We start from the raw sequence: 56,885 nt of genomic DNA, 5'->3' as shown, positions 1-56,885 counted from the left end.
GTCCCGGGCGTCGAAGAGGGTGTCCTTGATCATCTGTTCGTGGGCGGGGGTGAGCCGGGCCACGGGGACGGAGCAGCTGACCGCGTCGCGGGCCGGGGTGCGGTACGGGATGGCGATGCCGAAGCAGCGCAGGCCGAGGGTGTTCTCCTCGCGGTCGACGGCGAAGCCCTGCTCCCGGATGACCGCGAGTTCCTCGATGAGCTTCTCGCGGTCGGTGTGGGTGTGCTCGGTGAGGGGTTCGAGGGTCTCGGGGAGCAGCTTGCGGACCTGCTCGTCGGTGTACGTGGCGAGCAGCGCCTTGCCGAGCGAGGTGGAGTGCGCCGGGAGGCGGCGGCCGACCCGGGTGAAGGGCCGCAGGTAGTGCTGGGACTGGCGGGTCGCGAGATAGACGACGCTGGTGCCGTCCAGCCGGGCGAGGTGGATGGTTTCGCTGGTGTCGTCGGAGAGCCGGTCGAGGGTGGGGCGGGCCGCGGCGACGACCTCGTCACCGTCGATGTACGAGGTGCCGACGAGCAGCGCCCGGACACCGATCCCGTAACGCGTTCCGGTGGCATCGGTTTCGATCCAGCCGAGCTCGACTAGGGTGCGGAGCAGCATGTAGAGGCTGGACTTGGGGTAGCCGACGGATTCCTGTACGGCCGCGAGGCTGTGCATTCCGGGTCGTCCCGCGAAGAATTCCAGCAGTTCGACCGTGCGGACCGCGGACTTGACCTGAGAACCGCCACCGTCGCCAGCAGACATCGTCCTGACCCCTCTTGTTCGGCCCCGGGCCCTGCAAGTAGGCTCCGGAATGGTTCAAAGATTCATAAGTGAAGACGCTGTTCAGCATATCGAACAGTGGCTGATCCGCATGAGGCAAATCTGGAGGTTCCCCCGGTGGCTGTTCCAGTCTGGTCCGTCGACCCCCGTACCGGGAAGCAGCGGGAGCAGGTGGCGGACGAGGCCACCACGGCGGAGATCGACGCCGCCGTCCGCGCCGCGGCCGCCGCGGCGCCCGCGCTCGCCGACCGCAGCGTACGCGCCCTCCTGCTGCGGACCGCCGCGGACCTTCTGGAGGAGGCCGGCCCGCAGGTGCTGGAGGCGGCCGACGCCGAGACGGCGCTCGGCCCCGGCCGGCTGACCGGCGAGCTCGCACGCACCACGTTCCAGTTGCGCGCGTTCGCCGACATCGTCGACGAGGGCGCCTTCCTGGACGTCGTCATCGACCACGCGGACCCGGCCGCGAAGCCCGCTCCCCGCCCCGACCTGCGGCGCTACAAGATCCCGCTCGGCGTGGTCGCGGTCTACTCGGCCAGCAACTTCCCGCTGGCGTTCTCCGTCCCCGGCGGCGACACCGCGAGCGCGCTGGCCGCCGGCTGCCCGGTCGTCGTCAAGGCGCACCCGGACCACCCCGCCACCTCGGAGCTGTGCGCGAGCGTGCTGCGCCGCGCCGCCGTCCGGGTCGGGCTGCCCGCCGACGTCGTCGCCGTCGTGCACGGCTTCCAGGCCGGTATCGACCTCATCAAGCACCCGCTGGTCAGCGCCGCCGGATTCACCGGCTCGGTACGCGGCGGGCGGGCGCTCTTCGACGCGGCCGCGGCCCGTCCCCGGCCGATCCCCTTCCACGGCGAACTGGGCAGCCTCAACCCGGTCGTGATCACCGAGGCCGCGGCGGGCGAGCGGGCCGAGCAGATCGGCGCGGGACTCGCCGGGTCCATGACGCTGGGCGTCGGCCAGTTCTGCGTCAAGCCAGGACTGGTGCTGGCCCCGGCCGGCGCGGCGGGCGACCGGCTGCTCAAGGCCGTCACCGCCGCCGTCAGCGACTCGGACGCGGGCGTCCTGCTCGACGTCCGGATGCGGGACGCCTTCGTCGCCGGTGTCGAGGCCAGGGCCGCGCTGCCCGGCGTCGAGGCCCCGGTGACCCCGGGCTCCGGCGGCGAGCACACCGTCAGCGCCGGATACCTCACCGTTCCCGCCGACCGGCTGGCCGCCGAAGGACCGCACGATCTGCTGCTCGAGGAGTGCTTCGGCCCGGTGACGGTCGTGGCGCGCTACGAGGACCGCGCCCAGATCACCGCCGTGCTGGAGCGGCTGCCCGGCAACCTCACCGCCACCGTCCACATCGGTGAGGAGGAGGCGGGACAGGAGGACGGCCCGGCCACCGCGCTGCTCGCCGAACTCACCCCGCTGGCGGGCCGGCTGCTCGTCAACGGCTGGCCGACCGGCGTGGCCGTCGCCCCCGCCCAGCACCACGGCGGCCCGTACCCGGCGACCACATCGACCTCGACCTCCGTCGGCGGGACCGCCATCGAGCGCTGGCTGCGGCCGGTCGCGTACCAGGACACCCCGGTCGCCCTGCTCCCCGCGGAGCTGCGCGACGAGAACCCGCTCCACCTGCCGCGCCGCTTCGACGGCCGGCTGGAGATCTGAGCGGAGCTGAACGCGTAGTGGAGCTGAAGGAGCTGCCCTTCGGGCTGCGGGCGTACGGTCCGGCCGCCGATCCGAGCTACGAGGACGGCGCGCTCGTCCTCACCGCGGGTCCCGGCCAGGACCGCTTCGTGCACCCCGGCCGGGCGCCGAAGGTACCGGCGGCCGACGCGCCCCGGCTGCTCGGCACCCCGCCCGAGGGCGACTTCCAGCTGATCGTCCGGGTGACGGCCGGGCTGCGGGCCGCTGGCGACGCCGGAGCGCTCTACCTGCAGGTGGCCGACGAGCAGTGGGCCAAGCTCTGCCTGGAGCTCTCGCCCGCCCGGTACACCGTCGTCTCGGTCGTCACCCGGGGCAGCTCCGACGACGCCAACAGCTGGGAGGTGGACGGGGATCACGTCTGGCTGCGGATCACCCGCACCGGCCGGGCCTTCGCCTTCCACGCCTCGGCCGACGGTGAGCGGTGGACGTTCGTCCGGCTCTTCGCCCTCGGCACGGAGCGGGAGGCGGCGGCCGCGAGCGTCGGTTTCATGACGCAGTGCCCGTCGCCGGACGCCGACGGATGCACGGCGGTCTTCGACCGGATCACCTTCCGGTCCGGCGCACCCGCCGACCTGCGCGACGGCGGCTGAAACGCCCTGCGGGGGCCGGGCTGCCCTAGCAGTCCGGCCCCCGCAGGGCATGCCCGCTACCGCACCGGGGTGAAGTCCCGTGCGCCGATGAACTCCGGCCGCCGTACCGGCGCCGCGAACGGCTCGACCGCCGCGTTCTCCACGCTGTTGAAGACGATGAAGACGTTGCTGCGCGGGAACGGCGTGATGTTGTCGCCCGAACCGTGCATGCAGTTGCAGTCGAACCAGGTCGCCGAACCCGCCGCACCCGTGAAGAGCTTGATGCCGTGCTCCCCGGCGAGTTCGGTGAGCGCCTCGTCGGACGGGGTGCCGGCGTCCTGCATCTGCAGCGACCGCTTGTAGTTGTCCTTCGGCGTCTCGCCCGAGCAGCCGAGGAACGTACGGTGCGAGCCGGGCATGATCATCAGCCCGCCGTTGGTGTCGTGGTTCTCGGTCAGCGCCACCGAGACGGAGACCGTCCGCATGTTGGGCAGACCGTCCTCGGCGTGCCAGGTCTCGAAGTCCGAGTGCCAGTAGAACCCCGACGCCCCGAAGCCCGGCTTGACGTTGATCCGGCTCTGGTGGACGTAGACGTCGGAGCCGAGGATCTGGCGCGCGCGGTCGGCGAGCCGGGGGTCGCGGACCAGCTCGGCGAAGACCTCGCTGATCCGGTGCACCTCGAAGACCGAGCGGATCGACCCGGACTTCGGCTCGACGATCGCGCGGGGGTCGGCCCGGATCGCCGGATCGGCGCAGAGCCGGTCCAACTCATCGCGGTAGCGGCCCACTTCGCCCGGCAGGAGCAGCTGGTCGACGGTGAGGAAGCCGTCCCGGTCGTAGCCGCGCAGCTCGGCGGGCTGGATCGGGCCCGGCGTGCCGTACTCGGACCACACGACCGGGTCCTGGCGGGGAGTGGTGACCTCGGACGCGCCGCGGGTCGGGTACCGGCTGGTGATGGTGTCGGTGGTGGTCGTCATGGCGTCAGGCTCCCTCGGTCTCGGTCTCGGTCCCGTTCCGGGTCCTGGTACGGGTCGCGGTCGTGCCCCCGGTCTCGGTCAGCAGCGGGTAGACCCCGTTCTCGTCGTGCACCTCCCGCCCGGTGACGGGTGGGTTGAAGACGCAGACGAAGCGCAGATCGGTCTTGGGGCGCATGGTGTGCCGCTCGTGGCCGTCGAGCAGGTAGAGCGTGCCCGGGGAGATCCAGTGGGTCTCGCCGGTCTCGTCGTTGGTCAGCTCGCCCTCACCGTCGACGCACAGCACCGCCTCGATGTGGTTGGCGTACCACATGGACGTCACGGTCCCGGCGTACATCGTGGTCTCGTGCATCGAGAAGCCCACGCCCTCGGCGGCGAGGACGATGCGCTTGCTGCGCCAGGTGCCGGTCTCGGCGGTCACATCGCGGTCGGTGCCCTCGATGTCCTTGAAGGATCGGACGATCACGTGGTTGCCTCTGCTTTCTTTCCGTTCGTGGCCGGGCCCGGCTGCGGACCCGGTCCTGGCCTGGCTCGACTCGGCTCCTGGGTCAGGCGGATTCGCCGACGACGTCGCTCACGGCCCGCGTGAGGGTGCGCAGCCCCTCGTCCAGCTCGTCGGGGGTGATGGTCAGGGCCGGCAGCAGCTTGACGACCTCGCTGCGCGGGCCGGAGGTCTCCAGCAGCATCCCCAGTTCGAAGGCGCGGGCGCAGACCCGGCCGGCGATCGACGGGTCGATGAACTGCAGGCCCCAGGCGAGGCCGCGGCCCCGGTACTCGGCGCCGGCGCGTGCCTGAGCCGTGCAGATCTCCCGCAGCGCGGTCTCGACCTGCTCGCCGCGCATCACGGTCTGCTTCTCCAGCTGGCCGTCCGCCCAGTAGGTGTCGAGCGCGGCGGTGGCGGTGACGAACGCCGGGTTGTTGCCGCGGAAGGTGCCGTTGTGCTCGCCCGGCTCCCAGACGTCGAGCTCCGGCTTGAAGAGCGCGAGGGACATCGGCATGCCGTAGCCGCTGATGGACTTGGAGAGCGTGACGATGTCCGGCGTGATCCCGGCCTCCTCGAAGGAGAAGAACGCGCCGGTGCGGCCGCAGCCCATCTGGATGTCGTCGACGATCAGCAGCATGTCGCGGCGCTTGCACAGGTCGGCCAGCGCCCGCAGCCACTCCGGACGGGCGACGTTGATGCCGCCCTCGCCCTGGATCGTCTCGACGATCACGGCGGCCGGCTGGTTGAGGCCGGAACCCTGGTCCTCCAGCAGCCGCTCGAACCACAGGAAGTCCGGCACCCGGCCGTCGAAGTAGTTGTCGAACGGCATCGGGGTGCCGTGCACCAGCGGGATGCCCGCGCCGGCCCGCTTCATCGAGTTGCCGGTGACGGCGAGCGAGCCGAGCGACATCCCGTGGAAGGCGTTGGTGAAGGAGACGATCGACTCGCGGCCCTTGACCTTACGGGCCAGCTTGAGCGCGGCCTCGACGGCGTTGGTGCCGGTCGGGCCGGGGAACATCACCTTGTAGTCCAGGCCGCGCGGTTCGAGGACCACCTGCTGGAAGCGCTCCAGGAAGGTGCGCTTCGCGGTGGTGCTCATATCCAGGCCGTGGGTGACGCCGTCGCGTTCGAGGTAGTCCAGCAGCGCGCGTTTGAGGACCGGGTTGTTGTGCCCGTAGTTGAGCGCGCCGGCGCCGGAGAAGAAGTCGAGATACGCGTGGCCGTCCTCGTCGTACATCACGCTGCCCTGGGCGCGGTCGAAGATGACCGGCCAGCTGCGGCAGTAGCTGCGGACCTCCGACTCCAGGGACTCGAAGACGGTCATGTCGGGTGCGGTGATGGTCACTGTGCCTGCTTTCCGGGAGACGGTGCGGTGGAGGCGGTGCGGTGGGGGTGCGGTGCGGTGGGGATGGTGCGAAGTCAGGGGTGGGGGGAAGCGGAACGCGATGGCGTCAGACCGTCGGGCCGATGCGGAACAGCACCTCGGAGTCGTGCCCGTCGGGGAACAGGGCACCGGGGAAGAGGACTTCGCGTTCGACCGGAACGTCATGGCGCTCGGCGAAGGAGGTGAACAGCCGCTGCGAAGCGGCGTTGTCCGGCGTGATCGTGGTCTCGATCCAGCGGACGTCGTCGACGGCGACGCGTGCGGCGAGGTGGTCGAGCATGGCCGCCGCCACGCCGCGGCCGCGCTGCGCCGCGTCGACGGCCACCTGCCAGACGACCAGCGTCCGCGGCTCCTCGGGGCGGAGGTATCCGGTCACGTAGCCCACCGGGGCGCCGTCGGCGTCGCGGGCCACCACCGAGGTGCCGGCGAAGTCGCGGCACCACAGGAGATAGCTGTACGAGGAGTTGAGATCGAGCGTCCGAGAATCGCGGGCGATGCGCCACATCGCTCCGCCGTCATCGACTGTGGGGGTGTCGAGGAATGCGGGAGCGAGCGGTGCCTTCCATTCCGTAGCGGCGTTCATGCGGAATGAACCTACCGAGCAGAAAGTGGAATTGCATGGGGCGGAGGTCTTTACGCAGCCGGCTCGTCGTGTTAACGCGCGGGTGGGTGCGGGTGGCCAAAACCGTGGCGAGACCTGCGGTTATATCCGGATATAACCGGGTGATTCGATCTTGGTGTGGAGTCCGTCACATTGCCGGAGCCGGCCAGGATGCTTTAACGGAATCCTTGCGTTTAGCCTTCGGAAGGCTGGGCATGAGACATGCGGAAGAATGCTTCCGGAGAATTCGGTCTGGATCGGCCGCAGAAAGGCCGAATTCCCCGGAAGTGCTTTCTTGTCCTTTGATGTGATCACGCTCTGCTGTAATGGGTGACGCTGCGCTATTCGGAAAGCGCCGTACCCAGCGCCGCGAGGCTCCGGGCGACCACGGCGGGATCCGCGTCGAGGCCGTAGTGGTTGACGCGGACCATCTCCTTGGCGAGCGCGCCACCGCCGGCGACGAGCGGGACCGAGGGGTCCAGGGCGAGCGCCCGCGCCACCAGCGCGGTGGCGTCGGTCCCCGCGGGCACCCGCAGCGTGGTCGCGACCGGCGCGGCGTCGCGCGCCTCGTACACATACGGCTCCAGGCCGCCGCCGAGGGCGAGCGCGCCCTCGCGGGTCGCGGTGGCGGCCGCCCGGTGCCGGGCGATCACCGTGTCGAGGCCGTCGGCGTCGATCCGCTCCAGACACGCCTCCAGCGCCAGCATCTCCAACTGCGCGGGCGCGTGCGGGAGTGCGGCGCGGCCGGTGTCGATCCAGCGCTCCTTCCAGTCCAGCAGGGAGAGGTACGAGCGGCGCGGCGCCGCCGGGTTGGCCGCCATCCGCTCCCAGGCGCGGGCGCTGACCGAGACCGCCGACACGCCGGCGGGGCCGCCCATCGCCTTCTGCGCGCCGATGACGCACAGGTCCACGCCCCACGCGTCCGGCAGCAGCGGTTCCGCGGCCACCGACGCGACCGCGTCCAGCATGAACAGCGCGCCGTGCGCGCGCACCACCTCGCCGATCTCCGCCACCGGGTTCGTGTTGCCGGTGGCCGCCTCGGCGTGCACCAGCGAGACGAAGTCGATCTCCGGGTGCTCCGCCAGAGCGCGCTCCACCTGCTCGGCGGAGACCGCCCCGTGGAACGGCACGGCCAGGTCGGTGACCTCGGCGCCCGCGTCGCGCAGCCAGTCGCCGAACGTCTTCCCGTAGGGGCCGGTCACCACATTGAGTGCCGCGGAGCCGGGCCGGGCCCCGCCGCGGATGCAGCCCTCGAGGGGCAGCAGCGCCTCGCCCTGGGTGATGACGACGTCCTGCTCGGTGTCCAGCAGCGCCGCGACACGCCGTTCGATCCCGGCGAAACGGGCGGCGGTCAGCGGGGGCAGGTCCAGGAGGGGGTGCGTCACGATGTGTCTCTTCCGTACGGATGAAGGTCTGGGGCATGCCCGGGGCCGTGTCGGGCCCGAGGGTGCCTTCGCGAGCGTACCTCCGACCTTTTAGGGTGCTGGGCATGAGTGTCATGGGTGATCGCGGTGCGCTGCACGTCAAGGGCCGGGTGCTGGTCGGCCCCGAGGACGTCAAGGACGAGGTGTGGGTGCTGGACGGCCGGATCTCGTACGACCGGCCGGCCGGACCGCTCGAGGTGACCACCGTCGAGGGGTGGGCGCTGCCCGGCCTCGTCGACGCGCACTGCCACGTCGGCCTCGACACGCACGGCCCGGTGGACGCGGAGACGGCGGAGAAGCAGGCGCTGACCGACCGCGAGGCCGGCACCCTGCTGCTGCGCGACGCCGGGTCGCCGTCCGACACCCGCTGGGTCGACGACCGCGAGGACCTGCCGCGGATCATCCGCGCCGGCCGGCACATCGCGCGCACCCGCCGCTACATCCGCAACTACGCGCACGAGATCGAGCCGGGGGATCTGACGGCGTACGTCCGCCAGGAGGCGCGGCGCGGGGACGGCTGGGTGAAGCTCGTCGGCGACTGGATCGACCGCGAGGCCGGTGACCTCACGGCCTGTTGGCCGCGCGGCGCGCTGGAGGAGGCCATCGCCGCCGCCCACGAGGAGGGCGCGCGGGTCACCGCGCACTGCTTCGCCGAGGACTCGCTGCGTGACCTCGTGGAGGCGGGTATCGACTGCGTCGAGCACGCCACCGGGCTGACCGAGGACACCATCCCGCTCTTCGTGGAACGCGGTGTCGCCATCGTCCCGACCCTGGTCAACATCGCGACGTTCCCGTCGATGGCGGCCGGCGGCGAGGCCAAGTTCCCGCGCTGGGCGGCCCATATGCGCCGGCTGCACGAGCGCCGCCACGCCACAGTGGGCGCCGCGCACGACGCCGGCATCCGGATCTTCGCCGGCACCGACGCGGGCGGCTCGCTGGCCCACGGCCTGATCGCCGACGAGATCGCCGAACTCGTCACGGCGGGCCTGTCACCGGTCGAGGCGCTGTCCGCCACGACCTGGGGCGCCCGCGCATGGCTCGGCCGCGACGGGCTCACCGAGGGCGCCTCCGCCGACCTCATCGTGTACGCCGCCGATCCGCGGGCGGACGTACGGGTGCTGGCCGACCCGCGGCGCATCGTGCTGCGCGGGCGGGTGGTGGGTTGACGCAGCGTTACGCGAAGCAGGTGCGGGTCGTTGAGCACCACCGCGTACGCCTCGGCGCGTCAACGGAGGTGGGGGCCGTCATCACGTGGCACGGGTGACGGGTGGGAACGGGCGTGCAGCAAGATTCGAAGATAATGCCGGAAACCACCCGTATGGGTGAACTCGCTTCAGGTAGTCGCCAGTTCACTCTCAGTGCGTAAATATGGCGGGACCGAGGTCACCGGCGGTCGCGTTGTCCCCTCAAGCGGCGCCGCTGACTCCAAGCCACTCGTGGGGGTTCCACCGTGTACAGCTCCAACTTCAGCCTGCCCGCACGCCGTTCGGCCGCCGCCGTCGGCGCGACCGTCGCGCTTGCGGCAGGTGCGCTGGCCGTCGCCCCGGCGGCCCAGGCGCATCCCTCCGGAAACTCCGGGGGCACCTCCGGCGGCTCCGGGGGCGGCAGCTCGACCGCGACCGTCCTGCGCGCGGGTCTCGACGTATCGCTGGTGAACAAGACGGTCCATCTGCCGCTGAACGTCTCGCTCAACGATGTGAAGGCACCGGCCGACGCCGCCGAGACCGCGCTCACCGCCAAGCTGGACGGTGTCGACCAGGGCAAGCCGTTCAGCATGCTGCGGGCGGATGTCGCCACCGCGAAGGCGACGGCCGACGCGCACAAGGCGGAGGGCTACGCGAACCTGGCCCGCGCCGAGGTGCATCTGCCCGGCCTGCCGTACCTGTCCCTGATCAAGCTCGAGGCGGTCACCTCCAAGGCGACCTGCGAGGCGGGCCGGAAGCCGACCGCGTCGGCCACGCTGGCCGGCGTGTGGGTGCTCAACAAGAAGGTCACCCTGACCGCCACCGGGACGACCAAGGTCGCGGTGCCCGGGGTCGGCGAGGTCAGCCTCGACCTGACGAAGACCCGGACCACGTCGCGGACGGCCGCCGCCACCGGGCTGGAACTGAAGGTGAAGGTCAATCCGCTCAAGCTGAACGTCGCGGTCGTCAGCGGCACCGTGACCCTGGTCAAGGCGACCTGCGAGGCGCCGAAGGTGGTCGACCCGACGACCGGCGGCACCTCCAACGGCGGCGCCACCCACGGCGGTACCACCAACGGTGGAGCCGACAACGGCGGGGCTACGACCGGCGGCGCCACCGACGGTGGTGCCTCCACCGGGGGAGCGTCGTCCGGCGGGTCCACGACCGGCGCCGACTCCGGCGGCGCGTCGGGCGGTTCGGGCGGTAGCTCCGGCGGCAGCGGTGGTTCGAGCGGCGCAAGTGGTTCGGGGGGCACCGGCGGCAGCGGTGGGTCGGAGCCGCAGACCGGCCCCACCACCCAGAACCTCGCCGAGACCGGCAGCAGTTCCAACACCCCGCTGCTCGCCGCGGGCGCCGGTGCGCTCGTCGTGGTCGGCGGTGGCGCGCTGTATCTGACGTCCCGCCGCCGCAAGGCGGCGCAGGCGGCGGAAACCGACGCCTAGACGTCCGGTTCCGGCCGGATTGGGACCCGAGGGGGGACTGAGGGTCCGAGGGGGAATGGGAGAGGGCGGCGCCGTTGTCGGCGTCGCCCTCTACTGTTGTGTTCAGGGGAAAGCAGACAGAGTTCGCAGGGTTCGTTTCAGGGGTCACAGGGGTCACGGGGTCCGCTGGACGGGCCGGGGGTCGGGGGACGCGATGGACAGCGCGCTGTTCGGGGGCAGGTACGAGATCCGGGAGCTGCTCGGCTCCGGAGGCATGGCACGGGTTCATCTCGCGTACGACACCCGGCTCGGCAGGACCGTCGCCGTCAAGACCCTCCTGCCGGAACTGGCCCGGGACGCCGAGGCCCGGCGCCGCTTCGCGCGCGAGGCCCGCGCCGCCGCCGGGCTCAACCACCCCGGCATCGTCACCGTCCACGACCAGGACGAGGTGCGGACGGACGAGGACATCGTGCCGTACCTCGTCATGGAGTACGTGGACGGCAGCACCCTCGCCGAACTGGCCCGCAGCCAGGTCAGGCTGGACATCGAACGGGCGGTCAGGATCACCTGCGACATCCTGGACGCGCTCGCCCACGCCCACGCCCGCGGGCTGGTCCACCGGGACGTCAAACCGTCCAACGTCCTGATCACCTCGACGGGTTCGGTCAAGGTCGCCGACTTCGGGATCGCCCGGGTCGTGCACTCGCTGACCCGGATCACCGGCACCGGATCCGCCCTCGGCACCCCCGGCTACATGTCACCGGAGCAGATCGAGGACCGCGAGGTCGACGCGCGCAGCGATCTGTACGCGGTCGGCTGCATGCTGACCGAACTGCTCACCGGCACCGTCCCGTTCCCCGGCCCGACGCCGCTCACGGTGATGTACGCGCACATCCACTCCACCCCGGAGCCGCCCTCGGCGCGGAACGCGGCGGTACCGCCCGAGCTGGACGCGATCGTCATCTCCGCCCTCTCCAAGAACCCCGCGCTACGCCCGCGCAGCGCGGCCGCCATGCGCGACGACCTGAACGGCTGGCTCGCGGCACCCCGGGGCGGCGCCACCCCGGCCCTGCCGCCCGCCCCCGCCCCGCGCCCGGTCGTGCCCCTGCACCCGGCCTACAACCCGCCGCACACACCGCCGCACACCCCGGTTCCGCCGCCGCTGCCGATGCCACCGGCGTCGGGGCGGCCCGGCGAGGTGTACACGTCCCAGCAGTGGGGCACGGCGCCGGTCGATCCGCGCCGCGGCAAGGGACGGCGGCGCGCCCTCATCGCTGTTTCGGCGGCCGTGGTGCTGACGCTCGGCACGGTGCTCGCGGTCCGCCTCGGCTCCTCGCACGCCCCGTCCGAGCACACCGTCACGGCCCTGGACCTGATCGGCAAGCGGACCGTCGGCCGCGGCTTCGACGGGGCGGTCAACGGCACCGTCAACCCGTCCACGGCCAAGGGCGGCACGCTCAAGCTGATGTCGTACTACGCCCCCGACTCCCTGGACCCGGCGCGCTCCTACTCACCGCTCGCCTGGAACCTGGACCGGCTCCTGCTGCGCAAGCTCGTGGACTTCGCCCCCCAGCCCAGCGGGGCGGGCGCCGAACTCGCGCCGGACCTGGCCACCACCACCGGCACGGTCAGCGACGGCGGCCTCACCTACACGTACACCCTCAAGAAGGGCGTGACCTTCGAGGACGGCACGGCCATCACGTCCAAGGACATCAAGTACGGCATCGAGCGGACGTTCGCGACCGATCTGTTCAGCGGCGGACCCACGCATCTGCGGGACCTGCTCGACCAGGGTCAGTCCTACCCGGGACCGTACAAGGACACCGACCCGGACCAGCTGGGCCTGAAGAGCGTGCTCACACCGGACGACAGCACCATCGTCTTCCATCTCGACGCGCCGTTCGCCGACTTCCCGTACGTGCTCGCGCTGCCGATGTCCTCGCCCGTGCCGAAGGCCAAGGACACCAAGGACAACTACGAGAAGCAGCCGGTCGCCAGCGGGCCGTACAAGATCGCCTCCTACGATCGCGACAAGAAGCTGCGGCTGGTGCGCAACGAGGAGTGGGACCCGGCCACCGACGGCATCCGCACGGCACTGCCGGACGCCGTCGACTTCACGGTCGCGGCCGGCTCCGACGCGGTCGACGCCGCGCTGCTCAGCGGAGAGGCCGACCTGGACCCGGCCCAGGCCGGTGTGCAGGACGCCACCCGCACCAAGATCCTCGGCAGCGACAGCCTCAAGGCGAACGCGGACTCCGCGCTGATCGGGGCCGTCCGGTACTTCTCCCTGCAGACCGCCGTCGCACCCCTGAACGACTACCGCTGCCGCTGGGCGGTGCAGTACGCGGCGAACCGGACCGCGCTGCGCGACGCGGGCGGCGGAAAGGACGCGGGGGACGTCGCGGGCGGGATGCTGCCGCCGACGGTCGGCGGCTACGACCCGCATCTGAACACGTACGGCACGGCCGCCGGCCGCACCTATCCCGACCTCGCCAAGCGCCAGCTGTCCGACTGCGGGCACGCGTCCGGCTTCTCGACCACCATCGTCACGGCCACCGGCAACCCCCGGACCAAGGCCATCGTGGAGAATCTGCGCACCCAGCTCGCCGCCGTCGGGATCACCGCCAAGACCGAGTACCCCGAGGCCGCGGACCTGTACGCGACGCTGCCCGACCAGAAGAAGATCAAGGAGCGTGGGTGGGGCATCATCCTCACCACCTGGCAGTCCGACTGGCCCACCCCGGCCGGCTTCCTGCGCCCGCTGCTGCTGACCGGCAGCCCGTCCAACTACGCGGCCCTCGCCGACCAGCAGCTGAAGGACCTGATGGACGAGGCCGACGCCAAGACCGACCGGAACTCCGCCGACAGCGTCTGGCGCACCGTCGACTCCACCTCGCAGGACCGGGGCACCCTGATCCCGTTCATGTACGTGCGGCAGCTCAACTACCGCTCGGCGAGGCTGACCAACGTCTATCTCCACCCGGCGCTGGGCGGTGTGGACATCCAGGCGCTCGGCCTCAAGAACTGACCGCCGGGTCCTCCGGGCTCCGTCCGCTGCGCGCCTTGGCCAGCGCTTCGACGAAGGCGTCCGTCGTGGCGGCGTCGCGGACGGCGATCCGCAGCCACCGCCCGTCGAGACCGGGGAAGGTGTCCGCGCGGCGGACCGCGAAGCCGAGGTCGCGCAGCCGCTCACGGACGGCCGTCGCGTCCGGCAGTTCGACCAGGACGAACGGCCCGGCGGGCGTGCCCGCGACCTCCAGTCCGTCGAACTCGCCCAGCCGGGCGAGCAGATACGCGCGGCAGACCGCGATCTCGGCCGCGGCCCGGTCCGCCTCCGCCAGCGCGTCCGGTGCCACACACGCCTCGATGGCGGCCAGCCCCGGCGACGAGACCGCCCACAGCGGCTGCGCGCGCTCCAGCAGGGCTATGTGCTCGGCGCCGGCGAGCACATAGCCGATCCGCAGTCCCGCCAGCCCCCAGGTCTTGGTGAGGCTGCGCAGCACGACGAGACCGGGTACGTCACGGCGGGCGGCCAGCGAGGCGGACTCGCCGGGTACGGCGTCCATGAACGCCTCATCGACCACCAGGGTCCGGCCGGGCCGGGCCAGCCGTGCGACCACGTCGGACGGGTGGAGTGCCGACGTCGGGTTCGTCGGATTGCCGAGCACGACGAAGTCGGCGTCCTCGGGAACGGCCGCCGGATCGAGCCGGAAACCGTCGGCGGCGTCCAGGACCACCCGGTGCACGGCGTGTCCGGCGTCGCGCAGCGCCGCCTCGGGCTCGGTGAACTGCGGGTGCACCACGACCGCGTGACGCGGTGCGAAGGCCCGCGCCAGCAGCACGAACGCCTCCGCCGCGCCCGCCGTCAGCAGCACCTCGTCCACCGGCCGGCCGTGCCGCCGGGCGACGGCGGCCCGCGCCGCCCGCCCGTCGGGATACGCCGCCAGGCCGTCGAGCGACGCGGCGATCGTCGCCTTCAGCCAGGCCGGCGGCGTACCGGCACGGACGTTGACGGCGAGGTCGGTCAGTACCCCGCCGTCGTCGCGCACCTCCGCGTCGCCGTGGTGCCGCAGGTCGTAGCCGTCCGTGCCGCCGGCACCGGAAGTGCCGTCAGTGGGAGTGGGCATGGTGACCGTGGTGGTGGTCGTGGCCGTGGTCGCCCGAGGGGTCGTCGGGGTGGTGGTGCGGCTGCTGCGGCATGCCGACCCGGTCCTCGAAACCGGGCAGCTTGACGCGGTAGACGCAGGAGTCGCAGTTCATCCGCAGATCGCCCTTGAGGGTCTCGCGGTAGCGCTCCATCACCAGGTCGGCCAGCTCCGGCTCCGGGCCGATGACGGCCGCCTGCCGCACGTCGGTCGCCGGATGCGCGGCGGCCCATTCGGCGGCCTGGTCCCGGACCCGGTCCGGCAGGATGCCGGTGAACAGGAAGTACGGCAGCACGACGATCCGGCCGGCGCCCAGCTTGCGGCAGCGCTCAAGACCCGAGGGCACGTCCGGCGCGGCCAGCGACACGAACGCCGTCTCCACGCCCGCGTAGCCGCGGCCCTCCCACAGCAGCCGCGCGACCTTGTATATCTCGGCGTTGGCGTCCGGGTCGGTCGAACCGCGGCCGACGAGCAGCACCGTGGTGTCCGAGCGGTCGTCGTCGCCGAGCACCTCGTCCAGCCGCCGCTCCAGGATCGTCAGCAGGCCCGGGTGCGGGCCCAGCGGCCGGCCGTAGGTGTACGTCGTGCCCGGGTGCCGCTGCTCCTCGCGGGCCAGGGCGGCCGGGATGTCGCCCTTCGCGTGCCCCGCGGAGACCAGCACCATGGGGACCGCCGCGAAGCTGCGGACGCCCTGCGCCACCAGTTCCGCGACCGAGTCGGCGAGCGGCGGCGGCGACAGTTCGATGAACCCGCCGCCGACCGGCAGCCCGGGATTGTGCTCGCCGAGCTGGCGGACGAACGCACGGAAGGCTTCGGCTCCGGCCTCGTCGCGGGTTCCGTGGCCGACGAGCAGGAGTGCGGGCGGGATCACAGGGAGTTCTCCTTGGTGAGGGGGGTGAGGGCTTCCGGGGCGGCGGGGCCGCCGGGACGTTCGGTGTAGAGCAGGGCGTTGAGCGCGGCGGACGCCACGGCGGAACCGCCCTTCTCGGAGATGTTGCTGACGGCGGGCAGACCGGAGGCGCGCAGCGCGGCCTTGCTCTCCGCGGCCCCCACGAAGCCGACCGGCAGACCGATCACCAGCGCGGGCGCGGCGTCCAGCGTCAGCAGTTCCTCGAGCGCGGTCGGCGCGCACCCGATCACCCAGACGGCACCGGGACCGACCTGTTCGTAGGCCAGCCGGATCGCGTGCGCGCTGCGGGTCAGCCCGGGACCCGACCGGCCGTCCTTGAGCCGGCAGACGACCGGCCGGGTGGTGATCCCGGCGGCGACCATCTCGACATCCGCGACGATCGGGGCGCCCGCGTGCAGCGCGGTGTGGGCGGCCAGCAACTCGGCCTCGTCACAGACGAGTTCCCCGGCGTACTCCAGATCGGCGCTGGAGTGGACGACCCGCTCGACCACGGCCCGCGTCAGCGGCGGGAAGTGCGAGGTGTCGAGCCGGGAGCGCAGTCTGCGGAACGACTCCTGCTCGATGGGGTGAACGGTGCGGGTCACAGGGAACCTCCCGGTCGTCGGATGGGCTGCGGGCCGGTCATGCCTGCCACCGGTAGCCGCGCGGGGTCACCATGCGGCCGGCCACGTTGCGGGTGGCGGTGTTGCCGACGGTCACGACGGTCACCATGTCGACCGTCGTCACATCCAGCGCCGCGATGGTCGTCACCTCGCTGCGCTCGTCAGGCCGGGACGCGGCGTGCACGACGCCGACCGGGGTGCCGGGCTCCCGGTGCTCCGCGAGCAGCGACAGCGCCTTCGGCAGCTGCCAGTCGCGGCCCCGGCTGCGCGGGTTGTAGAAGGTGACGATCAGATCGGACTCGGCCGCGGCGCGGACCCGGCGCTCGATGACGTCCCACGGTGTGTGCAGGTCCGACAGGCTGATCGACACATGGTCGTGGCCCAGCGGCGCACCCAGGATCGCGGCGGCGGCGAGCGCGGCCGTCACCCCGGGCACCCCGACGACGTCGATGTCGTCCGCGGCCGCGGCGAGCGCGGGGGAGGCCATCGCGTAGACCCCCGCGTCACCGCTGCCGATCAGGGCCACCGCATGGCCCGCGCGGGCCTGCTCCACAGCGGTACGCGCCCGCTCCTCCTCGGCACCCAGGCCGGATTCCAGGATCCGGGTGCCGGGCCGCAGCAGGTCCCTGATCTGGTCGACGTACTGGTCCAGGCCGACGATCACCGATGCCCGGCGCAGCTCCTCGCGGGCCCGCGGCGTCAGCAGGTCACGTGCGCCGGGACCGAGCCCGACCACCGAGAGCCGGCCGCGCGGACGGCGCCGCGCCACGGCGGCGGTCGCCATCGCGGGACCCTCCTGCGGCGCGGACTTCCGCTTGGGCACCAGCAGTTCGCCGCCCGGTGCCGCCGCGAGCGCCGCCGCCTCGGCGACCGACGGGGTGCCGACGGCCGCCAGCGGAGCGTCCGACGGGTTCGGTACGTCGATCCCGGCGAGCCGGTCCGCGGTGTACGTCAGCAGCGGCACCCCGAGCCGCTCGGCGGCCTCGACGATCCCCGCCTCGTCCGCCTTCGCGTCCACGGTCGCCAGCGCCACGACCGAGCGGGGCGAAAGACCGGCGTCGGCGAGCGCGCTCCCGATCAGCGTCAGCACCTCGTCGGCCGGCACTCCCCGGCTGCCGCCCACGCCGACGACCAGCGACGGCGGGCGCAGCAGCACGGTCCTGGCGGCTGTATCCGCTGCGGCCACACGGTCGGTGACGATCAGTGAGACGTCACTGTCAGTGGCGGCGGTTACGTTGGGTGGCAGAGCAGGAAGGGGGTGGACGCCATGGGGGGTGTCCAGATGTACGGGGTCGCCGTCGAGGATCGCGCGGCTGACGGCCGCGACCGCGCCGTCGACGGGCCAGCCCAGCATGTCGAGTCCTGGCACCCCGGCGGCGTCGGTGGCGGTGCTGATCACCGGACGGCAGCCCAGTGCGTCGGCGACGCGCTGCGCCAGCTCGTTCGCACCGCCGCCGTGGCCGCCCAGCAGCGCTATCGCGTGCTGATGCGTCTCGTCCACCGTGACGACACCGGGATCGGTGTCCTTGCCCCGCAGCAGGGGGGCGATCAGGCGGACGACGGCGCCGGTGGCGAGGAAGCACACCAGTTGCTCGCATTCGGCGAACGCGCGACCGACCGCCTCGCGGACCGGCCCGTCGTAGACCCGGACCTCGTCGGGCCAGGCGGCGGCCAGGTGTTCGCAGCCGCGCTGCCCCGCCGAGGTGGCGGAAATCAGGCCGATCACAGAATTGCTCCTTCGGTGCCGGGCCGGGTGGCCCACAGGACGAATACGGGATTGTTGGCGGCGAGCCGGGTGACGCCGCCCGGCAGCGGTGCCAGCCGGGAGGACTGCAGCAGCAGACCGTCCGGTTCGAGACCGGCCGCGGAGAGGGCGGCGCGTACGTCGCCGACGCGGTCGACGGCCGCGAGGGTCACGACCACGGTCCGCCGGGCGCGCCTGGCGCAGGCACCGACGATGGCGGGCAGGTCGCGCCCGCCGCCGCCGATGAAGACTGCGTCCGGGTCCGGGAGCTGGGACAGCACGGTCGGGGCGGCGCCGTGCACGATCTGCACGTCCACACCGTGGGCCGCCGCGTTCGCCCGGATCCGCTCGATGCCGTCGGGGGTCTGTTCGACGGCGACCGCGGCGGCGCCGAAGCGGGCGCACTCCACGGCCACGGAACCCGATCCGGCCCCTATGTCCCACACGAGGTCACCGGTGCGCGGGGCGAGCCGCGACAGGGCCAGGGCACGCACCTCGAACTTGGTGATCATCGAGTCGCGGTACCCGAACGCCTCCTCGGGCAGCGCCCAGCCGGCCGGCGCGGGCGGCGGACCGGCGACGATCCGCTGGACCGGTGACAGCACCCGCGCCTCGTCCAGACAGAGCACGACACTCACCCCGGTGCCGGTCCAGTCGCGGACGGCGGCGTCGGCGGGGGAGACCCGCTCAACGGTCTCGTCCGCCGTGCCGAGAGCCGCCGCGACCACCAGCGTGCGCTCGAGGCCGGTCCGGGCCAGTGCGGCGCCCAACTCGGCGGGACCGGCCCCGGGACCGGTCAGCACCGCGGCCTTGGGGTGCGCGCGGCACACGTTGACGGCCGTTCGCGGATCACGGCCGTGCGAGCTGACGACGACCGCGTCGTCCCAGGACAGGCCCAGCCGGGCGAAGGCCACCGCGATGGAGGGGGAGGACGGGCGGACGTCCAGGGTCTCGGGGCCGAAGCGCGCCCCGAGGGCCCGGACGATGCCGAAGAACCCGGGATCACCGGAGGCGAGCACGGTCACCCGCCGGTCCTGGTGCTCCGGCGAGCCGAGGTGCCGCTCGATGCCGTCGAGGGCCGGGGCGAGCGGGCCGAGGACGATCTGCTCCACGCCGGCCGGCAGCCGCGCCGCCTCCAGATGGCGCCGCGCGCCGACGACGAGCGTGGCGCCGGCCGGAGCCGTCGCGGCGACGTCGGTACCGGTGCCCGTGCCGGTGGTGCCGGTGCCGATGACGGTGATCGCGCCGGGCGCGGGCGTGCCGGCGGTACGCGGCAGCTCCGGCTCGCGCGGGCCGGGCTGGGCGTACTGCTCGTACGGCGTCCGGCTCAAGGCCGTCCCTTCCTTCCGGGGTCGTGTCGCTGGTGGGGGCGGCTTACGCCTTGGACTCGCGCAACGCGCGCCGGGCCACCGGGTCCGCCCTGCGGAAACCGTGGAAGTGGCCCGGGTGGTACAGGTGCGAGCGGGTGCCGGACGCCGCGAGCGCCGGGCCGACGAGGAAGAGCGTGTGCTTCCAGAGCTTGTGCTCCTTGACCGTCTCCTCCAGCGTCGCGATCGTGCAGCGCAGCACGAGCTCCTCCGGCCAGGTCGCCTGATAGGCGATCACGACCGGCGTCTCCGTCGGATAGCCGCCCTCCAGCAGCTCCGTGACCAGCTGGCCCGACCGGGCGGCCGACAGGAACAGCGCCATCGTCGTGCCGTGCCGGGCGAACTCCCGTACCTCCTCGCCCGGCGGCATCGGCGTCTTGCCGCCGCCCAGCCGGGTCAGGATCACGGACTGCGCGACCTCGGGGATCGTCAGCTCGCGCTGCGCGATGGCCGCGACCGCGGAGAAGGACGAGACACCCGGGATGATCTCGACCTCGATGCCGAGCGTGTCGCACCGGTCGACCTGCTCCTGCGTACCGCCCCACAGGGCCGGGTCGCCGGAGTGGATCCGCGCCACCTTCAGGTCCTCGGCCTGCGCCCGCTCGTAGACCGCAACGACGTCCTCCAGCGACATCGTCGCCGAGTCCAGGATCTCCGCGCCCTCACGGGCGTGCTCCAGCACCTCCGCCTGCACCAGGCTCGCCGCCCAGATGACGATGTCCGCGGCCGCGATGGCGCGGGCCGCCCGGAACGTCAGCAGGTCGGCGGCGCCGGGCCCCGCCCCCACGATGGTCACCTTGCCGGTCACAGCTTGCCTCCACGGGTGTCCCGGCGGGCGGGAGCGATCAGTGTCGAGAGATAGGGGAGCGGGCCTTCGAGCAGCTCGGAGGCGGGGCGGATGGACTCCTCGGGCAACCCGAGCGCGGAACCCCACACGGCGCCCTCGGTCCTGCCGGTCTCCCGCAGCGCGGTCGCGACCTCCGCCGCCAGCCGGCCGAACTTGTACGCCACGACGGTGCCCGGCCCCTCCAGGGCCTCCTTCAGCACCGCCGACCCGGCCGTGACGGGCACGAGCGTCAGCGGCTCGGTCCCCTCGGCCAGCACGGCACCGCTGCGCGCGGCGAGGTCCTGCATCGCGGTGATGCCGGGGACGGTCTCGACGGCGACGCCGTCGACCAGCTCCCCGACGGTCAGCGCGAGATACGTGAACGTCGAGTAGACGTTGGGGTCGCCGATCGTCGCGAACGCCACCGTGCCGTGCGTCCGCAGCAGTTCGGCCACCTGCTCGCCCGCCGCGTCCCACGCGGCCTCACGCCGTGCCCGGTCGGTCCGCTCGTTCAGCGCGAACACGATCCGTACGATCTTCTCCTGCTCCACATAGTGCAGCACCGTCGCCTCAGCCCTGCCGCGTTCGAGGGTGTCCATCACGGGGACGACCACGACCGCCGCCGCCCGCAGGGCGTTCACACCCTTGACGGTCACCAGCTCCGGATCGCCGGGGCCCACCCCGACCCCGATCAGCCGCCCGCTCATTCGGAACACCTCTCCACCAGTCTTCGGGCCACGCTCGGAACGGCGGCCCAGTGCACATGCAGATACGAGGCGTGCACGCCCCCGTGGACGAATCCTTCGACACGGCGCTCCGGCCGCGTCACCCCCCACGCGGGCGTGGCGCCCGCGCCCGGTTCGATGACCGTGCGGTGGAACTCATGCCCGCGCACGCGGGTGCCGGCCTCCGCCAGCACGCTGTCCGAGACCGCCACCGCCTCGCGGTACCCGAGGGTCAGCCGCTCCGACATCCGCGCGGTCGCGTCGAGCACGCCGCACATCGGCCTCCCGTCCAGCTCCCGCGCCAGGTAGAGCAGGCCAGCGCACTCGGCGGCGACCGGCGCCCCGGAGGCCGCCAGTTCCGCCACGGCCTTGCGCAGCGGCTCGTTCGCCGACAGTTCCGGCGCGTAGACCTCCGGGAAGCCACCGCCTATCACCAGCGCGGCGGTGTCGGAGGGGAGTTGCTCGTCGCGGAGCGGGTCGAAGGTCACGACCTGGGCTCCGGCCGCCGTCAGCAGTTCCGCGTGCTCCGCGTACGAGAACGTGAACGCGGGCCCGCCCGCGACCGCAACCACCGGGGCTTCGCCCCGGACCTGGTCCAGGTGCGGGCCGCTGGCCCGGTTGTGCCCACCCTCCCCCAACCTTCGGCCGGGAGGTGCCCCCATCTCGCTTCGCTCGCCCTGCGGAACGCCTGCCCACAACTCGGGGAATCCGGGGGGCGGAGCCCCCTGGTTTCGGGAAGGGGCGGGGCGGGGGAAGAGCCCCGCAGGGTTCCACGGGGCGGCGTTCAGGGGCGGGGCGCCGCGCGCCAGGCTCAGCAGGGCTTCCAGGTCGCAACCGGCACGGACCTGGGCGGCCATTGCGCGCACCGCGCCGACCGCGTCGGCGCTGCGTTCGGCGACCGGCACCAGTCCCAGGTGCCGGGAGGGGACGCTGACCTGTTCGGTGCGGCGCAGGGCGCCGAGAACCGGCACGCCGGACTCGTCCAGCGCCTCGCGGAGCAGAGCTTCGTGGCGGTCGGAAGCGACCTTGTTGAGGATGACGCCCGCGACCCGTACCTCCGGGTCCCAGGACGCGAAGCCGTGCACCAGCGCGGCTACGGACCGGGACTGCGACGAGGCGTCGACGACCAGCACCACCGGGGCGCGCAGCAGCTTCGCCACCTGGGCGGTCGACGCCAGTTCGCCCTGCCCCGCGGCCCCGTCGTACAGGCCCATGACGCCCTCGACGACCGCCAGATCCGCCCCGGCCGCACCGTGCAGGAAGAGCGGGGCGATCAGTTCGGGGCCGCACATGAAGGCGTCGAGATTCCGGCCCGGGCGGCCGGTGGCGAGCGCGTGGTAGCCCGGGTCGATGTAGTCCGGGCCGACCTTGTGCGGGGACACGGCGAGGCCGGCCCCGGTGAAGGCCGCCATCAGCCCGGTGGCCACGGTGGTCTTGCCGCTGCCCGAGGAGGGCGCGGCGATGACCAGACGGGGGAGGGACGTCACCACTCGATGCCCCTCTGGCCCTTCTGGCCCGCGTCCATCGGGTGCTTGACCTTCGTCATGTCGGTGACGAGGTCGGCGGCCTCGACCAGCTTCTCCGGCGCGTTGCGGCCGGTGATGATCACATGCTGGGTGCCGGGGCGGTCGTTGAGGACCTGGATCACCTCGTCGATGTCCACCCAGCCCCAGTGGATCGGGTACGCGAACTCGTCCAGCACGTACAGCTGGTACGTCTCGGCGGCCAGGTCCCGCTTGACCTGCTCCCAGCCCTCCTTGGCCGCTTCCTCGCTGTCGGCGATGTCGCGCTGCACCCAGGACCAGCCCTCGCCCATCTTGTGCCAGGAGACGGTGCCGCCCTCGCCGGAGTCGCCGAGGACCCGCAGCGCCCGCTCCTCGCCGACCTTCCACTTCGCCGACTTGACGAACTGGAACACCCCGATCGGCCACCCCTGGTTCCATGCGCGCAGCGCGAGCCCGAAGGCGGCCGTCGACTTCCCCTTGCCGATGCCGGTGTGCACGATGGTCAGCGGCCGGTTGCGGCGCTGGCGCGTCGTGAGCCCGTCGTCCGGCACGCTGCTCGGCTGTCCCTGCGGCATTACGCGGCCCTCCGCACATCACGTACGAGCGCGGACACGGTGTCCGCGCGCAGTTCCTCCAGCGTCACGGCGGTCCCGGCGAGGTCGAGCGCCAGCGCGCCCGCCAGGCCGAGCCGCACGGGACCCGACTCGCAGTCGACGACGACCGACGCCACGCCCTCGGCGTTCAGCAGCCGCGCCGCCCGCGAGGCCAGCTGTACGGGCTCGGGTCCGCCGGTCGCCCGGCCGTCCGTCACCACGACCAGCAGCGGCCGGCGGGACGCGTCCCGCAGCCGCTCGATCCGCAGCACCTCGCGCGCCTTCAGCAGCCCGGCCGCCAGCGGCGTCCGGCCGCCCGTCGGCAGCACCTGCAGCCGCGCCGCGCCCGCCTCGACCGACGACGTCGGGGGCAGCGCCAGTTCGGCGTCCGCGCCGCGGAAGGTGATCATCCCGATCTTGTCGCGCCGCTGGTACGCGTCCATCAGCAGCGACAGGACGGCGCCCTTGACGGCGGTCATGCGTTGCCGGGCGGCCATGGAGCCGGAGGCGTCGACGACGAACAGCACCAGATTCGACTCCTTCCCCTCCCGCACCGCCTGCCGCAGATCGTCCTTCCGGATCACCAGACCGGGACCGCTGCGCCCGCGGGCTCGCTGGTGCGGGGCCGCCGCGTGCACCGTCGCCGCCAGATGCAGCTTCGTCAACTGGCCCTGCGGCCGCCGCGCGCTGGTCGTCCTGCCGTGCGCGGTCCGCGCCCGCGACCGGCGGCCGGCCGCGCCCTCGCCCATACCGGGGATGGTGAACGCCTTGGTCTTGAACGGCTCGCCCGCCGGCGCGGCACTCTGCTCGCCACCGCCCGACGCCCCGCCCTGCTGCTGACCGGCGGACTCGTCGGGTGCGGGAGTCTCCTCCGGACTCTCCTCGGGCCTGTCCTGCGGTCCGTCGTCAGGACCACCCTCCGGCGGCTGTCCGCCGCCGTCGTCGGGGCCGTCCGGATCCGGGTCGTCCTCCGGGTCCGGGCCGCCGCTGTTCTGCTCCAGCGTGTCGTCGAGCTTCGACTCGTCGAGGCCCGGCGCGTCGAAGGGGTTGCGGCGGCGCCGGTGCGGCAGCGCCAGCAGCGCCGCCTGCCGGACGTCCTCCGCGATGACCTCGGTCCGCCCGTCCCACGCGGCCAGCGCGGTCGCGGTACGCGCCATCACGATGTCCGCGCGCATCCCGTCGACCTCGAACGCCGCGCAGGTCGCGGCGATCTGCCGCAGCGCCCGGTCCCCGAGCACCACGGACGGCAGCAGCGCCCGCGCCGCCACTATCCGCGCCCGCAGCGCGTCCTCGTCGCCCGACCACTTCCCGGCGAACGCCGCCGGGTCCTCGTCGTACGCGAGCCGGCGCCGTACGACCTCGACGCGCTCGTCCGTCTCGCGGGACGCCGCGACCTCCACCGTCAGCCCGAACCGGTCGAGGAGCTGCGGGCGCAGCTCGCCCTCCTCCGGGTTCATGGTGCCGACGAGCAGGAAGCGGGCCGCGTGCCGTACGGAGACGCCCTCGCGCTCGACGTAGGAGGCGCCCATGGCGGCGGCGTCCAGCAGCAGGTCGACCAAGTGGTCGTGCAGCAGGTTCACTTCGTCGACGTAGAGCACGCCCCGGTGCGCGTCGGCCAGCAGCCCCGGCTCGAACGACTTCTTGCCCTCGGACAGCGCCCGCTCGATGTCCAGCGAACCGACCAGCCGGTCCTCAGAGGCACCCACCGGCAGCTCCACCATCCGCGCGGCGCGGGCGGTGCCCGCGCCGACCGCGTGCGGGCCGTCCGGGCACGCCGGGTCCGGCGCCGCCGGATCGCACGAGAACCGGCACCCGCCGACGACGGCGACGTCCGGCAGCAGCGAGGAGAGCGCCCGCACCGCCGTCGACTTGGCGGTGCCCTTCTCGCCGCGCACGAGCACACCGCCGACCGCCGGCGATACGGCGTTCAGCAGCAGCGCGAGCCGCAGGTCGGTCATCCCGACGATCGCGGTGAACGGATAGGGGGTGCTCATGAGTCGCCTTCCAGGTCGCCTTCGAGCTGCAGATAGATCTCGCGGAGCTGGTTCAGGGTCTCCGGGTCGGGCTCGGCCCACAGACCTCGGTCGGCGGCCTCCAGCAGCCGTTCGCTGATGCCGCGCAGCGCCCAGGGGTTGGACTTCTTCATGAAGTCCTGGTTCTCCTTGTCGAACACGTACTCCGCCGCGAGCCGCTGGTACATCCAGTCGTCCACGACGCCGGCCGTCGCGTCGTACCCGAAGAGGTAGTCGACGGTCGCGGCCATCTCGAAGGCGCCCTTGTAGCCGTGCCGGCGCATGGCCGCCATCCAGCGGGGGTTGACCACGCGGGCGCGGAAGACGCGGTGCGTCTCCTCGCCCAGGGTGCGGGTCTTGACCTGGTCGGTGGTGGCGCTGTCGCCGACGTAGGCGGCGGGGGAGACACCCGTCAGGTGGCGGGTCATCGCCACCATGCCGCCGTGGTACTGGAAGTAGTCGTCGGCGTCGACGATGTCGTGCTCGCGGGTGTCGACGTTCTTCGCGGCGACCTGGATCCGGCGGAACGCCTGCTCCATGTCCCCGCGCGCCGCACGGCCGCCCAGGCCGCGCCCGTACGCGTAGCCGCCCCAGACCGCGTAGACCTCGGCGAGGTCGGCGTCCGAGCGCCAGTTGCGGGCGTCGATCAGCGGCAGCAGGCCGGCCCCGTAGGCGCCCGGCTTGGAGCCGAAGATGCGGGCCGTGGCACGGCGGCGGTCGCCGTGTTCTGCCGTGTCCTCGTCGGCGTGGGCGCGGACGTAGTTGGACTCGGCGGGCTCGTCGAGTTCCGCGACGGCCTGGACGGCGTCGTCGAGGAGCTGGATGACGTGTGGGAAGGCGTCGCGGAAGAAGCCGGAGATGCGGACCGTCACATCGATGCGCGGGCGGCCCAGCTCCTCCAGGCCCACCACCTCGAACCCGGTGACGCGGCGTGAGGCGTCGTCCCAGACCGGGCGGCAGCCCAGCAGGGCGAGGATCTCCGCGATGTCGTCGCCCTGGGTGCGCATGCACGACGTGCCCCACACCGTCAGGCCGACGGACTTCGGGTACGCGCCGGTGTCGGCGAGGTGCCGCTCCAGCAGCGAGTCGGCCAGCGCCGTGCCGACGTCCCAGGCGAGCCGGGACGGGATGGCCTTCGGGTCGACGGAGTAGAAGTTGCGGCCGGTCGGCAGGACGTTGACCAGGCCGCGGGTCGGGGACCCGGACGGGCCGGCCGGTACGTAGCCGCCGCGCAGCGCCCGCAGGATGTTGTCGATCTCGTCGGTGGTGCGCTCCAGCCGGGGCACGACCTCCTCGGCGGCGAACTCCAGGATCCGCACGGCGTCCCGGACGGGCGAGCCGAGCACCTCCGTCACGATCCCGGGGGCCGCGGCCCGGCTCCAGCCGGACTCCTCCATCGCCCCGGCCAGCCGGCGCGCGAGTGTCTCCAGCAGGTCGACGGCGTCGGCAGCCGTTCGCGCCGGCCCGTCGGCCAGCGCGGTCAGTGAGGCCGGCACCGCGAGCCGGGCGCCGGGTTCGGCCAGCAGCGCCTTCTCGTCGAGGCCGAACGCCTCGGCCATCGCGGCCCGCAGACCCGGCAGCGCGGCGCCGACGCCGCCCCACACCTGGGAGGAGCGCAGGATGGCCAGGACCAGGTTGACGCGGGCCTCGCCGACGGGGCCGCCGCCGAGGATGTGCAGCCCGTCGCGGATCTGCACGTCCTTGATCTCGCAGAGCCAGCCGTCGATGTGCATGACGAACTCGTCGAAGGCGTCCTCGTCGGGCTGGTCGTCGACGTGCAGGTCGTGATGGAGCTCGGCGGCCCGCACCAGCGTCCAGATCTGGCTGCGGACGGCCGGGGTCTTCGTCGGGTCCAGGTCCGAGACGAGCGCGTACTCGTCGAGGAGCTGTTCCAGCTTGGCGAGGTCGCCGTAGGTGTCGGCGCGTGCCATCGGCGGCACCAGGTGGTCGACGACGGTGGCGTGGCCGCGCCGCTTGGCCTGCGTGCCCTCACCCGGGTCGTTGACGATGAACGGGTAGACGAGCGGCAGTTCGCCCAGCACCGCGTCCGGCGCGCAGCCCGCCGACAGGCCGAGGCCCTTGCCGGGCAGCCACTCCATGGTGCCGTGCTTGCCCATGTGGACGATGGCGTCGGCGCCGAACGTGTTGTCGAGCCAGCGGTAGGCCGCCATGTAGTGGTGCGACGGCGGCATGTCCGGGTCGTGGTAGATCGCGATCGGGTTCTCCCCGAAACCGCGCGGCGGCTGGATCATGACCACGACGTTCCCGAACTGCAGGGACGCCAGGACGATGTCGTCGCCGTCGAGGTAGAGGGTGCCCGGCGGCTCTCCCCAGTGCTCCAGCATCCCCGCGCGCAGCTCGGGGTCGAGCGTCGCGAACCACCGCTGGTAGTCGGCGAGCGGAACCCGGGCCGGGGCGGCGGACAACTGCTCCTCGGTGAGCCACTCGACGTCGTGGCCGCCGGCGGCGATCAGCCGGTGGATCAGCTCGTCGCCGTTGTCCGGGTACCCGTCGACGGCGTATCCGGCGCCGCGCAGCGCGTCCAGCAGGCCGACGGCCGAGGCGGGGGTGTCGAGGCCGACCGCGTTGCCGACCCGCGAGTGCTTGGTGGGGTACGCGGTGAAGACGACCGCGAGCTTCTTCTCCGGGTTCGGCTTGTGCTTGAGCGCGGCGTGCCGGACCGCGATCCCGGCGACGCGCGCGGCGCGTTCGGGGTCGGCGACGTACACCGGGACATCGCCCTCGCCGGTCTCCTTGAAGGAGAACGGGACGGTGATCAGCCGGCCGTCGAACTCCGGGATCGCCACCTGCATCGCCGCGTCCATCGGCGACAGCGCCGCGTCGGAGGCCGCCCAGGCCGCGCGGGACGAGGTCAGGCACAGGCCCTGGAGGACCGGGATGTCCAGATCGGCGAGCGCGCCGATGTCCCAGGCCTCGTCGTCCCCGCCCGCCGAGGCGTCGGAGGCGCGGGTGCCGCCGGACGCCAGGACGGTCGCGACCAGTGCGTCGGCCCGGCCCAGCAGTGCGTACAGGCCGGCGTCCGCGCCGCGCAGCGTCCCGCAGTACACGGGCAGCGCGTTGGCGCCCTTCGCCTCGATCGCGGCGCACAGCGTGTCCACGAAGCCGGTGTTCCCGGACAGTTCGTGGGCGCGGTAGAAGAGCACCCCGACGGTCGGGCGGCCCTCGGTGAACGGGTACGCGCCGTGCGTCCCGTACTGCGGCATGGTGGCCGGGGGTTCGAAGCCCTCACCGGTCAGCAGCACCGTGTCCGACAGGAAGCGGGCCAGCTCCACCAGGTTCGCCGAGCCGCCCTCGACCAGATAGCGCAGCGCCTCCGCGACGACGCCCGCCGGAACCGAGGACTCCGCCATCAATTCGGCGTCCGGCACCGACTCCCCGCCGAGCAGCACCGTCGGGATGCCGGACGTGCGCAGCGCGGCGAGTCCGTCCTCCCAGGCGCGCTTGCCGCCGAGCAGCCGCACGACGGCGATGTCCGCGCCCTCGGTCAGCGCGGCCAGGTCGCCGGGGCCGACCCGGGTCGGGTTGCCGATCCGGTAGTCCGCACCGGAGGCGCGGGCCGCCAGCAGGTCGGTGTCGGCGGTGGACAGCAGCAGAACGGTGGTCACGGTGCCCCCGGAGCAAGGAAGGGTAGGCCGGCGGGTGCGCCGTCCTCGATGAGCCGCATGAGCGCGGCGGTGTCCGCGTGTTCTTCGATCAGGTCGCCGAGGCGGTCGAGCTGTTCCTCGCGCAGCGCCCCGAAGGAGGTGCCGGGTGCGGGGACGAAGCGCCGGCCGGCCTGTTCGGCGATCCGGCGCAGGAAGGCGCGGCGGAAGCCGTCGCTCTCCAGCGAGCCGTGCCAGTGGGTGCCCCAGACGGCGCCCGACCGGCAGCCGTCCAGTGCCCGACCGTCGTCGCCGGTCATGAACGGCCCGTCGCCGCCGAGCACTTCCGCGACCCCGTGGTGGATCTCGTACCCCTCGACCGGTTCGCCGAGCGCCTCGCCGACCGGCCGGGCCAGGGTCTTCTCCGCCGCGAACCGGACGCGGACGGGCAGCAGTCCGAGCCCGTCCACCCGGCCGGCGCGCGACTCGATCTCGTCCTCGATCGTCCCGCCGAGGATCTGGTAGCCGCCGCAGATGCCCAGCACCGGACGGCCCTCCGCGGCCCGCCGGACGATCGCGTCGGCGAGCCCGCGCTCGCGCAGCCAGGCCAGCGCCCTGACAGTGCCCCGGGTGCCGGGCAGCACCACCAGGTCGGCGTCGGCGAGTTCCTGCGGCCGGTCGACGAAGCGCACGACGACGCCCGGCTCGGCGGCCAGCGCGTCGACGTCGGTGAAGTTCGACATCAGCGGCACGGCGACGACCGCGACCCGCAGGATGTCCTCGCCGTGCGGCGGGGTGACGACGGACTCCCGTACGGCGCCGCGCATCGAGACCCGCAGCCCGTCCTCCTCGTCGATGCCCAGCCCGTGCGCGAACGGCAGCACGCCGTACACCGACCGGCCGGTCAGCCCGCGCAGCATGTCCAGGCCCGGCTCCAGCAGCGAGACGTCGCCGCGGAACTTGTTGACGAGGTAGCCGCAGACCAGTTCCTGGTCCTCGGGGCTGAGCAGCGCCGTCGTGCCGAAGAACGAGGCGAAGACGCCGCCCCGGTCGATGTCGCCGACCACCACGACCGGCAGCCGTGCCGCGCGGGCCAGGCCCATGTTCACGATGTCGTTGTGCCGCAGGTTGATCTCGGCCGGACTGCCCGCCCCTTCACAGATCACCGCGTCATACGTGCCCCGCAGTTCGGCCAGGCACTCCACCACGACGGGGAGCAGCGTGGACTGTTTCCCACCGTGGTAACCGCGGGCGCTCATCTCTCCCACCGGCTTGCCGAGCAGCACCACCTGGCTGCTGCTGTCGCTGCCGGGCTTGAGCAGCACCGGGTTCATCAGCGCCGTCGGCTCGACCCGCGCCGCCTGCGCCTGCATGGCCTGCGCCCGCCCGATCTCCGCGCCCTCGCGCGTCACGAACGAGTTCAGCGACATGTTCTGCGCCTTGAAGGGCGCGACCTTCACACCCTGCCGGACCAGCCAGCGGCAGATGCCCGCCGTGACGACGCTCTTGCCCGCGTCGGACGTGGTCCCGGCGACCAACAGCCCTCCGCCGGTGCGGCTCGCGCCGCGCGTACTGCTCATCGGGTTCCCTTCTCGGTGGATGCCGACAGCGCGGTGACGGCCAGCCGCCCGCCGGCGCAGACCGCCAGCGCCAGCACGCCGACGCGGCGCGAGAGCCGTACGGCGCGGGCGATGTCGGCGACCTCGGGCGGCCGGTTGCCGGCGCCCAGCACGGCGCGGTGCTCCACGCGGCCGGCGTAGGCGAGGGTGCCGCCGAGCCGGACGCCCAGCGCGCCCGCGAAGGAGGCTTCCACCGGGCCGGCGTTGGGGCTGGGGTGGCCTGCGGCGTCACGGCGCCAGGCGCGCAGCGCGCCGCGCGGATCGGGTCCCGCGAGCGTGGCGAGGACGGCGGTCAGCCGGGCGCCGGGCCAGCCGGCGACGTCGTCGAGGCGGGCGGAGGCCCAGCCGAACCGGCGGTAGCGCGGCGACGTGTGGCCGGCCATCGCGTCCAGGGTGTTGACGGCGCGGAAGCCGACGAGCCCCGGGACACCGGCGGCCGCGCCCCACACCAGGGCGCCGACGACCGCGTCCGAGGTGTTCTCGGCCACGGATTCCACGACGGCCCGTGCGATCTGCGCGGCGTCCAGGGCCTGCGGGTCGCGGCCGCACAGGTTCGGCAGCCGTTCACGGGCCGCTGCGAGGTCGCCCGCCTCCAGCGCCGCGGCGACGGCCAGCGCTTCACGGCCCAGCGAGGTGCCGCCCAGCACCGACCAGGTGGCGGCCGCGGTCAGGGCGACGGTGGCGGTGGGGGAGGAACGGACGGTCCGTGCGGCCAGCGCGGCGGCGGCGGTCGCGCCGCCCCCGCACAGCGCGGTGTACAGCGCGCCGTGGCCGCGGTGGTCGCGCCACAGCCGGCGTTCGGCGGCGGCCGCGGCGCGGCCGAACACGGCGACCGGGTGGCCGCGGCGTGGATCGCCCGCGATCAGGTCGCCGAGATGGCCGAGGGCGGCGCCGCACGCGAAGGCGTGTCCGGCTCGCACGGCGTCAGCCCGCCGTCACGCCTCGACGGGACAGGGCCTGGGGATCCGGTGGAGTACGACGGCGGCCGGGCATGGCAGGAGTCCTCACTCAGGGTCCGCGCCCTGGTTCGACGTGACCGGCGGTTGAGAGTCTCCTGGCTCCCGGATCCGCGCACCCCGGACCGTCCGGCCGATCGCTCTGGCCTGACGTTCGGGTTGGGGTGCACTCCCCGGTGACAGTGGCGGGACCGCGCCGGATTCACACCGGACTTCCTCTCCTACCGCCGTATGGCACCGGGCAGTCCACCACGTGCCGCGAACCCCGTCAACTCGCTGTTGACCTGCGACGGAAGATGTGCGAAGGCCCACACCCGCGGGTTCGCGGATGCGGGCCTGCGCCGTCGGCGCGCCGTGCGTCGCAGAGGATCAGGCGACGATCAGGAAGATGCCGTACGCCACCGCCGCCGCGCAGAGCGCGAAGCACGCGTAGGCGCCGGTCCGGGTCAGGACGGCGGAACCGCCGGAGACGGCCGCTCCGTCCGTGCCGGACTCGCGCTTGGCGAGTCCGACGATGCCGAGGGTGAAGACGCCCACCAGCCCGATGGTCACCGCGAGGGTGACGCCGAGGACGGTACCGAGGGCCTGCCAGTCGATCTGCATGGTGCTGATTCCTTCCGGGCCGGGATCAGGCCGTGGCCGGTGCGGCGTCGGCGGGGGAGGCGACGGCCGCGGGAGCCGGGATGGTCGCGGCGAGCGGGGCGACCGGTCCGGCGGGCGGCGGGCTGACGGCCGCGATGGCGGCGGTGACCGCACCCTGCGACTCGACCGGGAGCTCGTTGACGTTGCTGTGGTCGATCGGCTTGCGGCGCGAGGCGAGCCAGATCACGGTGCAGGCGGCGAGCGCCAGGACGGCGACCCCGGCGATGCCCCACGTGCCCTGGTCGGCCAGCAGTGCGGCCCCTGCGGCCACCAGGCCGGCGGCGGGCAGCGTCAGGCCCCACGCGGCGACCATGCGGCCCGCGGTGCTCCAGCGGACCACCGCGCCCTTGCGGCCGACACCGGAGCCCATCACGGAGCCCGAGCAGACCTGGGTGGTGGAGAGCGCGAAGCCGAGGTGCGAGGAGGCCAGGATGGTGGCCGCGGCGCCGGTCTGGGCGGCGAAGCCCTGCGGTGCCTCGATGTCGGTGAGGCCCTTGCCCATCGTGCGGATGATGCGCCAGCCGCCGAGGTAGGTGCCGAGCGCGATGGCGGTGCCGGCCGAGACGATGACCCACATCGGCGGGTCGGCGTGCGGGGCGACGACTCCGCCGGTGATCAGCGCGAGGGTGATGACGCCCATCGTCTTCTGTGCGTCGTTGGTGCCGTGCGCGAGCGAGACCAGGCCGGCCGAGGCGATCTGCCCGGCCCGGTAGCCCTTGGCGGTTGCCTTCGGGTCGCTGTTGCGGCCGATCCGGTAGGTGAGCTTGGTGGCGAGCATCGCCGCCAGGCCCGCGACGACCGGGGCGGCGAGCGCCGGGATCAGGACCTTCATGACGACCTTGTCGCCGTTGACGCCATGGGCGCCGACGGAGACCAGGGTCGCGCCGATGAGGCCGCCGAACAGTGCGTGGGAGGAGCTGGACGGGAGCCCGGCCAGCCAGGTCAGCATGTTCCAGACGATGGCGCCGACCAGACCCGCGAAGATGACTTCCGGTCGGATCCCCGCGCTCTCGTCGATGATGCCGCCGGAGATGGTCTTGGCGACTTCCACGGACAGGAAGGCGCCGAGGAGGTTCAGCACGGCGGACATGGCCACCGCCGTCTTGGGCTTGAGCGCGCCGGTGGAGATGGTGGTGGCCATCGCGTTGGCGGTGTCGTGGAAACCGTTCGTGAAATCAAACACGAGAGCGGTCACGATCACGATTCCGATCAGGAGCGTGATGTGTTCCATTTACCCAGGCAATCGTTTGATCGGACAGTGGCGGTGGCGACCGTACGGAGCCTGAGTGAACGGAAGGTTAACTGGCGGCGGCCGCATGGTGCCGGTGCCCGCGGACCGGATTCTTCAGGCCATGCCGGGTGTTGGGGCGACTGCGCTGCCGCCGGGGACCCGGCCCGGCACCGCCCCCCGGAATTCATTTCAGTGCCGCCCGGAGATCCGGTCCGCGACGCGTGCCACCGGGTCCGTTTCGCTGCTGCGCCCGGACAGCTCACGGCGGTCCGCGCCGCGGTAGGCCGCGTACATTCCGTGCACCCCGATCCAGCGGAACGGCTCAGGCTCCCAGCGCCGCACCCGGTGGCCCACCCAGGGCAGCGCGGTCAGTTCGGTGCCGTGCCCCTGACCCGAGTCCAGCTGCACCAGATCACGCAGCGTGCGCGCCGCCAGGTTCGCCGTCGCGACGCCGCTGCCGACGTAGCCGCCCGCCCAGCCGAGCCCGGTGGCCCGGTCCAGCTCCACGCTGGCACACCAGTCGCGCGGCACGCCCAGCACCCCTGACCAGGCATGTTCGATCGCCACCCCGGCGGTAGCGGGGAAGAAGCGGACCAGGATCTCGCGCAGCGCCTCGACCGTGGCCGGCTGCGTCCGCCCGTCGTTGTCCGTCCGCGAACCGAAGCGGTACGGCACCCCGCGGCCGCCCAGCGCGATCCGGTCGTCGGCCGTGCGCTGCGCGTACATGTACGCGTGCGCCATGTCGCCGAGCGTCTCGCGGCCCTCCCAGCCGACGGTGTCCCACACCTGCCGCGGCAGCGGCTCGGTGGCGATCATCGAGGAGTTCATCGGCAGCCAGGACCGCTTCTGCCCCTTGAGCGAGGCCGTGAAGCCCTCCGTGCAGCGCAGCACGTACGGGGCGCGCACCGTTCCGTACGGGGTGATCGCGTGTTTCGGCTTGATCTCGGTCACCGTGGTGGACTCGTGGATCACCACGCCCAGCGCCTCGACGGCCTTCGCCAGCCCCTGCAGAAGCTTCACCGGATGTATACGGGCGCCGTGCGGCGTCCAGGTGCCGCCGGAGGTCCCGGCGACCCGGATCCGCTCCGCGGACTCGCCCGCGCCCAGCAGCAGCCGGTCCTTCTCGCCGAAGGCCACCTCCGCCGCGTGGAACGCCTTCAGCCGGGCGAGCTGCGCGGGGGAGTGCGCGACCTCCAGCACCCCGCCCTTGACGATGTCGGCGTCGATGCCCTCCTCGGCGGCGATCCGCACCACCTCGTCGACCGTCTCGTTCATCGCGTGCTGCAGCGCGACCGCGGCCTCATGGCCGTGCAGCTTCGCGTACCGGTCGCGGCCCGCGATGCCGTTGTACAGCCAGCCGCCGTTGCGCCCCGACGCCCCGTAGCCGCAGAACTTCTGCTCCAGCACCGTGATCCGCAGGAACGGCACGGCCTTCTTGAGGTAGTAGGCGGTCCACAGGCCCGTGTAGCCGCCACCGACGATGCAGACGTCCGCGGTCGTGTCACCCGGCAGTGGCTCGCGCGGCACGGGTACGCCGGTCTGCGAGTACCAGAAGGAGATGCCGCCGTTGACGGTGGTCATGATGCCCCTGCAATCCGTGATGCGATCCGGTGGGCCGTGGTGTGCGGCCGGTGGTGTGCGGGACGGTACTGCGCCCCGCGAGGACGCGGCAACGCCCAACCTGTAAGGATCGACGGATGCGCGATGCCATGGAGAAAGCCTGGTCGGAGCTGGTCGCCACGGCCCGGCGCAGTGTCACGGACGGCCTGGTGGTCGGTACGTCCGGCAATGTCTCGGTCCGGGTGGGCGATCTGGTGCTGGTGACGCCGACCGGCGTCCCGTACGACCGGCTCGGCCCCGTCGACGCGGTCGCCGTCGATCTGGACGGCCGGCAGGTCGCCGGACGGCTGCGCCCCACCAGCGAGCTGCCGATGCACCTGGCCGTCTACCGCGGCACGGGTGCGCGGGCCATCGTGCACACCCACGCGGTGCACGCCACGGCCGTCTCGACCCTGGTGGACGAACTTCCGGCGATCCACTACATGGCGGCCGCGATGGGCGGCCGGATCCGGGTCGCGGACTACGCCCCTTACGGCACGGACGAACTGGCCGCGCAGGTGCTGCGGGCACTGCGCGACCGCAGCGCGTGCCTGATGCGCAACCACGGCACGCTCGTGTACGGCGCCACACTCGATCAAGCGTACGACCGTACGGCGCAGCTGGAGTGGATGTGCCAGGTCTGGCTCACCGCCCGCTCGGTCCCCGGACTGACCCCCGCCCTGCTGTCGGACGCCGAGCTGGACGACGCGGGCGGGCGGCTGCGCGGCTACGGCCAGCCCGGCTGACACCGCCCGGCCGGAACCGCCGGTGACCCGGCCGGCCGCTGTCCACTGGCCGCATCGCGCCGCCCCGCCGACACTGGAACCGATGCGTATACGAACCGTGGCGGCCGTGGCCGCCACCACCGTGCTCGGTGCCGGCGCGGCCGCTGTGGCGGCCGGACGGTACGTGTCCGACCTCGCCCTCAAACCGTCCACCGACGGCCCGGAACCGGACGAGCGGGTCACCGTCCACGCCACCGCGCCCGGCCAGGTCAGCATGACCCGCGCCCTGGCCTCCCTGCGGCCGGGCGTCTACGGGCTGTCCGGCGACGGCCTGCACGCCGCGGTCGGCGAGGTGCTGTGGACGACACCGGACACGGTGGCCCGGCGCCTGGACCGCGTCTACAGCGGCGCCCTCGACCCCGGCACCATGGTCCGGATGACGGCCCAGGTCCACGCGGGCGACCCGCGCAGCGCCCTCGGTCTGGACTACGCCGAGGTGCTGGTGCCCGGCGAACTCGGTCCCCTGCCCGCCTGGTTCGTGCCCGGGGCCCGCTCGACGTGGGTGATCACCGTGCACGGCCTCGGCGCGACCCGTGAACTTCCGCTCAACGTCCTGCCGGCCCTGCACGGCCACCGTTTCCCGGTGCTCGACCTCGCCTACCGCAACGATCCCGGCGCCCCGCCCTCACCGGACGGCCTCGGACACCTCGGCGACACCGAATGGCGCGACCTCGACGCGGCGATGAAGTACGCCGCGGAGTACGGCGCCGAGCGGTTCGTCCTCTACGGGTGGTCGACGGGCGCCACGATGGCGCTGCGGGCCGCCGACCACTCGGCGCTCCGGGGCCGGATCAGCGGGCTGATCCTCGATTCACCCGTCCTGGACTGGAAATCGACCGTGCGCGCCGCGGCGTTTTCCCACGGCGTGCCGGGAGCGCTCGTACCGCTCGGGGTGCGCGCCGCGGAGGGCCGCACCGGGCTGCATGCGGAACGCATCGCGGACGCCGCGGACCCCGCCCGGCTGAGCGTTCCCGCACTGGTCGTGCACGGCCCGGACGACACCCTCTCGTCCTGGTCAGGATCGCGCCAACTCGCTGCGAGGCGACCGGATCTGGTCACGCTCCACACCGTCCCCGGCGCCTCCCACAGCGCTATGTGGAACGTCGACCCGGCGTCGTACGAAGAGGCCCTGCGACGCTTCCTGACGCCTCTGATGTAGCGCTCGGCACGGAGCCGGGAGCGCAGCGTGAGGGGCGCCGCCCCGGAGCGCGTTTGGGATTCTGGGGCCTCACCCGGGACACTGCTCCAGTGACGTCCCGTACTTCGCGAGACACGCCGCTCCGCCTTGTCCCCCGACGACCCTCCCTGGCCTTCGCGGTGGGGGGCTCCGCCGCCCGCCCCACGGCGACAGCGCGGCGCTCCCGCCCGCCGCGGCCGCCCGAGGGCACCCCCGCGCTGTCCGAGCTCGCCCGCCAGGCGCGCGCCGAACTCGCCGACACGGTCCGCCTCGCGCGGTGGGCCGAAGCGGGACCCGGTACCGCAGGTCCGACCGGGATACTTCCGGACGCCGACGTCCAGCAGGCAGCCGCCGCGCTGGAGTTGACGGAACGGCAGATCCGGTCCGGCTGGGACCGGGCCCGGCTCGCGGGCCTGATCGAACTCCATCAGGGCGCCGCCCGCCCCGGCTGGCGGCTGCGCGCCTGGGACCGCGACAACACCGCGGTGCTGCGCGGCTGGGTCGCGCTCTTCGACGCCTGGTCCCTCGCGCATCCGCCCGGCGACCCCGCCGAGGCGGATCCCTCGCTGGTGGCCGAGGTCGTCGAGGCCACCCCCCAGCTGCTGTCCTTCCTGCACCTCTCCTCGGGCCCGGTACCGGTCGACACCCTGCTGGACCTGCTGCGCCAACGGGTCGCGGAACTGCGGACCGAACGGCACGAGCCGCCCGCCGACGGCGCCCACGACCCGTTGCCCGCGCTCCTGAACTGGGTGCTCGACGCGGTCGCCGGGGTCGGGGCGCTGTATCCGCGCGACGCCTGCTCCGACACCCAGGAGGCCGCGCTCACCCCGCTCGGCAACTGGGCGGTCTGGGTCAAGCTGGAACAGATCTGTGTGGCCGCCCAGGGCCCGGCCGGCCATATCGAGCAGTCCGCGGAGAAGATGCTGCGCGCCTGCGCTCGGCTCTCCCCGGGCCCGGCCCGCGCCGAGTACCGCGCCTGGCTCGCCGCCCGGCCCGTCGGCCTGGCCGTCGCCGAACTGCTGGAGACCGCCCGAGGTGAGGACGCGCTGCTGCGCGGTCTGGCCTTCGAGGCGCTCCGGGTGGTCGGCGCGCCCGCCGAGCCCGCCGTCCGCGCCTCCTCCGAGGAGCCGACGCTGCGCCCGTACGCGCTGCTGTGGCTGGCCGAGCAGGACGGCGGTGACCCCGAGGCCGTCGCGGGGCTGCTGACCCGCGAGGAGACCGCCTGGCTGTGGGTGGACACCGCCGCGGCCGTCGCCGACCACGGCGAGGGGCAGCTGCTGGTCAGCCATCTCGACGCGGCGGTGGAGGGCTCGGTGCGGTCGCTCCTGGTGGAGATCCGCGGCGCGGGGCACCCCCGTACCGTCCAGGTGCTCGTGGCGCTGGCCGCCGCGCACCCGGACCCCGCGGTCGCCAAGGCTGTCCGCCGGGCCGCCTTCCAGGTGCACACCGGCGGCGTCTGACCGCTCGGGCACCGGGGACGACGACGATCGGCGACGGCCCGGCGGGAACACCCGCCGGGCCGTCGCCGTCCCTCCCTGCTGAGGGGCTATCCGAACGTGTCGCAGCGCGCCGGGTCACCGGTCTGCAGACCGGTGGTGAACCACTGCTGGCGCTGCGCCGACGAGCCGTGTGTCCAGTTGTCCGGGGTCACCCGACCCTGCGCGCGGGACTGGATCGCGTCGTCGCCGACCGCGGCCGCCGCGTCCAGGCCGCGGGCGATGTCGTCCGCCGTCACGGCGGTGATCAGCGGTCTGCCGGTGGCCGGGTTGATGGTCATGGTGGCGTTCTTCGACCACAGGCCCGCGTAGCAGTCCGCCTGCAGCTCGACCCGTACCGACTTGCTGGTGGCCCCGGTGCGCCCGTCCTGGGCGGCGCGCAGCGTCCCCAGCAGGTTCTGCACATGGTGCCCGTACTCGTGGGCGACGACGTAGCTCTCCGCGAACGGCCCGCCCTCGGCGCCGAACTGGCTCTGCAGCGTGGCGAAGAAGTTCAGGTCGATGTAGACCTTGCGGTCGACGGGGCAGTAGAACGGTCCGGTCCGCGGATCGGCGACGCCGCAGCCGGTGCGCATCGGCCGGTCGAAGAAGACGGTCGGCGCCGGCTGATAGGTGCCGCCACGCTGCCGGAACTCGTTCGTCCAGTACGCCTGGACGCTGTTGACCACCGCGACGATCCGGCACTGCCCCTGGGTGTTGGCGTCCCGGCCGGTCGCGCAGGTCTGCGCCAGATCGGCGGCCGCGCCGGTGCGCGGCGCGGTGTCCGTGGCGCTGCCGGACAGGCCCATCTGGTTGGGGCTGATGCCCAGGACGATCCCGATGACGACCACGATCAGGCCGACGATGCCGCCGCCGACCACTTTGCCGCTGGGAGCGCCACCACCGAACGGTCCGCCGCCGGACGAGCCGCCACCGCGCTGGTCCTGCACCTGTGACGTGTCCAGTTTCGCGTTGTCGTCGAACTGCATACGACGAGTATGGGTGATTTGCCCCACCCCGGCGCCCCAGGACCGAACGGGCGAAGCCCGCCCCGGCCCGCCCGTGTCGCCCGGCCGCCCTCCCGCGTGGTTCCCAGGAGCTCCGCGGTCGTCGTCGCCCAGCCGTGCGCGGATCCGCACACGGCCTGGACGGGTCAGCTGATCGCGGTCGACGGCCTCGGGCGCGTAGCACCTCATCGCACTCCCCTGGGCAACAACCGGCTTGCCACACCCCGGTAGACTGGCCTGTATGGCAGTCCCTCTCGTTCATTAGCCGGCGGCGTACGACCTCCCCCGCGCCCCTTTCTGTCGTTCGCCATGCCCTGGAGCTTTTCCCGTGATTACTGCCACTGGCCTCGAGCTGCGTGCTGGAGCCCGCATCCTCATCGAGTCCGCTTCCTTCCGTATCGCCAAGGGCGACCGCATCGGCCTCGTCGGCCGCAACGGCGCCGGCAAGACCACCCTCACCAAGGTCCTCGCCGGTGAGGGCCAGCCCGCCGGCGGCACCGTGACCCGGTCCGGCGAGGTCGGCTACCTCCCGCAGGACCCGCGCACCGGCGACCTGGAGACCCTCGCCCGCGACCGCATCCTCTCCGCCCGCGACCTGGACTCCGTCCTGCGCAAGATGCGGGAGAACGAGGAGCGGATGGCGAACGGCAAGGGCGCCACCCGCGAGAAGGCGATGCGGAAGTACTCCAACCTGGAGACCGAGTTCCTCACCAAGGGCGGCTACGCGGCCGAGGCCGAGGCGTCCACCATCGCCGCCGCCCTCGGACTGCCCGACCGGGTGCTCGGCCAGCCGCTGTCCACCCTGTCCGGCGGCCAGCGCCGCCGGGTGGAGCTGGCCCGGATCCTGTTCTCCGACGCCGACACCCTGCTGCTCGACGAGCCGACGAACCACCTGGACGCGGACTCCATCGTCTGGCTGCGCGACTACCTCAAGACGTACCGCGGCGGCTTCATCGTGATCTCCCACGACATCCAGCTCGTGGAGACGGTCGTCAACAAGGTCTTCTACCTGGACGCCAACCGCACCCAGATCGACGTCTACAACATGGGCTGGAAGCTCTACCAGGCCCAGCGCGAGGCCGACGAGAAGCGCCGCAAGCGCGAGCGCAGCAACGCCGAGAAGAAGGCCGCGTCGCTCAACTCGCAGGCCGACAAGATGCGCGCCAAGGCCACCAAGACGGTCGCCGCGCAGAACATGGCCAAGCGCGCGGACCGGCTGCTGGCGGGCCTCGACGCCGTCCGCGTCTCGGACAAGGTCGCCAAGCTCCGCTTCCCGGACCCCGCGCCCTGCGGCAAGACCCCGCTGATGGCGACCGGGCTCTCCAAGTCGTACGGCTCGCTGGAGATCTTCACCGACGTCGACCTGGCCATCGACCGCGGCTCCCGGGTCGTCATCCTCGGCCTCAACGGCGCCGGCAAGACCACGCTGCTGCGCCTGCTGGCGGGCGTCGAGACGCCCGACACCGGGAAGGTCGAGCCGGGCCACGGCCTCAAGCTCGGCTACTACGCCCAGGAGCACGAGACCCTGGACCCGGAGCGCACGGTCCTGGAGAACATGCGCTCGGCCGCCCCGGACACCGACCTGGTCGAGATCCGCAAGATCCTCGGCTCGTTCCTGTTCTCCGGCGACGACGTCAACAAGCCGGCCGGCGTCCTGTCGGGCGGTGAGAAGACCCGGCTGGCGCTCGCCTCGCTGGTGGTCTCCAGCGCCAACGTGCTGCTGCTCGACGAGCCCACCAACAACCTCGACCCGGCCAGCCGCGAGGAGATCCTCGGCGCGCTGCACACCTTCAGTGGCGCCGTCGTCCTGGTGACGCACGACGAGGGCGCGGTGCACGCACTGGCCCCCGAGAAGATCATCCTGCTGCCCGACGGTGTCGAGGACCTGTGGGGCGAGGACTACGCGGATCTGGTCTCGCTGGCCTGACCGCCGCGCCGCCCCGACCCGCCGGCCCGTCCGGCCGACCCGCCTGATCACTTCGCAGTGGATCATTCGGCCTACGGGTGATCCATCATCTGTGTGAGACGAGCTCATACCGCGCCACCCGGTGGCGCGGTATGACCGCCGCCCTGAGTCGATCAGTGGCGTGACGTCGGGAAACTCCTTACCGACCATGGATGACCTGCCGCTTTTCGCGGCGCCCGGACAACTGTCCGGAAAGCGCCGGACGAAATCGGGGATCTTCGTGCGCCACCCGGCCGCCGGAAAAAGGTCCCCGGTTCAAATGTTGTCGTACGGACCTTGCCGAATGGGTGGCCAGGAAGGCGCCTAGGGGTGATCATGAGAGTCCAGAGCGCACTTCCCTAGAGGAGGCACGGGTGGCCGAGACTCTGAAGAAGGGCAGCCGGGTAACCGGCGCCGCGCGCGAGAAGCTCGCGGCAGACCTGAAGAAGAAGTACGACTCCGGTGCGAGCATCCGGGCGTTGGCCGAAGAAACCGGCCGCTCCTATGGATTCGTGCACCGGATGCTCAGCGAGTCCGGCGTGACCTTGCGCGGTCGCGGCGGTGCAACACGAGGTAAGTCGAAGGCCGCTACGGCCTGACGGGCAGGGCATCTCCCACGACCCGGATTCCCCAGCGTGCCCACCCGGTCGACGACTGTGTCGACCCCGTGGTTACTCTTCGGTAATCAATTCCGCGGTTCGCTCGGAGGTGCCCGATGCCCGACCCCACCGTGCTGCTCGAGCGTGACGGAGTGCGGCTCACCGCCGACGACTCCGTCGCGACCGTCACACTGTGCAATCCGGCCAAACGCAATGCCCAGTCGCCCGCCCTGTGGCGGGCCCTGGTCGAAGCAGGCCGGCTCCTGCCGGGCAGCGTGCGCGTTGTCGTGCTCCGCGGCGAAGGCCAGTCCTTCTCCGCGGGGCTCGACCGGCAGGCCTTCACGCCCGAGGGCTTCGACGGCGAGCCGTCGTTCATCGACCTCGCGCGCGGTTCCGACAAGAAGCTCGACGCGACGATCGCCGAGTACCAGGACGCGTTCACCTGGTGGCGGCGCAGCGACATCGTGACCATCGCCGCCGTACAGGGCCATGCGATCGGTGCGGGCTTCCAGCTCGCTCTCGCCTGCGATCTGCGGGTGTGCGCGGACGACGCGCAGTTCGCCATGCGCGAGACCAGCCTCGGACTGGTGCCCGACCTCGGTGGCACCAAGCCGCTGGTCGACCTCGTCGGCTATGCGCGGGCCCTGGAGATCTGCGCCACCGGGCGGTTCGTGCACGGGTCGGAGGCCGAGCGCCTCGGCCTCGCCAACCTGGTCGTCCCGGTCGCCGAACTGGACGCCACGGTCCAGGACCTCGCCGGGGCGCTGCTCGCCGCGCCGCGTGACGCCGTCATCGAGACCAAGGCCCTGCTGCGGGGCGCCGTCGACCGCCACTACGAGGAGCAGCGCCCCGCCGAGCGCGCCGCCCAGGCCCGCCGGCTGCGCGACCTCGCCGGCGTCGGCGAGTAACTCCGCCCGGCAGCCCCGTTCGATCGGCGTCCGGTCGATGTCCGGTCGTGGTCACCCGATGGCGGTGACCACGACCGCCGTCGTCACAGGGCCCGGGGCACCTGGCTCGGCGGCCTCGGTGACCGCCGCGGCCACGGCGCGGGCCACATCCAGCGCGCGGTGGCCGGGCATGACCGCGATCTGCACCCGGACCTCCCGGGCCGGCGGATCGCCGCCGTCGGCCGTGCGGATCCCGGACGCGAAGCCGCCGAGCCGTGACGTCACCCGGGCGACACCCGGCACCAGGAGCGCCGCGGCGACCACCCCGTTGCCGGCGGGCGGCGGCCCGGCCTCCGTCAGATCCTGGCCCGTCGCACCGGCCGGGCCCTCGACGGCGGCCAGGGGAGCAGGTCCGGCCTGGGGATCGATCAGGCCCGTGACATCGAGGTCCACCGAGGTGACGGCCAGCCCCAGCAGATCGTGGGCCGCACTCCACAGCGCGGTCCGCAACTGATCCGCGGTGGCGGGCAGCGGCCGGTCGATGGCGGCCTCGAAGGCCGCGGCCACGCACAGCGGGCCGTACGGCACCGCACTCGGCGGTACGAGCGGCAGATTATTCGCATCCGTCGCCGGCTCCGTCGTCGGTTCTGCTTCCTGACGCGGCACCCGGACCGGCTCCGGGCCGATGCGCAGAGTGCCGACCCGGACGCCGGTGAGCCCGTTCACCGCCCCGCGCAGCGCGTCGGCCGCCGCGTTCTCGGTGATCCAGACACCGTCTCCCGCCCCGCCGAGCGGCAGCACGCGCCCGAACGCGATCTGCTCCCGTACCGCACGGGCCAAACGGTCCACAGCCACCGGTCTCCGCCTCCTTCGCCGCGCGCCACCCGAACGGCGGCCCGCTCCACGCTTCCTGACCGCATCTCCACGGCGCGGCAGGGCATGCGCACATAGTGTGGTGCATGGAGCAGCCCAGACGAAGGGACGACTCGCCATGACCGAGGCGGCACAGCGCAACCTGTCCGAGCCGGAGGGCCCCGATTCCGTGGGCGAGGGCAGGACATTGGAGAAGGGCACGAGCGGGGGTGCCGGGACGCCCGGCCGGCGGGCGCCGCTGGGCGACCCCGCGACCCGCGGCCGGACCACCATCGCGGACGGAGTGGTCGAGAAGATCGCCGGGCTGGCGGCCCGTGATGTGCTGGGTGTGCACGCGATGGGCAGCGGCTTCGCCCGCACCTTCGGCGCCGTGCGTGACCGGGTGCCCGGCAGCAAGTCCGTCACCCGTGGGGTGAAGGCGGAGGTCGGCGAGGTGCAGACCGCGCTCGACCTGGACATCGTCGTCGAGTACGGGGTGTCCATCGTCGAGGTGGCCCGCGCGGTGCGGGAGAACGTGATCGCCGCGGTCGAGCGCATGACCGGTCTCGAGGTCGTCGAGGTCAATGTCGCGGTCGGCGACGTGAAGCTGCCGGACGAGGACGACGAGGACGACCGGGAGCAGAGGGTCCAGTGACGACCGGGTGGACGGGTGGGACGGCGGCCGGCGGTGCCGGCGACAGCGGTGAGGCGAGGACGGTGAGCGGACGATGAGAATGTCGCTGGTCGGACTGATCGTGGGCATGGCGCTCGGATTCGCCGGGTACTTCGGCGGGTTCGGCGCGTTCCTGCTGGTGGCCGCGCTCGGCGCGGTCGGGTTCGTGGCCGGGAAGTTCGTGGACGGCGATCTGGAGCCCGGAGAGTTCTTCCGCAGCCGCGACCGGCGGCGGTGATGGCCGCTGCGGCCCCGGTCACCCTGCCGGCCGCGGAGCGGGGCGCGCTCAGGATCGCGGACCGGGTGGTGGCGAAGATCGCCGCGCGGGCCGCGTCCGAGGTGCTCGCGGACATCCCGGAGTCCGGGCTCGTGCCGCCGGACCGTACGCCGCACGCGTCGGTCTCGGTGCGCAAGGAGACCGCCCGGGTGCGGTTGTCGGTGGAACTGGGCTATCCGGGTGACCTCGGTGCGGTCTGCGGCTCGGTGCGCCGCCATGTCGCGGACCGGGTGACGTCACTGACGGGTATGGAGGTACCTGAGGTCGCCGTCGAGATCGAGCGGCTGCACTCCGCGACGGCGCGGCAACAGAGCGAGGGGAGGGTGCGGTGACCGGGACCGGTGCGGAACCCGAACCCGAGGGCACGACACGGCAGCTGCCGGTCGTCGGGCCCTACGAACCGGACGAGCCCGACGGATCCGGCGGGTCCGCCGCCGAGCGCCCCGCCGAACCGCCGGCCGGCCGCGCTGGCCGGTTCTGGTCGGAGCGCCGGGTGCCGTCGGCGCTGACCGCGCTGGTGGTGCTGGGGGCCGCCGGGATCCTGCTCTACGACATCGCCGCGGTCCGCACCGACCGCGCCGCGATGAGCTGGCGGCCACGGCTGGCCCGTGAACTGGCCACCCGGCCGCTGGACAACGTGCTCGTCATCACCGCCGCCGCGGCGGCCGTGGTGATCGGTCTGTGGCTGATCGTCCTGGCCGTCACCCCCGGCCTGCGCGACATCCTGCCGATGCGGCGCAGTGTCACCGGGGTGCGCGCGGGGCTGGACCGGCACGCCGCCGAACTCACGCTGCGCGACCGGGCGATGGAGGTCTCCGGCGTGCACACCGTCCGGGTCCGCGTCGGCCGCCGCCATGTCACCGCCCGCGCCGCGTCCCACTTCCGTGACCTGGACGAAGTACGGGCCGACCTGGACGCCGCCCTGGCCGAGGGCGTCGTCCAACTCGGGCTGGCCCGCCCGCCCAGCCTGGGCGTCCACGTCCAGCGCGCCCAGAAGGGCTGATCCGCCGATGCGCAGTTCCCTCAACCGGACCCTGCTGGCACTGACCGGCCTGCTCCTGCTGATCGCCGGCCTCGCGGTGCTGGTCGGCAGCCTGGACCTGCAGCGCCGCTGGGGATTCACCCTGCCGGGCTGGTGGCCGTTCGACGGCCCCGAGGACGTGCTCCTCACGGCCCGCGACCGCACCCGCTACCGCGGCGACGGCTGGTGGTGGCCCACCGTCCTGGCCGTCCTGGGCGTGCTGGTGCTGACGGCCCTGTGGTGGTTCCTGGCCCAGTTCCGCAGCCACCGGCTGCGCCAGCTGCGCATCGACAGCCGCGACGGCCAGGACGCCGTGCTGCGCGGCCGGGCCCTGGAGGACATCCTGGTCACCGAGACCGAGGCACTGGACGGTGTGGACCGGGCCGGCGCCGTCCTGACCGGCAAGCGCTCCGCGCCCCGCGCGCGCCTCACCCTCGCCCTGGCGCCGCACGCGGCCCCGGACACCGTCGTCTCCCGGCTGGACACCGAGATCCTGCAACGCGCCGGCGGCTCGGCGGGCCTCGACCATCTCCCGGCCGAGGCGCGGCTGCGCGCCGTCAAGCACCGCGCCAGCCGCGTCAACTGACCGGCGTCCCAGGCGCCGTACGCCGCACGCCGTACGTCAGAAGCCGTGCCGGGCGCCGCCGTCGACCGGGAGCATGATGCCCGTCAGATACGAGGCGGCGGGGGAGAGCAGGAAGGCCGCGGCGCGGCCGAACTCCTCCGGGGTCCCGTAGCGGCCCAGCGGGATGGTGGCGCTGTGCCGGGCGCGGGAGGCCGCCGCGTCGCCGCTGAGGGCGTCGAGTTCCGCCACCCGCTCGGTGTCGATCCGGGAGGGCAGCAGGCCCACGACGCGGATGCCGCGCGGGCCCAGTTCATCGGCGAGGTTCTTGGCGAAGCCGGCCAGCCCGGGCCGCAGCCCGTTGGAGACCGCCAGGCCGGGGATCGGCTCGTACACCGACCCGGAGAGCACGAAGCCGATCACGCCGCCCTCGCCGAGCGCCGCCGCGGCGGCCCGGGCGAGCCGTACCGCACCGAGGAAGACCGTCTCGAACGCGTCCCGCCACTGGTCGTCCGTGATGGTCTCGGAGAGGCCGACGGCCGGGCCGCCGACGCTGATCAGTACGCCGTCCAGCCGTCCGAACTCCTCGCGGGCGGCGCCGATGAGCCGGTCGGGGGTGTCCGCGCCGGTGTTGTCGGCGGCCATCCCGATCGTGTTCCCCGGGCCGCCCAGCGCCGCGGCCGCCGACTCCTGCGAGCGCCCGGAGACGACCAGCTTCGCGCCGTCGGCCGCCAGCTCACGGGCGGCCGCCATGCCCAGCCCGCGGGTGGCGCCGGTGACGACGTACACCCGGTCCTTCAGTCCCAGATCCATGCGCTCATGCTCCCTTACGGACTCCGGACAGGCTCAGTGCGGTGTTGACGAGCCCGATATGGCTGAAGGCCTGCGGGAAGTTGCCGAGCTGGCGGCGGGAGACCGGGTCCCACTCCTCGGCGAGCAGCCCGACGTCGTTGCGCAGACTCAGCAGGTGCCCGAACAGCTCGCGGGCCTCCCGCTCGCGGCCGGTCGTGTGCAGCGCGTCGGCCAGCCAGAACGAGCAGGCCAGGAAGGCGCCCTCGTCGCCCGGCAGGCCGTCCACGGCCTTCTCGTCGAGGGTGTAGCGGCGGACGAGGCCGCCGTGGTTCAGCTCCCTGCGCACCGCGTCGACCGTGCCGATCACCCGCGGATCGGAGGGCGGCAGGAAGCCGACCTGGGGGATGAGCAGCGTCGCCGCGTCGAGCTGGGTGGAGCCGTAGAACTGGGTGAACGTGCTGCGCTCGTTGTCGTAGCCGCGCTTGCACACCTCCAGGTGCACCTGGTCGCGCATGGCCCGCCAGCCGGCCAGGTCGCCGCCGCGCTTCGGCTGCGCCTCCAGGGTGCGGACCGCGCGGTCCGCGGCGACCCACGCCATCACCTTGGAGTGCACGAAGTGCCGGCGCGGCCCGCGGACCTCCCACAGGCCCTCGTCCGGCTCGCGCCAGTTGGACTCCAGGAAGTCCATCAGGGCGCGCTGCAGGCTCCAGGCGTGCTTGTCGTCGGAGAGTCCGCTGTTCCGGGCCAGGTGGAGCGAGTCGAGCACCTCGCCGTAGACGTCGAGCTGCAGCTGCCCGGCCGCCGCGTTGCCGATCCGGACCGGGGCGGACGTCTCGTACCCCTTCAGCCACGGCACCTCGTACTCGGGCAGCCGCCGCTCACCGGAGATCCCGTACATGATCTGCAGGTCGGCGGGGTCTCCGGCGACCGCGCGCAGCAGCCAGTCCCGCCACTTCGCGGCCTCCTGGAGATAGCCGCTGGAGACCATCGCGTTGAGTGTCAGGGTGGCGTCGCGGAGCCAGCAGAAGCGGTAGTCCCAGTTGCGCACCCCGCCGATCTCCTCCGGCAGCGAGGTGGTGACGGCCGCGGCGATACCGCCGGTCGGCGCGTACGTCAGCGCCTTGAGGGTGATGAGGGAGCGCAGCACGGCCTCCCGCCAGGGGCCGTCGTAGGTGCACTGCGCCGACCACTTCTCCCAGTCCTCGATGGCGTGGGGCAGCGCATCGTACGGGTCGACCCGGCGCGGACGGGTCTCGTGCGACGGGTGCCAGGTGAGGACGAAGGCGACGCTCTCGCCCGCCGAGACGGAGAAGTCGGCGTAGGTGCAGAAGTCCTTGCCGTACATCGGCAGCTGCGGCGGATAGCTGCGCAGCCAGACCGAGTCGGGCCCCGCGACGGCGATGCGGTGGCCCTCGGCGCGCCGCATCCAGGGCACGATGCTGCCGTAGTCGAAGCGCAGCCGCAGCTCGCTGCGCATCTGCACGGTGCCGGAGACGCCCTCAACGATCCGCATGACATCGGGGGCGCGGTCGCGCTGCGGCATGAAGTCGATGACCTTGACGATGCCGGTGGCGGTCTCCCAGAACGTCTCGAGCACCAGGGTGTCGCCGCGGTACGCCCGCCGGGTGCACTGGTCCGCGCCGGCCGGGGCGATCCGCCACTGGCCGTTCTCCTCGTCCCCGAGCAGCGCCGCGAAGCACGCGGCGGAGTCGAAGCGCGGCAGGCACAGCCAGTCGATGGAGCCGTCCTTGCCGACCAGCGCCGCGGTCTGCAGATCACCGATGAGCGCGTAGTCCTCGATCAGTCCTGGCACGGGGCCGCCTTTCGTCCACACTCCTGCTCGTAGCGTGCCGGGGACGCCGTTACACCGCGACCGGAACGCTCTTCTGTGACTCCTGCCCGGAGACCCGCTCCTTGCGCTCGCGGCGCACCAGGATGACCCAGCCGACCGGGACCATCGCCGAGAACAGCCACCACTGGATCGCGTACGCCATGTGCGGGCCGATGCTGGAGTCGTCCGGCTCGGGGATCAGTTCGGGCTGGGCGCCGGAGGGCTTGGGGGAGGTGGTGGCCAGCTCCAGATAGCCGCCGAGCAACTGCCGCGGGCCGGTCTTCGCCAGGTCGGTGGAGTTGATGAGCATGATCATGCGGTCCGGCAGCCCGCTCTTGTTCCTGATCCCGGTGCTGGAACTCGTCTCGTCGGGGCGCAGCCGCCCGGTGACGGTGATCTCGCCGGACTCGGCGGCCGGGATCTTCGGCAGTGCGGTGAGCCCGCCGTCGGCGTCGATCCAGCCGCGGTTCACCAGGATCGCCCGGCCGTCGTCCAGCACCAGCGGGGTGATGACGTGGTACCCGTTCTTCTGCCCGTCGGCCGCGGTGCGCTGGCGGGCGACGACCTCGTGCGCGGTGTCGTAGTGACCGGTCGCGCTCACCGACCGGTACAGGTCCTTGCGGGGTACGGCCTTGCCGGGCGCGGCCAGCCGCTCGACCGGGACGGCGGCGGCCTTGACGTTCTGACTGATCAGGTGGTTGTTGGCCACCCGGTGCTCGTGACGGTGCAGCTGCCAGTAGCCCAGCTTGATCATCGTGGGAATCATGACCAGGCCGAGCAGCGTGAGGATCACCCACTGGCGGGAGAGCAGAAAGCGGTACACCCCACGACCGTACTCGGTCGTGGGGCGCCCTCCGGTAGGGGGTCGGTGGGGGACGGATCAGGAGATCGGGACGGAGCCGACACGGTCGACGAGGCCGTGCACGCCCTCGGCCTTGGCACAGTGCGCACTGCAGTACCAGCGGCCGTCGGCCTCGACGCCGTGGCCGACGACCTGCACCCGGCAGTGCTCACAGATGGGCGCCATGCGGTGGATGGCGCATTCGAAGCTGTCGAAGACGTGCACCGCACCCTGGGCGTGCACCTCGAAGCTCATGACGTAGTCGTTTCCGCACACTTCACATCGGGCCATGGGGCACAGATTGCGCGGCGCGGGGGCGGCGGGCAACAGGTCGCCGGGCGCGTCGCCGCCGCGCCACTCGATCAGCCGTGTACCCCGGGCGCCGGGGTCACCGCCTTGAGGAGTTCCGCGAAGCGCCGCTCGTCGATGACGGGGGTGCCGAACGCGCGGGCCTTGGCGGCCTTGCTCGTCGGGGAGTCCGGGTCGTTGGTGACGAGCAGGCTGGTGAGACGGCTGACGCTGGACGCGACATGCAGCCCGGCGTCGGTCGCGCGGTCCTCCAGCAGTTCGCGGTCGATCCCGGTGTCACCGGAGAACGCCACCCGCATCCCCTGCATGAGCGGGCCCTCGGGCGCCATCCGGCCCGGGTTGGGGTACGGGCAGGACGGCCGCTTGCGCGCCGGGCGCCAGCTGCTGGGGCGGTAGGAGCCGTACGACCCGCCGGCCGGCGCGGGGCGGGCCGCCGGCACGCTGCCCTCGGTCCACTCGGTGAGCGGCCGGCAGGCGTGCAGCGGCAGCGGCAGGCCGGCCGCGGCCGCCAGGTGCAGGCTGGGACGGAACGCCTCGGCGAGCACCCGCGCGTCGTCCAGGGCGTGGTGGGCGCGCTGCTGGACGACGCCGTAGTGCGCGGCGAGCGACTCCAGCTTGTGGTTGGCCAGCGGCAGCCGGAGCTCCTTGGCCAGCACGATCGTGCACAGCCGCTGTTCGACGGGGGCGGTGGACTTCGCCCGCGCGTACTCACGGGCCAGCATCGACCAGTCGAAGACCGCGTTGTGCGCGACGAGCACCCGGCCGGCCAGCCGTTCGGCGAGCTCGGCGGCGATGTCCGGGAAGAGCGGGGCGTCGGCGAGCATCGCGCTGGTCAGTCCGTGGATCCACACCGGGCCGGGATCGCGCAGCGGGTTGACCGGTGAGTACCAGTGGTCCTGGACCTCGCCCCGGGAGTCCAGCCGGTAGACGGCGGCGGACACTATCCGGTCGTCGCGGCCGAGACCGGTGGTCTCGACGTCGACCACGGCATATCCGTCCGGGTAGGCGGCGGGCCACGGGGACGGGGAGGCGGTCGGCTCGGTGCGGTTGTCCAGCATGGTCATTGAGAATAAGGGGCGCCGCTGACACTCAGACACACAGCAGGGAGCCGACCAGGGCGCGCGTGGTGGTGGTGAAGAGGCGTTCGGGGTCGGGCGGGGCGGCCAGCGCGCGGGCCAGCGCCGGGTCGTGGCCGGCCGTGGCGGTGTCCCACAAGTCCTGTTCCGCGGGGCTCTGGGCGGGGGAACGTTCGCGGTTGCGTTCGACCAGAACGAAGCCGATGACGTGGAACTCGATGGCGCGCAGCGCCTCGGCGGCCCGCCCCCCGCGCAGCCCCGCGTCGTGCAGCTCATGGACCAGGGCCTGCTGGGCGGGGAGGAACATCAGCTCGGTGAGGCCGCGTTCGTGCACCATCGCGATCAGATGCGGCCGGTCGCGCAGCATCCGGCGCTGGGCGCGGGCGATGGACAGCACCCGGTCGAGCGGCCCGCGGCCGGTGGGCGCGATGGCGCCCATCTCCCGCACGGTACGGGCCACCAGTTCGTCGAGCAGCGATTCGCGGTTGCCCACATGCCAGTAGATCGACGTGACGGCGGTGCCCAGTTCGGCCGCGAGCTTGCGCATGGTCAGCGCCTCGGGGCCGAGCTGCCGGACAAGTGCGGCAGCGGCGTCGAGTACGTCGTCGCGGGTCAGGGCGGTGCGCGGCATGGTGCTCCCATTGTGGACCGTGCACGCCTATTTACCCTTCGAGCGCGTCGGTGTAACTGTGTTACAGAGCTCGTCCCGAATCTCTCATGACGCACCCGTGTGACTGACATGAACGAAGGGCGGCACGACATGGCGCGAGTACGGTACGGCCCGCGGAGCGAAGCGGAAATGCAGGCGGCGAAGGCGGGCGGCGGCAAGCTCCCCGACATCTGGTCGACCGGGGTGGTGGCGGTCTGGGAGACCGACCCCGACGTGGTGGCACAGGTCCTGCCGCCGCCGCTCAAGCCGGGGGAACGGCCCCTGGTGCGGGTGAACATCAGCCGCGTCGACCTGTTCGGACACCCGCTGGGTGCCGGCTCGGTCGCGGTCTCCGCCCGGCACGACGGTGTCGAGGGCTGGTATCCGCTGGTGATGCCGATGACGACCGAGCGGGCGCTGATCGGCGGCCGGGAGGTCTTCGGCGAACCGAAGAAGCTCGGCGAGGTCACCGTGGAGCGGGTCGGCGACGTCGTGATGGCGAAGCTCGCCCGGCACGGCATCGCGTTCGTCGAGGTCGCCGGCGCGGTCAGCGGCGCGCTGCCGCTGCCGGGAGTCACCGAGAAGACCGACTTCTACTTCAAGTTCCTCCCCGCGGTGGACGGCAACGGCTTCGACGGCGACCCGGTGCTGGTGCGCTGCACCCGGCACGAACGGGTACGCAAGCTCGAAGCGATGACCGGCAGCGTGGTGCTGCGCGAGTCCGCGTACGACCCGGTCGCCGACCTCTCGGTGCGCCGGCTCGTCGAGATCACCATCGGCGAGAAGACCAGCGACCAGTCGGGCCAGGTTATCGAACGGGTCAGCGCGCAGGCGCTGCTGCCCTACATCCACCAGCGCTACGACGACGTCCAGCAGATCCTCGACGCGCCCCACCGGGAGGCCTGATGGACCTGCTGGCCGGACAGACGGCCGTGGTGACCGGCGCCGCGAGCGGCATCGGCTACGCCATGGCGGAACGGTTCGCCGCGGACGGGCTGAAGGTGGTCCTCGCCGATGTGGAGGAGGGCGCGCTCGACAAGGCCGTCGGGCGGCTGCGGGAGAACGGCGCCGAGGCCGTCGGGCAGCTCACCGATGTGAGCGACCGCGCCTCCGTCGAAGCCCTCGCCGAGGCCGCGTACCAGGCCTTCGGCGCCGTCCATGTGCTGTGCAACAACGCCGGGGTCGGCTCCGGCGCCGAGGGCCGGATGTGGGAGCACGACCCCAAGGACTGGCAGTGGGCCTTCTCGGTCAACGTATGGGGCGTCTTCCACGGCATCCAGGCGTTCCTGCCCCGGATGCTCGCGGCCGGTGAGCCGGGACACGTCGTCAACACCTCCTCGGGAGACGGCGGGATCGCGCCGCTGCCGACCGCCTCGGTGTACGCCGTCACCAAGGCCGCGGTGGTGACGATGACGGAGTCGCTCTACGCCCATCTCAAAGCCGAGCGCGCGGCCATCGGCGCCTCCGTGCTCTTCCCGGGCCCCCACATGCTCCGCACCGGACTGTGGGAGTCGCACCGCAACCGGCCCGAGCGGTACGCCAAGTCCGCGCCCCGCCGCACCCCGTACCGCAGCCTCGACCAGTGGGAGGCCGCGATGAAGGAGGCCGGGCACGAGGTGGCGTTCACCCCCGTGGAGGAGGTCGCCGGCTTCGTGGCCGACGGCATACGGGCCGGCCGCTTCTGGCTGCTGCCCGCCAGCGACCGCACCGACGCCCAGATCAGGGCGCGTTCGCAGTCGATGCTCGACCGGGCCGACCCGGGCTATCTGGAGAACTTCATTCTCGACTGAACGAGGGGACAGGAGACACCATGACGGATCCGTACCTGATCATCTCCTCGGACTGCCACGCGGGCCTGCCGACGGAGCAGTACCGGCCTTATCTCGACAGCAGGTTCCACGCGGACTTCGACGAGTTCCTCGGGCAGCGCCAGGCGCGCCGCGAGGCGATGACGCGGCTCGGGGTGCGCAACGAGGCGTTCGCGGAGAAGTGGTTCAGCGACAACGAGGAGGGGCTGCGCGGCGGCTGGGACAGCGCGCAGCGCGACAAGGAACTCGACGGTGACGGGGTGGCGGCCGAGGTCGTCTTCCCGGACGCCGACGCCGTCGACAGCCAGACCGCCGCGCCCTTCGGGGTGGGCCTCGGGCTCTCCGGCGACCAGGACCCGGCGCTGGGGATGGCGGGCGCGCAGGCACACAACCGCTGGCTCGCGGAGTTCTGTGCCGAGCGCAGCCCGGAACGCCGCTGCGGGGTGGCGCTGCTGCCCATCACCGGCGACGTGGACGCGGTGGTGGCCGAGGTCCGCAGGGCGAAGGCGTCCGGCCTCGGCGCCCTGATGATCCCCGCCCGGTGGGTCGACAAGGCGGCGTACCACGACGCCCGTTACGACCCGGTGTGGGCGGTGGCGCAGGAGCTGGAGATGCCCATCGTGACCCACTCCGGATCGGCCCCGCACCACGAGTACGGGGACCATCTGGGCATCTACGTCAGCGAAGTGACCTTCTGGCCGTCCCGGCCGCTCTGGTTCCTGCTGTGGGCCGGGGTCTTCGAGCGCTTCCCCGGGCTGAAGTTCGGCATCGCCGAGTCCGGCTGCTGGTGGCTGCCGAACCAGCTGTGGTTCATGGACCGGCTCTACCTCGGCGCCCACGGCGGCAAGAAGCTCTCGCCGTTCGCCGAGCTGAAGCGGCCGCCGAGCGAGTACCTGGACCGCCAGGTGTTCATCTGCGCGACCAACACCAAGCGCCGCGAGCTGGCCCAGCGCTACGAGATCGGGGTCGGCAACATCCTGTGGGGCAGCGACTTCCCGCACCCGGAGGGCACCTGGCCCGCGACCCGGGAGTGGCTGAAGAACACGTTCCACGACATCCCGGTGACCGAGACCCGGCAGATGCTGGGGCTGGCCGCCGCCGAGGCCTTCGGCTTCGACACCGAGGCGCTGGCGCCGATCGCCCGCCGGATCGGCCCGACCCCGGCCGAACTGGGCCAGCCGGACGACCAGTCGGCCGTCGAGGCGTCCTGGGCGCGCGCCCGCGACACCGGACGGCACTGGCTGACCGGGCACGACTTCCCGTACGTGGGGATGGAGGCGGGCACATGACACCCTCCGGTCCCGACGACCGCTACACGGTGATCTCGGCGGACTGCCACGCCGGCGCCGACCTGCTCGACTACCGGCCGTACCTGGCGGCCGGCCTCCACGAGGAGTTCGACGCATGGGCGGCCACGTACGTCAATCCGTACGAGGACCTGATCGCCCCCGAGGCGCCGCGCAACTGGGACTCCGGCCGCCGGCTCGCGGAGCTGGAGGCGGACGGCGTCGTCGCCGAGGTCGTCTTCCCCAACACCGTGCCGCCGTTCTTCCCCAGCGGTTCGCTGCTGGCCCCCGCGCCCTCGAAGGAGGAGTTCGAGCTGCGCTGGGCCGGACTGCGGGCCCACAACCGGTGGCTCGCCGACTTCTGCGCGCAGGCCCCCGGCCGGCGCGCGGGCGTCGCACAGATCCTCCTCAACGATGTGGACGCGGCGGTCCGCGAGGTGAGGTGGGCCAAGGAGCACGGGCTGACCGGCGGCATCCTGCTGCCGGGCGCACCACCGGGCTCCGGCGTCCCCGAGCTGTACTCGGCGGTGTACGACCCGCTCTGGGCGGTCTGCGACGAGCTGGACGTACCGGTGAACCACCACGGCGGCTCGGCCTCCCCGCCGCTCGGCGACGAACCCGCGGCCCGCGCGGTGTTCATGGTCGAGACGACGTGGTTCTCGCACCGGGCGCTGTGGCACCTGATCTTCGGCGGGGCGTTCCAACGGCACCCCGGGCTGCGGCTGGTGCTCACCGAGCAGGGTTCGGGGTGGATCCCCGCCGTGCTCGACATGCTGGAGTACTACCACGGGCGGCTGGTCAGCGCCGCGACCCGGGCGGCCACCGCCGAGGCCAAGTTCGGCACCGGGCTGGCGGACGCGATGGGCAAGGGACCGAAGGCCGTCTGGCGGGACAACTGCTTCGTCGGGGCGAGCTTCATGCGCCCCCACGAGGTGCCGCTGCGCGACCGGATCGGCCTGGAGAAGATCATGTGGGGCAGCGACTACCCGCATGACGAGGGCACGTATCCCTACACCAGGGAGGGGCTGCGGATCGCGTTCGCCGGGCTCCCGGCCGAGGAGGTCGCCGCGATGGTGGGCGGCAACGCGGCCCGTGTCTACGGCTTCGACCTCGGGCTGCTGGACGCGGTCGCCGCGAAGTCCGGCCCCACGGTGGCGGAGATCGCCGAGCCGCTGGAGGAGCCGCCCGCCGACGCGACCAGTCCGGCGTTCGCACCGGGAGGTTCGGTCCGCGTCTGGTGACGGTGGCGGGGCGGTGATGACGGCCGGCGTGTTACCTCCGGCGGCGGGGAATACGGGGGAGAACCCCGCCGCCGGAAGACCGGGTGGACCGCGGTGTGCCGCGGTCTAACGCGATGACACCGTCCTGAACAGGGCGGACAGTGCCGCTCCGGGCCGCGCCGTGGAGGCGTGCCCGGACGGATCCTGGGTCGGTGACGGACGTGCGGCGTCCTTGGAGCCGCCGCCCGCCGTCACCAGCACGAACACGGAAAGGGCAAGCACGGCCAGGCTTACCGCGGTGGGCAGGCTCGGCCTGTGCATGAGGGTTCCCCCGGTGGATCGGCTACAGGCTCCACAGTGCCCGGGGCGGGGGTACCCGGCCATCGTGGACCACCACGAGATCAACCACGACAACACCACGGCATATCCTGGGACCGCGGCGGCGGAAGGGGTGCGGTGGTCACGGTGGGGGAGCAGCTCGGTCTGCGCGAACGGGACGGCCAGCTGGCCGTCGCGGCACGCCTCGCGGAACGGGCCGAGGCGGGCGCGGGCGCCCTGCTGGTGGTGCGCGGCGGCACCGGCAGCGGCCGGACCGCCCTCCTGGACGCGGCGGCCGAACTCGCCCGGCGGCAGGGCCTGGACGTCCGCCGTACCCGCTGCGCGCAGCACGACCAGGACGCCGGCAGCGTGCCGTCCGTCGTGCGGCGGCTGCTGGACGGCGCCCCCGAGGCCGCGTCCATCGACGAGTTGTCGCCCGGCGGCATACCGCTCGCACTGGCCGTCGACGACGTCCACCTGGCGGATCCGGCCTCCCGCGGCTGGTTCGGCCGGCTGGTGCCCCGGCTCGACCGGCTGCCGGTCCTGCTGATCCTGACCGAGCGTCACCAGTACGACATGACGCCGGCCCCGCGCGGTATCGCCTGGGGCCTGGCCCCCTCGCTCGTCCACACGGTGCGGCTGCCGCCGCTGAGCGGGCCGTCCGTCGACGCGATCGCCCGCGAACGGCTCGGCGGCGACCCGCCGCCCGGCCTCGCCGCGGCGACCGCGGGCAACCCGCTGCTGCTGCACGCCCTGTTGCAGGACCTGGCCGAGCTGCACCCCGGCGGCCCGCCGGAGCGGACCCCGTCGAGCGTCGCCGAACTCCACCCCGGTGCCTACGCCGACGCCGTCGCCTGGCTGCTGGCCGCGGCGGGCCCGCAGACCGCCGACGCCGGCTGCGCGCTCGCCCTGGTGCAGGACGAGCACG

The 56,885-nt window shown here is 72.8% G+C and carries 51 protein-coding genes, 1 pseudogene and 1 riboswitch (1 of these 53 running past the window's edge); of the genes and pseudogenes, 21 read left to right on the top strand and 31 right to left on the bottom strand.

Annotated elements, in window-relative coordinates; translation table 11 throughout:
• Positions 1-741, bottom strand: partial view of an IclR family transcriptional regulator gene (locus G3I60_RS23620; RefSeq protein WP_164296458.1) — the 5' portion only. 30 nt of this gene lie to the left of the window's left edge; the window shows 741 of its 771 coding nt (coding positions 1-741); it begins with the start codon at positions 739-741; the stop codon falls past the left edge of the window.
• A gap of 135 nt (positions 742-876) precedes the next feature.
• Between G3I60_RS23620 and G3I60_RS23615 the strand changes: the two genes are divergently transcribed.
• Together G3I60_RS23615 and G3I60_RS23610 are read left to right on the top strand one after the other, a co-directional pair.
• Positions 877-2,409, top strand: a complete 1,533-nt coding sequence (locus G3I60_RS23615) for an aldehyde dehydrogenase (NADP(+)) (RefSeq protein WP_164296456.1) — start codon at positions 877-879, stop codon at positions 2,407-2,409.
• A gap of 17 nt (positions 2,410-2,426) precedes the next feature.
• Positions 2,427-3,038 (top strand): DUF1349 domain-containing protein, encoded by a 612-nt coding sequence (locus G3I60_RS23610; RefSeq protein WP_164296454.1) that lies wholly within the window; start codon positions 2,427-2,429, stop codon positions 3,036-3,038.
• 56 nt (positions 3,039-3,094) lie between these two features.
• On the opposite strand, the gene thpD is transcribed toward G3I60_RS23610, so the two are convergent.
• The 5 genes from thpD to G3I60_RS23585 form a co-directional block, all read right to left on the bottom strand.
• Positions 3,095-3,994, bottom strand: a complete 900-nt coding sequence (thpD, locus tag G3I60_RS23605; protein WP_138355027.1) for an ectoine hydroxylase — start codon at positions 3,992-3,994, stop codon at positions 3,095-3,097.
• A 4-nt stretch (positions 3,995-3,998) separates the two neighbouring features.
• Positions 3,999-4,457: an ectoine synthase gene (locus G3I60_RS23600; protein ID WP_164296452.1), complete on the bottom strand. Its 459-nt coding sequence runs from the start codon at positions 4,455-4,457 to the stop codon at positions 3,999-4,001.
• Between the two features lie 82 nt (positions 4,458-4,539).
• A complete protein-coding gene (gene ectB, locus G3I60_RS23595; RefSeq protein ID WP_138355025.1) occupies positions 4,540-5,820 on the bottom strand; it encodes a diaminobutyrate--2-oxoglutarate transaminase in 1,281 nt (426 codons plus the stop codon).
• Between the two features lie 106 nt (positions 5,821-5,926).
• Positions 5,927-6,442 carry a diaminobutyrate acetyltransferase gene (gene ectA, locus G3I60_RS23590; RefSeq protein WP_138355024.1) on the bottom strand — a complete coding sequence of 172 codons (516 nt, stop codon included), beginning with the start codon at positions 6,440-6,442 and terminating at the stop codon, positions 5,927-5,929.
• A 359-nt stretch (positions 6,443-6,801) separates the two neighbouring features.
• The gene (locus G3I60_RS23585; protein WP_164607684.1) at positions 6,802-7,845 is read right to left on the bottom strand and encodes an aminotransferase class V-fold PLP-dependent enzyme; all 1,044 of its coding nucleotides are present in this window, start codon (positions 7,843-7,845) and stop codon (positions 6,802-6,804) included.
• Between the two features lie 113 nt (positions 7,846-7,958).
• On the opposite strand from G3I60_RS23585, the gene G3I60_RS23580 reads away from it, so the two are divergent.
• From G3I60_RS23580 to G3I60_RS23570, 3 genes are all read left to right on the top strand, one after another.
• Positions 7,959-9,050: an amidohydrolase family protein gene (locus tag G3I60_RS23580; RefSeq protein WP_164296505.1), complete on the top strand. Its 1,092-nt coding sequence runs from the start codon at positions 7,959-7,961 to the stop codon at positions 9,048-9,050.
• A gap of 284 nt (positions 9,051-9,334) precedes the next feature.
• Positions 9,335-10,510 (top strand): SCO1860 family LAETG-anchored protein, encoded by a 1,176-nt coding sequence (locus tag G3I60_RS23575; protein ID WP_343241591.1) that lies wholly within the window; start codon positions 9,335-9,337, stop codon positions 10,508-10,510.
• Positions 10,511-10,703: 193 nt separating this feature from the next.
• Complete coding sequence (locus tag G3I60_RS23570; RefSeq protein ID WP_164296435.1) at positions 10,704-13,517, top strand: ABC transporter substrate-binding protein; 2,814 nt, start codon at positions 10,704-10,706, stop codon at positions 13,515-13,517.
• On the opposite strand, the gene cobC is transcribed toward G3I60_RS23570, so the two are convergent.
• The 16 genes from cobC to G3I60_RS23490 form a co-directional block, all read right to left on the bottom strand.
• Positions 13,507-14,616, bottom strand: coding sequence for an Rv2231c family pyridoxal phosphate-dependent protein CobC (gene cobC, locus G3I60_RS23565; protein ID WP_164296433.1), 1,110 nt, complete (start codon positions 14,614-14,616; stop codon positions 13,507-13,509). The genes G3I60_RS23570 and cobC overlap by 11 nt on opposite strands.
• On the bottom strand, positions 14,600-15,505 hold the full coding sequence (locus G3I60_RS23560; RefSeq protein WP_164296431.1) for a sirohydrochlorin chelatase: 906 nt from the start codon (positions 15,503-15,505) through the stop codon (positions 14,600-14,602). Before G3I60_RS23560 ends, cobC begins: the two co-directional genes overlap by 17 nt.
• Positions 15,502-16,128 carry a precorrin-8X methylmutase gene (locus G3I60_RS23555; protein WP_138355018.1) on the bottom strand — a complete coding sequence of 209 codons (627 nt, stop codon included), beginning with the start codon at positions 16,126-16,128 and terminating at the stop codon, positions 15,502-15,504. Before G3I60_RS23555 ends, G3I60_RS23560 begins: the two co-directional genes overlap by 4 nt.
• 37 nt (positions 16,129-16,165) lie before the next feature.
• Positions 16,166-17,872, bottom strand: coding sequence for a precorrin-3B C(17)-methyltransferase (cobJ, locus tag G3I60_RS23550; protein ID WP_164607681.1), 1,707 nt, complete (start codon positions 17,870-17,872; stop codon positions 16,166-16,168).
• The gene (cbiE, locus tag G3I60_RS23545) at positions 17,869-19,122 is read right to left on the bottom strand and encodes a precorrin-6y C5,15-methyltransferase (decarboxylating) subunit CbiE (RefSeq protein WP_343241618.1); all 1,254 of its coding nucleotides are present in this window, start codon (positions 19,120-19,122) and stop codon (positions 17,869-17,871) included. Before cbiE ends, cobJ begins: the two co-directional genes overlap by 4 nt.
• A 142-nt stretch (positions 19,123-19,264) precedes the next feature.
• Entirely contained in the window at positions 19,265-20,065 is an 801-nt protein-coding gene (gene cobM / locus G3I60_RS23540; protein WP_138355016.1) for a precorrin-4 C(11)-methyltransferase, read from the bottom strand.
• The gene (cobI, locus tag G3I60_RS23535) at positions 20,062-20,790 is read right to left on the bottom strand and encodes a precorrin-2 C(20)-methyltransferase (RefSeq protein WP_138355015.1); all 729 of its coding nucleotides are present in this window, start codon (positions 20,788-20,790) and stop codon (positions 20,062-20,064) included. Before cobI ends, cobM begins: the two co-directional genes overlap by 4 nt.
• A complete protein-coding gene (locus G3I60_RS23530) occupies positions 20,787-22,295 on the bottom strand; it encodes a cobyrinate a,c-diamide synthase (RefSeq protein WP_343241585.1) in 1,509 nt (502 codons plus the stop codon). The genes cobI and G3I60_RS23530 overlap by 4 nt, the downstream gene beginning before the upstream one ends.
• Complete coding sequence (cobO, locus tag G3I60_RS23525) at positions 22,292-22,888, bottom strand: cob(I)yrinic acid a,c-diamide adenosyltransferase (protein WP_164296425.1); 597 nt, start codon at positions 22,886-22,888, stop codon at positions 22,292-22,294. The genes G3I60_RS23530 and cobO overlap by 4 nt, the downstream gene beginning before the upstream one ends.
• Positions 22,888-24,900 carry a putative cobaltochelatase gene (locus tag G3I60_RS23520; RefSeq protein ID WP_164607679.1) on the bottom strand — a complete coding sequence of 671 codons (2,013 nt, stop codon included), beginning with the start codon at positions 24,898-24,900 and terminating at the stop codon, positions 22,888-22,890. Before G3I60_RS23520 ends, cobO begins: the two co-directional genes overlap by 1 nt.
• Positions 24,897-28,544 (bottom strand): cobaltochelatase subunit CobN, encoded by a 3,648-nt coding sequence (gene cobN / locus G3I60_RS23515; RefSeq protein ID WP_164607677.1) that lies wholly within the window; start codon positions 28,542-28,544, stop codon positions 24,897-24,899. The genes G3I60_RS23520 and cobN overlap by 4 nt, the downstream gene beginning before the upstream one ends.
• Positions 28,541-30,100: a cobyric acid synthase gene (locus G3I60_RS23510; RefSeq protein ID WP_164296419.1), complete on the bottom strand. Its 1,560-nt coding sequence runs from the start codon at positions 30,098-30,100 to the stop codon at positions 28,541-28,543. Before G3I60_RS23510 ends, cobN begins: the two co-directional genes overlap by 4 nt.
• Positions 30,097-31,059 carry a cobalamin biosynthesis protein gene (locus G3I60_RS23505; protein WP_164607675.1) on the bottom strand — a complete coding sequence of 321 codons (963 nt, stop codon included), beginning with the start codon at positions 31,057-31,059 and terminating at the stop codon, positions 30,097-30,099. Before G3I60_RS23505 ends, G3I60_RS23510 begins: the two co-directional genes overlap by 4 nt.
• A 127-nt stretch (positions 31,060-31,186) precedes the next feature.
• Positions 31,187-31,315: riboswitch (cobalamin riboswitch) on the bottom strand.
• A 149-nt stretch (positions 31,316-31,464) separates the two neighbouring features.
• Entirely contained in the window at positions 31,465-31,698 is a 234-nt protein-coding gene (locus G3I60_RS23500) for a hypothetical protein (protein ID WP_138355008.1), read from the bottom strand.
• 25 nt (positions 31,699-31,723) lie between these two features.
• Positions 31,724-32,968, bottom strand: a complete 1,245-nt coding sequence (locus G3I60_RS23495) for an inorganic phosphate transporter (RefSeq protein ID WP_164299166.1) — start codon at positions 32,966-32,968, stop codon at positions 31,724-31,726.
• 189 nt (positions 32,969-33,157) lie between these two features.
• Entirely contained in the window at positions 33,158-34,549 is a 1,392-nt protein-coding gene (locus G3I60_RS23490) for an FAD-binding oxidoreductase (RefSeq protein WP_164299164.1), read from the bottom strand.
• A 116-nt stretch (positions 34,550-34,665) separates the two neighbouring features.
• Here G3I60_RS23490 and G3I60_RS23485 point away from each other — a divergent pair, with 116 nt between their 5' ends.
• The 3 genes from G3I60_RS23485 (at position 34,666) to G3I60_RS23475 (ending at position 37,989) form a co-directional block, all read left to right on the top strand.
• On the top strand, positions 34,666-35,313 hold the full coding sequence (locus G3I60_RS23485) for a class II aldolase/adducin family protein (protein ID WP_239070150.1): 648 nt from the start codon (positions 34,666-34,668) through the stop codon (positions 35,311-35,313).
• Positions 35,314-35,395: 82 nt separating this feature from the next.
• Positions 35,396-36,511 carry an alpha/beta hydrolase gene (locus tag G3I60_RS23480; protein WP_164299162.1) on the top strand — a complete coding sequence of 372 codons (1,116 nt, stop codon included), beginning with the start codon at positions 35,396-35,398 and terminating at the stop codon, positions 36,509-36,511.
• Between the two features lie 89 nt (positions 36,512-36,600).
• Positions 36,601-37,989, top strand: a complete 1,389-nt coding sequence (locus G3I60_RS23475) for a hypothetical protein (protein WP_343241876.1) — start codon at positions 36,601-36,603, stop codon at positions 37,987-37,989.
• 86 nt (positions 37,990-38,075) lie between these two features.
• Here G3I60_RS23475 and G3I60_RS23470 read toward each other — a convergent pair whose 3' ends face one another.
• A complete protein-coding gene (locus G3I60_RS23470) occupies positions 38,076-38,993 on the bottom strand; it encodes a neutral zinc metallopeptidase (protein ID WP_138355004.1) in 918 nt (305 codons plus the stop codon).
• A gap of 346 nt (positions 38,994-39,339) precedes the next feature.
• Here G3I60_RS23470 and G3I60_RS23465 point away from each other — a divergent pair, with 346 nt between their 5' ends.
• From G3I60_RS23465 to G3I60_RS23455, 3 genes are all read left to right on the top strand, one after another.
• On the top strand, positions 39,340-40,938 hold the full coding sequence (locus G3I60_RS23465; protein ID WP_138355003.1) for an ABC-F family ATP-binding cassette domain-containing protein: 1,599 nt from the start codon (positions 39,340-39,342) through the stop codon (positions 40,936-40,938).
• A 392-nt stretch (positions 40,939-41,330) separates the two neighbouring features.
• The gene (locus G3I60_RS23460; RefSeq protein WP_187144825.1) at positions 41,331-41,555 is read left to right on the top strand and encodes a helix-turn-helix domain-containing protein; all 225 of its coding nucleotides are present in this window, start codon (positions 41,331-41,333) and stop codon (positions 41,553-41,555) included.
• 116 nt (positions 41,556-41,671) lie between these two features.
• Positions 41,672-42,463, top strand: a complete 792-nt coding sequence (locus G3I60_RS23455; RefSeq protein ID WP_164299158.1) for an enoyl-CoA hydratase/isomerase family protein — start codon at positions 41,672-41,674, stop codon at positions 42,461-42,463.
• Between the two features lie 51 nt (positions 42,464-42,514).
• Here the strand turns inward: G3I60_RS23455 and G3I60_RS23450 are convergent, their stop codons facing one another.
• Positions 42,515-43,297, bottom strand: coding sequence for a hypothetical protein (locus G3I60_RS23450; protein ID WP_164299156.1), 783 nt, complete (start codon positions 43,295-43,297; stop codon positions 42,515-42,517).
• Between the two features lie 136 nt (positions 43,298-43,433).
• Here G3I60_RS23450 and G3I60_RS23445 point away from each other — a divergent pair, with 136 nt between their 5' ends.
• The 5 genes from G3I60_RS23445 to amaP all read left to right on the top strand — a co-directional run bounded on the left by G3I60_RS23445 (position 43,434) and on the right by amaP (position 45,851).
• Positions 43,434-43,949 (top strand): Asp23/Gls24 family envelope stress response protein, encoded by a 516-nt coding sequence (locus G3I60_RS23445; protein WP_138355000.1) that lies wholly within the window; start codon positions 43,434-43,436, stop codon positions 43,947-43,949.
• 73 nt (positions 43,950-44,022) lie between these two features.
• Positions 44,023-44,205: a hypothetical protein gene (locus G3I60_RS23440; protein WP_138354999.1), complete on the top strand. Its 183-nt coding sequence runs from the start codon at positions 44,023-44,025 to the stop codon at positions 44,203-44,205.
• Complete coding sequence (locus G3I60_RS23435; protein WP_138354998.1) at positions 44,205-44,576, top strand: Asp23/Gls24 family envelope stress response protein; 372 nt, start codon at positions 44,205-44,207, stop codon at positions 44,574-44,576. Before G3I60_RS23440 ends, G3I60_RS23435 begins: the two co-directional genes overlap by 1 nt.
• On the top strand, positions 44,573-45,247 hold the full coding sequence (locus G3I60_RS23430) for a DUF6286 domain-containing protein (RefSeq protein ID WP_138354997.1): 675 nt from the start codon (positions 44,573-44,575) through the stop codon (positions 45,245-45,247). Before G3I60_RS23435 ends, G3I60_RS23430 begins: the two co-directional genes overlap by 4 nt.
• A gap of 7 nt (positions 45,248-45,254) precedes the next feature.
• Entirely contained in the window at positions 45,255-45,851 is a 597-nt protein-coding gene (gene amaP, locus G3I60_RS23425; protein ID WP_164299154.1) for an alkaline shock response membrane anchor protein AmaP, read from the top strand.
• 36 nt (positions 45,852-45,887) lie between these two features.
• On the opposite strand, the gene G3I60_RS23420 is transcribed toward amaP, so the two are convergent.
• The 6 genes from G3I60_RS23420 to G3I60_RS23395 form a co-directional block, all read right to left on the bottom strand.
• On the bottom strand, positions 45,888-46,640 hold the full coding sequence (locus G3I60_RS23420; RefSeq protein WP_164607672.1) for an SDR family oxidoreductase: 753 nt from the start codon (positions 46,638-46,640) through the stop codon (positions 45,888-45,890).
• A gap of 4 nt (positions 46,641-46,644) precedes the next feature.
• The gene (locus G3I60_RS23415; RefSeq protein WP_343241874.1) at positions 46,645-48,453 is read right to left on the bottom strand and encodes a glycoside hydrolase family 15 protein; all 1,809 of its coding nucleotides are present in this window, start codon (positions 48,451-48,453) and stop codon (positions 46,645-46,647) included.
• Between the two features lie 28 nt (positions 48,454-48,481).
• Positions 48,482-49,273: an SURF1 family protein gene (locus G3I60_RS23410; RefSeq protein WP_164299148.1), complete on the bottom strand. Its 792-nt coding sequence runs from the start codon at positions 49,271-49,273 to the stop codon at positions 48,482-48,484.
• A gap of 57 nt (positions 49,274-49,330) precedes the next feature.
• On the bottom strand, positions 49,331-49,582 hold the full coding sequence (locus tag G3I60_RS23405; RefSeq protein ID WP_138354992.1) for a hypothetical protein: 252 nt from the start codon (positions 49,580-49,582) through the stop codon (positions 49,331-49,333).
• A 71-nt stretch (positions 49,583-49,653) separates the two neighbouring features.
• Positions 49,654-50,658: a DEDDh family exonuclease gene (locus G3I60_RS23400; protein ID WP_203673637.1), complete on the bottom strand. Its 1,005-nt coding sequence runs from the start codon at positions 50,656-50,658 to the stop codon at positions 49,654-49,656.
• Between the two features lie 31 nt (positions 50,659-50,689).
• Complete coding sequence (locus G3I60_RS23395) at positions 50,690-51,307, bottom strand: TetR/AcrR family transcriptional regulator (RefSeq protein ID WP_164607669.1); 618 nt, start codon at positions 51,305-51,307, stop codon at positions 50,690-50,692.
• Positions 51,308-51,436: 129 nt separating this feature from the next.
• On the opposite strand from G3I60_RS23395, the gene G3I60_RS23390 reads away from it, so the two are divergent.
• The 4 genes from G3I60_RS23390 to G3I60_RS23375 are packed head-to-tail and all read left to right on the top strand — an operon-like array spanning position 51,437 to position 55,660.
• Positions 51,437-52,231: an acetoacetate decarboxylase family protein gene (locus tag G3I60_RS23390; RefSeq protein ID WP_164299170.1), complete on the top strand. Its 795-nt coding sequence runs from the start codon at positions 51,437-51,439 to the stop codon at positions 52,229-52,231.
• Positions 52,231-53,115: an SDR family NAD(P)-dependent oxidoreductase gene (locus G3I60_RS23385; RefSeq protein WP_138354989.1), complete on the top strand. Its 885-nt coding sequence runs from the start codon at positions 52,231-52,233 to the stop codon at positions 53,113-53,115. The genes G3I60_RS23390 and G3I60_RS23385 overlap by 1 nt, the downstream gene beginning before the upstream one ends.
• A 20-nt stretch (positions 53,116-53,135) precedes the next feature.
• Positions 53,136-54,422, top strand: coding sequence for an amidohydrolase family protein (locus G3I60_RS23380; protein WP_138354988.1), 1,287 nt, complete (start codon positions 53,136-53,138; stop codon positions 54,420-54,422).
• Complete coding sequence (locus G3I60_RS23375; RefSeq protein WP_164299143.1) at positions 54,419-55,660, top strand: amidohydrolase family protein; 1,242 nt, start codon at positions 54,419-54,421, stop codon at positions 55,658-55,660. Before G3I60_RS23380 ends, G3I60_RS23375 begins: the two co-directional genes overlap by 4 nt.
• 105 nt (positions 55,661-55,765) lie before the next feature.
• Here G3I60_RS23375 and G3I60_RS23370 read toward each other — a convergent pair whose 3' ends face one another.
• On the bottom strand, positions 55,766-55,960 hold the full coding sequence (locus G3I60_RS23370; protein WP_138354986.1) for a hypothetical protein: 195 nt from the start codon (positions 55,958-55,960) through the stop codon (positions 55,766-55,768).
• Between the two features lie 144 nt (positions 55,961-56,104).
• Between G3I60_RS23370 and G3I60_RS23365 the strand changes: the two are divergent.
• Positions 56,105-56,885, top strand: a pseudogene (locus tag G3I60_RS23365) (helix-turn-helix transcriptional regulator); the annotation flags it as partial.

The sequence above is a fragment of the Streptomyces sp. SID13666 genome, from assembly GCF_010548325.1.
GTDB lineage: Bacteria > Actinomycetota > Actinomycetes > Streptomycetales > Streptomycetaceae > Actinacidiphila > Actinacidiphila fildesensis.
The sequence above is the reverse complement of the archived record's forward strand: the minus strand, read 5'-3'. Positions and strand labels throughout refer to the sequence as shown.

What these genes read in the sequence shown, in the direction of transcription:
- G3I60_RS23500 (WP_138355008.1), bottom strand. Translation starts at nt 31,698, where the DNA reads ATGCAGATCGACTGGCAGGCCCTCGGTACCGTCCTCGGCGTCACCCTC.
- G3I60_RS23485 (WP_239070150.1), top strand. Translation starts at nt 34,666, where the DNA reads ATGCGCGATGCCATGGAGAAAGCCTGGTCGGAGCTGGTCGCCACGGCC.
- G3I60_RS23570 (WP_164296435.1), top strand. Translation starts at nt 10,704, where the DNA reads ATGGACAGCGCGCTGTTCGGGGGCAGGTACGAGATCCGGGAGCTGCTC.
- amaP (WP_164299154.1), top strand. Translation starts at nt 45,255, where the DNA reads ATGCGCAGTTCCCTCAACCGGACCCTGCTGGCACTGACCGGCCTGCTC.
- G3I60_RS23370 (WP_138354986.1), bottom strand. Translation starts at nt 55,960, where the DNA reads ATGCACAGGCCGAGCCTGCCCACCGCGGTAAGCCTGGCCGTGCTTGCC.
- thpD (WP_138355027.1), bottom strand. Translation starts at nt 3,994, where the DNA reads ATGACGACCACCACCGACACCATCACCAGCCGGTACCCGACCCGCGGC.
- G3I60_RS23495 (WP_164299166.1), bottom strand. Translation starts at nt 32,968, where the DNA reads ATGGAACACATCACGCTCCTGATCGGAATCGTGATCGTGACCGCTCTC.
- G3I60_RS23435 (WP_138354998.1), top strand. Translation starts at nt 44,205, where the DNA reads ATGGCCGCTGCGGCCCCGGTCACCCTGCCGGCCGCGGAGCGGGGCGCG.
- ectA (WP_138355024.1), bottom strand. Translation starts at nt 6,442, where the DNA reads ATGAACGCCGCTACGGAATGGAAGGCACCGCTCGCTCCCGCATTCCTC.
- G3I60_RS23390 (WP_164299170.1), top strand. Translation starts at nt 51,437, where the DNA reads ATGGCGCGAGTACGGTACGGCCCGCGGAGCGAAGCGGAAATGCAGGCG.
- G3I60_RS23490 (WP_164299164.1), bottom strand. Translation starts at nt 34,549, where the DNA reads ATGACCACCGTCAACGGCGGCATCTCCTTCTGGTACTCGCAGACCGGC.
- G3I60_RS23400 (WP_203673637.1), bottom strand. Translation starts at nt 50,658, where the DNA reads ATGCTGGACAACCGCACCGAGCCGACCGCCTCCCCGTCCCCGTGGCCC.
- G3I60_RS23520 (WP_164607679.1), bottom strand. Translation starts at nt 24,900, where the DNA reads ATGAGCACCCCCTATCCGTTCACCGCGATCGTCGGGATGACCGACCTG.
- G3I60_RS23440 (WP_138354999.1), top strand. Translation starts at nt 44,023, where the DNA reads ATGAGAATGTCGCTGGTCGGACTGATCGTGGGCATGGCGCTCGGATTC.
- G3I60_RS23395 (WP_164607669.1), bottom strand. Translation starts at nt 51,307, where the DNA reads ATGCCGCGCACCGCCCTGACCCGCGACGACGTACTCGACGCCGCTGCC.
- G3I60_RS23510 (WP_164296419.1), bottom strand. Translation starts at nt 30,100, where the DNA reads ATGAGCAGTACGCGCGGCGCGAGCCGCACCGGCGGAGGGCTGTTGGTC.
- cobO (WP_164296425.1), bottom strand. Translation starts at nt 22,888, where the DNA reads ATGCCGCAGGGACAGCCGAGCAGCGTGCCGGACGACGGGCTCACGACG.
- G3I60_RS23445 (WP_138355000.1), top strand. Translation starts at nt 43,434, where the DNA reads ATGACCGAGGCGGCACAGCGCAACCTGTCCGAGCCGGAGGGCCCCGAT.
- G3I60_RS23375 (WP_164299143.1), top strand. Translation starts at nt 54,419, where the DNA reads ATGACACCCTCCGGTCCCGACGACCGCTACACGGTGATCTCGGCGGAC.
- G3I60_RS23455 (WP_164299158.1), top strand. Translation starts at nt 41,672, where the DNA reads ATGCCCGACCCCACCGTGCTGCTCGAGCGTGACGGAGTGCGGCTCACC.
- G3I60_RS23405 (WP_138354992.1), bottom strand. Translation starts at nt 49,582, where the DNA reads ATGGCCCGATGTGAAGTGTGCGGAAACGACTACGTCATGAGCTTCGAG.
- G3I60_RS23580 (WP_164296505.1), top strand. Translation starts at nt 7,959, where the DNA reads ATGGGTGATCGCGGTGCGCTGCACGTCAAGGGCCGGGTGCTGGTCGGC.
- cobC (WP_164296433.1), bottom strand. Translation starts at nt 14,616, where the DNA reads ATGCCCACTCCCACTGACGGCACTTCCGGTGCCGGCGGCACGGACGGC.
- cobI (WP_138355015.1), bottom strand. Translation starts at nt 20,790, where the DNA reads ATGAGCGGGCGGCTGATCGGGGTCGGGGTGGGCCCCGGCGATCCGGAG.
- G3I60_RS23420 (WP_164607672.1), bottom strand. Translation starts at nt 46,640, where the DNA reads ATGGATCTGGGACTGAAGGACCGGGTGTACGTCGTCACCGGCGCCACC.
- G3I60_RS23470 (WP_138355004.1), bottom strand. Translation starts at nt 38,993, where the DNA reads ATGCAGTTCGACGACAACGCGAAACTGGACACGTCACAGGTGCAGGAC.
- G3I60_RS23385 (WP_138354989.1), top strand. Translation starts at nt 52,231, where the DNA reads ATGGACCTGCTGGCCGGACAGACGGCCGTGGTGACCGGCGCCGCGAGC.
- G3I60_RS23380 (WP_138354988.1), top strand. Translation starts at nt 53,136, where the DNA reads ATGACGGATCCGTACCTGATCATCTCCTCGGACTGCCACGCGGGCCTG.
- G3I60_RS23480 (WP_164299162.1), top strand. Translation starts at nt 35,396, where the DNA reads ATGCGTATACGAACCGTGGCGGCCGTGGCCGCCACCACCGTGCTCGGT.